This is a genomic window from Deltaproteobacteria bacterium HGW-Deltaproteobacteria-6 (genome assembly GCA_002840435.1).
In the GTDB taxonomy this organism is placed as follows: domain Bacteria; phylum Desulfobacterota; class Syntrophia; order Syntrophales; family Smithellaceae; genus UBA8904.
Genome location: PHAT01000003.1, coordinates 288,357 through 343,829, shown reverse-complemented (window position 1 = coordinate 343,829; position 55,473 = coordinate 288,357). Strand labels below are relative to the sequence as shown.

The window sequence follows — 55,473 nt, the reverse complement described above, 5'->3', positions numbered from 1 at the left end:
GGGCAAAAAATAACTTTGAACTCGTTTTTGACGTTTAAAAATACTTCTTGAAAATCAGCTAATTATAAATTACCGTAGCGGCAAAAGGTCCTTATTATCTGCAAATACCGCAGCGGTTATTTATGGTTTTTTTGTGAAATGCAGTCAAAAATATTTGTTTTTGATGGAGGTTCGCAAATGAATCAAATTTTACCTCAGTTCCAAAAATACTTGGCTGAGCTAAAGCTTGCGCCGGAAAACCAGATTCCTTTCTTCGCCGGATGGGCAAGCAGGTTCATTCGTTTTTCCAATGGGCGGCATGATAGTCCATCTGATCTGAAAATTCAATTATTTCTTAAAGAACTAAATCGGGGAGACATTAAAGAAAAAGGAGCCAGCCCAAAACAGGCTAACTCCTTGATTTATCTGGTGCGCCCAGGAAGATTCGAACTTCCGACATCCAGATTCGTAGTCTGGCGCTCTATCCAGCTGAGCCATGGGCGCATTTTTTCAAATGACGAGCGAGCCCTATAGCACATAATTATCCTTGTGGCAAAGTTAAAATATATGAGGGGCTATTTATTGTTACAAGAGTATTTAAGCAATGAATTTAATATTTTGACTGATAAATGACCTCGGTCATGCCCCGGATGGAATTGGTCAGAATGATCTTGTCTGCTTTTTCCACATCGCTTGCCTGTAGAACTTTTTCCCGGGCGTTGAGCTTCTTGATCGTCCGCTGCCTCATAATACCGTTTAATAAGCCGCAGGAAAGCGGCGGCGTGTACCAGTGGCCTTTGACCGAGACAAAGATATTGGATATCGCGCCTTCGGTGATTTCATCTTTTTTATTGCGGAAAAGAACATCGAAATAACCCTGCGCCGAATATTTTTTAAACTCTTCATCGTACAGCGTCCGCCTTGTTGTTTTGTGATATAAAAAAGGATCGCCTGAGTTTGTTTTATGCCTGGAAACGGCGATAAGCTGGTGGGCGGGGCGTGGAGGAACCGGTTGATGTTGAATCATGATGTTCCCCCCGGTTTCCAATAACAGACGCAGGCGGATGCTGCCGGTCAGCTTTTCCACATAGCTGTTCAAGGCAGCCCTGATTCCTTTAACGGAGCAAGGGATGGAGAAAAATTCAGCCGAAGATTTTAAACGCTGCAAATGCCGGTTCAAATATTGAATTTTTCCATTCGTGAAAAGCATGGTTTCAATCAGCGCAAATTCCGGCATATTGTTGATCAGGAATTTTGCCTTGAGCCGGCATTCCGCGAATTCTTCTTCCGGTCGGGAATCATCAACAATACCCCCGCCGATTCCCATGCGGGCCCGATATTGATTGTCCTGCTGATATTGAAGATCGATGGTCCGGATGGCCACGTTAAAAACAGCCTGCCCGTCCGGGGCAAAATAACCAATGGCGCCTGTATAAATATCCCGCGGCTCTTTTTCCAGTATCCGGATAATTTTCATGCTTTGAATCTTGGGCGCGCCGGTGACGGAACCGCAGGGGAACAGGCTTTTGACCAAGTCGAATATTCCAAGCCCCGGCTGCAATTTTCCGGTGACGGTGGAGGTCATCTGCAATAACGTTTCATATTTTTCCACTTCGAAAAGTTTTTTTACTTTAACCTGCCCGGGCAAACAAATCCGGCCCAGATCATTTCTGAGCAAATCAACAATCATGACATTTTCACTGGTGTTTTTCATGTCGTATCGCAGCCAGTGTGCGGAAGCCGAAAGCGGCGCGGTGCCTTTCATTGGTTTGACCATGATGTTCTGCTTCGCATCGATGCGGAAAAAAAGTTCGGGTGACAGGGAAATGATGGCGTTGCCGTCATAATTGATGAGGGCCGAATAAGAAACCCGTTGATTTTTTTTCAGCCGGTCATAAAAATCAAAGATGCTGCCGATAAAATTAAAATCATAGCGGGACGTGTAGTTGATCTGATACGTTTCACCGCAGGCAATACGGTTTTTGATTATTTTAATCGCTTGTTCGTATTGCGGATAGTTGATGGCCAGTCGGGGTTCTGATAAATAGTAATCCATGTTTTCATTTTCAGAAGAAAAAGGCAGTCGCCGGACCGGTTCCTTATAAACACCGAACCAGATCAGCGGATAGTCGTATTTCGGGCAGTGTGAATTTAAGATTTCTTCGATAAAGTATCCCAGTTCGTAGGAAAAGAAACCGGCCAGGTAATAACCTTTCTGCCGGTAGATTTCCATTTGCCGGAAACACCTTGGCAGGTCCGCCGGCTTTTTGCAGGTAATAATTTTTACCGGGTCCGCAAACAGGAAGTTTTGCGAATTCTCCTTATCCTTGCGGAGTGTTTCCAGGATGACAATGTTTTTATTCAAATTCATAACGGATCTTTATCGGTTGTTAAAATATCAAACATTCATCTTTGAGTTAATGAAAACCATTCGGCGCCGCAAAAAACACATCAGCGGCTCAACTAACCCGCTTTCTGTTGCTTTGCAAATATTTTATGCCAATCACATCTTTTTTTATTTCCGTCATGTCGTGAAATCCTTTAGATGGACCGCGGCAGCGGCTGTTTAATTTTAATCTTCTTGACCCTTCGCCGCCATTTTTACTATAATCATCAGCAATTAAAATTAGCTGGTTCCTATCCAACAAAGCCGGATATGCCGGAGTATTGAAGCATCATGGATGGCTGAGGATGATGCGTGCCAGGCCTTTTCAACCATTTAAAGAAGTGTGCTTATATCCATTACTTTATCGAAAATTCTGATCATCATCCGATAAAGGCAACGAATCGTACAAAGCGAGGATAGATATGCCGGATCAAAATAGAATGCGGGCGGTTGTTTTTGACGCCTCTCTCCGCGTTGTTGACGATTATCCGGTGCCTGAGCTTCGTCCAGGTTGGGCAAGAATCCATATTCAAACGGCGGGGATCTGCAAAACGGATTTGGAGTTAATAAAAGGCTACCGGGGATTTAAAGGAGTGCTCGGCCACGAATTTATCGGCGTGGTGGAAGCCTGCGGCCAGAAAGGCTGGATCGGAAAAAAAGTGGTTGGTGAAATCAATGCCGCCTGCGGACATTGTGAGTGGTGTCGTAAGGGATTGGGGCATCATTGTCCGGCGAGGACAACGCTGGGCATCATGAATCACGACGGGTGCATGGCCGATTATTGCATCTTGCCTGTCAGCAATTTAATTGAAATCCCCCCGGATGTTTCCGACGACCGGGCGGTGTTTACAGAACCGCTGTCCGCGGCGTGCGAAATCATTGAACAGCTGCCGCTTACCGGAACGGAACGCGCCGTTGTCCTGGGCGACGGACGGTTGGGCATTCTCTGCGCGTGGGCGTTGTCTACCGTTTTATCCGATGTTACCCTGGTTGGGCATCACCCGGAAAAGCTGCAAATAGCGAAGTGGCGGCATATTCAAACCGCTACCGACCCGGCAGGTGTCAGTGAAGGGGCAGATATTGTTGTGGATGCCACCGGCTCGGCGACCGGATTGAATGATGCAATCAGGCTCTGCCGTCCCCGCGGCACCATTGTCCTGAAAACAACCATTGCCAACCAGTGCGATATTAACCTTGCGCCGGTGGTCGTAAACGAAATCAATATTATCGGATCAAGATGCGGACAGTTCCGGGACGGGATAAAAATGCTGCAAGGCTATCCGGATATGCCGCTTACGCGGCTCATCACGGATCGATACCCTATTGCAGGAGCCCTTGCGGCCTTTGATCGCGCAACCCGACCCGATGCCATAAAGGTCTTGCTGCAGATCAATGCTTTGCCGGAATTTTCAAGAGAGGTCATCTGAAAAACGGTTTTGTTTATGATGACCACTTTGGAGGATGACGTTAATATTTGAGCGAACCTGCCTTTTTCATAAATTCAGGATCGTTTTCCAGCTCTTTGGCAAGTTCCTGAATCTCTTTTTGCACGGCCGGCGAAAAGGTTTTAAAGGCGCCTTCCGATCCGGATATATTGCCCGCTTCAACATGTTTGGAAGCATTTGAACCGCTTTCCTGCATGATCATCAGAACTATTTTTTCGAGTCTCTTTCGGGCATAAAGCGGAAATTGAGAAAGGTTCTTTTCCGCCTGTAATGCGGCGGGATTTTTTGATGCATAATCAGCCCGTGCCCCCGGATCGGCAAAAAATTCTTTTAACATGGACATCGTTGCTTCGTGCATCTTGTCTTGCGCAGAGGCCATGTTTGAAAAGAAAACGAACGAAAATATGGCAACTCCCATGATCGTCAAATGTTTTAATTTCATAAGGCACCAATTTTTAAGAAACCTTCAAGATTTGCTGACATGTTAACAGGAATTGACTAACCTTTTCTTCTTTCAGCGGCCTCGATTTCATCCAGGACAACCTCCAGGTCTTCCGCCTTTTCAATGACGACGGTGGAGTCGTCCGAAAGGCCTGTCCGACCCGTCTTCCCGGTGGTGGATTCTTTTTTGCGCAGTTTGATTTCCCAGGAATCACCCGATGAGGCCACCATCCAGTTGTTGAGGTCAAATTGAACATCCCGCACGTGGGGCAGTGCCACAATTTCCCTCACAATGATTTCAATTTCCTTGGGAGAAAAGTCCCCGCCCAGTCTGACGAGGTCTCCGTTGAGATAGACGGTACTGCCCATAAAGGAATAGTCTATTCTTGTCATATCCACATCGTGACGGGTGATGACCATCCTCACGTTGCGGTTGACTTCATACCGGGATACTTTTTCGTCCTGACTCATAAGCCGATTTCACCTTTGCCGATGCCTTAAGATCTTGTAACCATTGCCGGTTGCCATAAGCTGCGTGGCCGATCCGGTTGGGAGTAAAGTAAAAATTATGTCGCAATTCCGATAAATGAAATTTCTTTTAAGAAAATTTCGAAAAATCAGGTTTGCGCCGCTCAAAGAATGCAGCAAATGCTTCTTTGGCTTCCGGCGACTGGAGCATGGCGCTGAAGTCATTGTTTTCTTCGATCATCTGAGCGATGACTGCATCGGCATGACGGGCCTTCATTAAACGTTTGGTTGTGCGCAGGGATGATGCCGGAAGAATGACCAGCTTTGCCGCCTGCGCGTAAGCATAACTCATCAGATCCGCCGATGGCAGCACTTTATTAACCAGCCCCATATCAAAGGCCTGTTCGGCGGAAAAAGATTCTCCGAAAAACAGCAATTCGGCCGCGCGGGTATGACCGATCATTTCCGGCAGCAATTTGCTGGAGCCGAATTCCGGGCACAACCCCAGCTTGGCAAACGGCATCGAAAACTTCGTGTGTTCGGCCGCGTAAATCTGATCACAATGCAGCAGCATGGTCACGCCGATGCCGATGGCCATTCCGGAGACGGCGGCAATCACCGGCTTGGCAGCCCCGCTGAGATTGCGTAGAAACTGCGCCACCGGCCGTTCTCCGACGTGTTCTTTGGCGTTCATGAAATCCTCCAGGTCGTTCCCTGCGGAAAACATCTCGGGCTGGCCACAAAACAGGATGACACGCACGGCCGGATCTTTTTCGCCGTCCGCAATGGCATCGGCCATCATTTGATACATGTCTGACGTGATCGAGTTTTTCTTGTCCGGACGGTTGAATTCAATAGTGAGGATTCCGCTGTTTTTGCTTGTTTTGATGTCCATATTTTCTCCTTCATAGGTTAATTCTAATGGGTGTGCGGATGGTGTTTGTCTCCGGCTGTCTGGCATAAAAGTTTTCCGCCATTGCAGCTGTTGCTTTCAAACTGCAGGGTCGGATGATTAATTTTAAATTCTGCGGCAAGCATGGTGCGGACCTTCACGGCCAGTTCATCAACGCTTCCCAGCATCTGATCCGGGACGGTAATGTGCACGGCCAGGGCAATGCTGTCGGCAGACGGGTTCCAGACATGCAGGTCATGAATATCCGTGACGCCGTCAAGGGATTCCAGTGACTTTTGAATTTCTCCCAAATCGATTCCCGGCGGCGTCGCATTCATCAAAATCAGAAAACTGTCCTTCAATAGACCCCATCCGCTGTATAAAATCATGGCGACAATCAACCAGGAAAACAAGGGATCGAGCCAGTACCAGGGTTTAAAGATCCACAGAATGCCGAGTGCGGCGACGCCCAGTGACGTCGCCGCATCAGCCAGCATATGCAGGAAAGCGCTTTTCATATTTAAATTGATTTTCGATCCGGCATGCAGCAAGAGAGCGGAAAGAATGTTGCCTGCGAAACCAAGCAGGGCAATCCAGATCACTATTTGTCCGGTAATGGGCTGCGGTTCAAGAAATCTCTGCCAGGCCTGTATGGCAATATAGAAAGCCGCGCCGTATAAAAGAGCAACGCTGATCAACGTGGCAAATATTTCCACGCGTTTATAGCCGAAGGTATGCTTTTCCGTCGGTCCGCGTTTTCCAATAATCAATGCCGCATAGTTGATGACGAGCGAAACAAAGTCGCTTAAATTATGCAGCGCATCGCTGATCAGCGCCATACTGCCCGATACTATGCCGCCGTAAATCTGCACCGCCGGAATGAGCAGATTCATGGCCATGGAAGCGAGCAGACGCCTGCCCCAGGATCCTTCCATGTTTTGATGATGGCTATGCTGATGTGTCGTCATTGCCGTTTCCGTTGAGGATGACCAGCGCCTGATCGATCGCACTATGGCTGCCGAAAATAATCAGTTGATCGGCCGTCTCGAGGATGAATTCGCTGGGCGGGTTGGTGATGGTCTGGTTATTGCGAATGATATTGATGATCAGGGCGCCGGATTGGGCTTTGAGATTGACTTCTCTGATGCTCCTCCCGATGATTGGATTTCCGGCGGCGATAAAATAGGTTTCAATCGTACCCTGAGCCAGAATCTGACTGATCTGGTCGAAGGCTTCCTGCGTGTAACGGACTTCACGGAAAACGCCGTATGATTTATTACGGATGATATTTCCCTGGGCTAAAATGATGCTGTTGGGAATGTGAAACATTTTGAGAACACGGCTGAAGATTTGGATGGACGTTTCAAATTCTTCGGGGATAACATCGTCGGCTCCCATGGCGAGCAGGTCTTCAATATCAGCCAGATACTTTGTCCGGACGATGACGTGCAGTCTTGGATTGATGGCCTTGGCGTTTGACAGGCAGCTTTTTGTGAGAAAACGGTCGGAGATGGCGATGACCATGACGCGCGCAGCCTCCACATTGGCGCGCCGTAGAATTTCTACACTTGCGGCATCGCCCCAGATCGTGTTTTTGTCTCCTTTGCTTTTCGATTTTTTAATTTTCTGAAAGTTCAGATCAATAATGACATAATTGATGGCGGTGTCTTTGAGCACGCGCACGAGATTTCTGCCGTTGAGTCCCATGCCGCAGATGATCACATGATTGGACACATGCGTACGCTCATCGGGTTTGATCTCCTGCGCCGGATCAAAAAAATTTTTTCGGGCCAGTAAATAGTAAACGAGGGAAACGAGCAGCGGTGTGACAATGAAAGTTAAAACGGACGCCCCGATAAAAGTCTGATAAATATCATTGGAGATAATATTGTTTTTGAACCCCTGAGAAGCGAGAACAAAAGAAAATTCACCGATCTGGGATAACAGAACACCGGAAAGCAACGCAATACGCAGAGGGTAACCCAGCAGTTTGACCAACCCGAAAACGATGGCTGCCTTAATCAGGATAATGATCAGAGAAATCAGAATAATATAGCCGGGGTTTGACCGCAGAAAATCCAGATTGAGGATCATGCCGAAAGAAACGAAGAACACGGACAGGAAAACATCCCGAAACGGGGTGATGTCACTGATAATCTGATGCGTGAAGTCCGTATCGGACAGAGCCAGACCCGCCAGGAAAGCGCCGATAGCCAGCGATAATCCCAGGGATTCCGTTACGCCGGCAATGCCCATCGCGATGACCACGGAGGCAATGACCAGGACGTCGCGCATATTCATGCTGACCAGGCGCTCCAGTAAGCGGGGGATGACATAGCGTGCCGCCGCCAGAATGACGACGATGATCAGGATGGATTTGACCAGTTTCCAGACAATCATCCAGACATCGGCTCCGCTGTTGCCGGCCAGGAAGGGGATAAGCAGCATCATCGGCACCACCATCACGTCCTGAAACAAAATGATGCCGATGGAAATTCTTCCCTGTGGAGCATTCTCATCGCTCCGGTCTTTCAGGATTTTTAAGATCAATGCCGAAGAGCTGTGCGCCAGAACAAAGCCAATGAAGACTGATTGACTGACGCTCAACTGCATTGCAAGCCCGATCGCCATGCCGACGGTAAAGGTGCAAAGGATTTGCATGCCGCCCGTCAGCAGAATTTCGGACAAATTTTTTAAAAAGCGGGAAAGCTGAATTTCAATGCCGATAGTGAAAAGCAGAAAAGCGACGCCGATTTCCGCCAGAAACTGAATACCCGCAGTGTCGTCGATCAGTTTGAGGCCGAATGGCCCGATGATAATGCCGGTGATCAGGAAGCCGATGATGGAAGGCAGTTTGATTTTGTTGAAGATGTAGATCACCGGGATCGAAAAGCCCAGAATAATGATCAATTGATGGAAAAATTTCAATCCGTCCATTGGTTTTCCTGATCGTTAAAAGTTGATCCGGAGGATCGCGCAGGCGATGCCCCCATCCCCATGAATTTAGGATATTCTTTTACATGTTTACCATTGATAACCATTTTTTCCAAGAAACATCATGCCGGGGTTTTAATTTCTATTGACAAAAAACATCAAACGAATTATTATGCAGAAAAATTAGTTATTTAATGGCATCAGGCGAATGATCATCAAAAAGCAAACGATAATTATTAACATGATAATTAGCTTCCCCATAGGAGGCCTGGCCGTGGAATAGCTGCATTTTTCCGTTAGCAAAATTCCCAACCGCTGCCAGGAAAACCCGGCAGCGGTTTTTTTTATTGTGAAACGGCAACCCGTGTTTGAAAGAGAGGATTAAATGACAAAGAACCAGATTTTGATTTACGATACAACGTTGCGTGACGGCACTCAGGGTGAACAGGTTACCTTCTCCGCTGAAGAAAAACTGCGCATCGCAAGGCGGTTGGACGAAGTTCACTTCCACTATATTGAAGGCGGCTGGCCCGGTTCCAATCCCAAAGACGTGCGATTTTTCGAAATGGCGAAGGCCGTGAAGTTTAAAAACGCTAAATTGACCGCGTTTGGCAGTACGCGCAAGGCCCATATTCGTCCGGAAGCCTGTCCGAACCTCAAAGCGTTAATCAAGGCCCAGACGCCGGCCGTGGCCATCTTCGGCAAATCCTGGGACCTGCACGTCACCGATATTCTGAAAATCAATCTGGAAGAAAATTTATCCATGATCCGTGATTCCATTGCCTACCTGAAATCCAAAGACAAGGAAGTGCTTTTTGATGCGGAACATTTTTTTGACGGTTATAAAAATAATCCCCGGTATGCCACCCGGGTTGTGAAAACCGCGTTGGATGCGGGCGCGGACAAGATTGTTTTCTGCGATACAAACGGCGGCACCATGCCTTATGAAATCAGTGATATTTTGAAAAAGATTTCTTCGGTTGTTCCTTCGGGTCAGGCCGGTATTCATGTGCACAATGACTGCGGACTGGCCGTTGCCAACTCCGTTGCGGCTGTCCTGGGAGGCGTGAAAATGGTCCAGGGAACCGTCAATGGCTATGGTGAACGGTGCGGAAATGCTGATTTGATTTCGGTGATCGGCAATCTGCAAATTAAAATGAAAATGAATTGTCTGCCGGCTGAATCGATTCGTCAGCTGACGAATCTGTCCCTGTTTATCAGCGACGTGGCCAATATTCCGCCCTTGATGTCGCGGCCTTTTGTGGGACGCAGCGCATTCGCGCATAAAGGCGGCGTGCATGTCAGTGCGGTGGCCAAAAACTCGCTGGCTTATGAGCACATGCAGCCCGAGCAGGTCGGCAACAGTCGGCGCGTACTGGTTTCCGATATGGCCGGCAAAAGCAATATTGCCTATAAAGCCAAGGCATTGGGGATCGATCTGGACAGGAAAAACGCTCTGGGCAAAGTTGTGCATCAGGTTAAGCTGATGGAAGACAAAGGCTATCAGTTCGATGCGGCCGACGGTTCTTTGTCCGTCCTGATGAAGAAAGCCATTGGTGAATTTGTTGAACCTTTTAATCTGGAGTGCTTCAGTGTGGTCACGCAGCGTACACTGGATAATCCCTGTCTTTCCCAGGCCACGATAAAAATATCCGTTAACGGCGAGGAGGAATTGACGGCAGCTGAAGGCAACGGTCCGGTCAATGCCCTGGATCACGCTTTGCGCAAGGCGCTGACTAAATTTTATCCGCAGATCAAGGAAATGCACCTGGTTGATTTTAAAGTTCGCACGCTGGAAGGTTCGGAGGGCACCGCGGCCGGCGTCCGCGTCCTGCTGGATTCGACAGACGGGTCCGAACTCTGGAGCACGACGGGCGTTTCTGAAAATATTATTGAAGCCAGCTGGCAGGCCCTGATCGATAGTATCGAATACAAGCTCAGCAAGGACAAGAAAAAGAGATAATTTTTTCTTTCGCGAAAGCCGTTTACGGCCATTGCTAAATCTCCGAAATACTGATATAAATAAAGAGATGAAAAGAGCAACTGGAAGACTGGAGCCAGACGGTGCTGTCGATTAACGGCCAGAATCCGCAAATGCGCCTTATTAAGAAGGCAGCGGATGTATTGAGGGATGGCGGCGTAATCATCTATCCCACAGATACGGTTTATGGATTGGGCTGTGATTTATCCAATAAAAGAGGCATCGAAAGAATTTATGAAATTAAAAGAAGAAACAAGAAACGCCCTTTAAGTTTTGTCTGCTCCGATCTGAAGCATATTAGCCAGTACGCCATGGTTACGGATTATGCCTATAAAACCATGAAACGGTTTTTGCCCGGGCCTTACACGTTCATCCTGGAAGCATCGCGTCTTGTCCCGAAGATGATTTTACCGAAAAGGCCGACCACCGGCATCCGCGTGCCGGACAATGAAATTTGTCTGGCTTTAATACGTGAGCTCGGTCAGCCGATTATCAGTACCAGCGTGCAGACTGAGGACGGAGAAGATCTCGGCAATCCGGCGATCATTAACGAATACTTCGGACGGATTGTCGATTTAATTATTGACGGCGGGACGATTGTTCCCGAGCCGTCCAGTGTCATCAGCCTGGTTGATGACGCCATCGAACTGATTAGAATTGGTAAAGGCGACGTAAGCGCCTTTAAATAAATATACAAGGTTGTACCGCGCGGGTTTCAGTGCTGGCCGGACAGATGGTCCCTCCCCGTGAGCCCGTGATGATGGATGCAGCCGAAAAGGACAGATATGAAACATATTATGCTCGTTAACGCCGTGCACAAGGAACAGATGCGCATGGCCACGGTTGACGAAAAAGGCAAGCTGATTGAATTCAATATTCAAATGGCTGTGCGCGAACCGATCAACGGAAACATTTACAAAGGCAAGGTGCTGAAAGTCGAACGGGGTTTGCAGGCGGCCTTTGTCGATTATGGCGGCGTCAAGGACGGCTTCTTGCCGCTGCGGGACGTCAGTCCTGAATATTTGACCGAAATCGAAAATGGTCAGCAAGGCGGCAAACCGGTTCTCAAATCCGGTCAGGAAATTATCGTACAGGTTGTCCGGGAAGTCATCGGCAACAAAGGCGCGCTGCTGACATCCTATATTTCCTTACCCGGAAGATATCTTGTTTTACTCCCCAATAAACTCTGTGGCGGTATATCGCGCAAAATAGAGAGCGAAGAAGACCGGCAGAAAATCAAATCGTTAATGGAACAAATCAAAGTTCCCGAAGATATGGGCTTTATCGTCCGGACGGCCGGCATTAACCGCACCAAGCCGGAAATACAGCGCGACTATCAGTTTCTCATGCGCTTGTGGAAGGAAATTTACAAAAAAGCCGAAAGCGTCGCGGCGCCTTATTTTCTTTACCAGGAAACGGACTTCGGCGTACGTTCGCTCAGAGACTACCTGACGTTGGAGATTGACGAAATTCTGGTCGATGAGGTCGAGACCTTCCGGAAAATGCGCGCCTATTTGAAAGCGGTCGCTCCCCGCCATTTGCGCATCTTGAAAAATTACAAGGATAAAGTCCCCATTTTTGAACGCTATGAACTGGAAGAACAAATCCGTGTGATCTACCAGGAGCGCGTGGAACTGAAATCCGGCGGGTACATCATCATCAATCCCACGGAAGCCATGATTACCATCGACGTCAATTCCGGCCGCGGATCCAATAAACGAAATATCGAAGAAACGGCCTTCAAAACCAATGTCGACGCCTGTGATGAAATCGCGCGTCAGTTGCGCCTGCGCGACCTGGGCGGTTTAATTGTGATCGATTTTATCGACATGATTGATAAAAAGCACATTGCGGAAGTGGAAAAAGCATTTAAAAAAGCGCTCAGCATGGATCGCGCCAGAATTCAGCTTTCCCGCATTTCCAAGTTCGGTCTGTTGGAATTGTCCCGTCAAAAGAAGCAATCCACCATTCAGGAGATCAGTTACATCACCTGTCCGTATTGCAAGGGCAGCGGACTTCGGCCTTCTCTGGAATACGCGTCTCTGGGGGCTTTTCGTAAAATCGAATCGGAAGCAGTCAAGGGCATTTACTCAGAGTTGAAGATCAGCCTGCCGCATGAAATCGCTTTATACATTCTGAACAATAAGAGAAGCGAACTGATGAAGCTGGAAGCGAATTTCGGCGTCTGTCTCTACATTGAAGGAAAACCGGATATGGCGTGGGACAAACTCGAAATTCAGCAATCCATAAAAGAACAAACGCTGGAAGCAAATGCCACGCAGGATGTTTCTCTGCTGAAACTGGCGGAAGATACGGATACAGATACGGATGCGGACGCGGATCTTGATCTGGTTGCCGTTGCGCCTTGCGCCGTGCCTGCGGATGCGGGAACGGCTTCTGCAGAAGATACGCCTAAAAAGAAAAGCCGCCGCCGTCCGCGGCACAGGAAAAAGAAAAGCGCGGCGGTTACAACGGAAGGCGCCGTTCCGGATGAGGCCGTTGATGATCCTCCGCCTCCTGCTTTGCCGCCGCCGGTGCCTCGCGCGCAGTCTCCCCGGTTTCCCGTAAAGCCGTTGAAGATTGTCACCGCCCTGCCGGATGAGTTTTATCCCGTGGAGCTGAGCGGCGATATATTTGCTCCGGAACCGGAGCAGGATGAACCGGGAGAAGATAACGGAGATCGTTAAATGCCGGCATCGTTCAAGCGATGTTCTGTTGCCACGGCGTAAAAGGATGTGTATCCATGATTGATGAGATTATGAAAGGACTTTATCGGATAGTCGTGCCTCTGCCGAAAAGCCCGCTCAAGGAACTGAATTCCTATGTTATCAAAGGCGCAGAACGCAATCTGATCATCGATACCGGATTCAATCGCAGTGTTTGCTATGAAGCGATGCAGAAGGGCGTGGCCGAACTCGGACTTGATTTGAACAAGACGGATTTTATGCTGACCCACATGCACGCCGATCATACGGGGCTTGTGCTGCGCCTGGCATCGGAAACAAGCAAAATATTTTTCAGCCGGATTGATTCGCTGGTTTTTGACGACGATAAGAGCTGGCAGCCCCTGATCGATTTTGCCGAAATCAACGGGTTTCCGGCTGACGAATTACAGAAAGCGCTCGCCAGCCATCCCGGCTTCAAATACAGTCCTGAAAAAAAACCTGTTTTTACATTAATTGACGACGGCACAGTGATCGAATGCGGCGATTACCGTCTGCAATGCGTGGCCACGCCGGGACATACGCAGGGGCATATCTGTCTGTACGAAAAAGATAAGAAGCTCTTCTTTTCCGGCGATCATGTCCTTTTTGATATCACACCGCATATTGAATCATGGGCCTACACCACGAATTCTCTTGCCGATTATATGGCCAGTCTGGACAAAGTGTCTGATTTGCCGGTCGTCCTTGTTTTACCCGGACACAGAAATTTCTTTAATGATCTGAAAGGCAGAATTGATGCATTGAAACTTCATCATCGTGAGCGCGCCGATGAAGTCCTGGAAGTCCTGGGAAACGCATCGCTGAACGCTTATGAAATTGCCGCAGGCATGACCTGGGATATTGATTGCGAACGATGGGAGGACTTTCCCATCGCCCAGAAATGGTTTGCCACCGGTGAAGCCATCGCCCATTTACGCTACCTGGAAGGCGAAGGCAGGATCACCAGAAACGCCAGTCAGAAGATTGTCACCTTCCAGGCCATCCGCAGCTAACACCATTGCTGATTTTTCCGGCCGGTCTCCAGGACCTTTACAACATAAAAAAAGAGGTGCAATGAACGGCCCGAAGTTGTTCATTGCACCCCGCTGATCGATCCGGTTGGTTCAGAACCGGGCCTTAGAAAAATATCATGGCCAGCGCTTCTGCAATACAGGCCGGCTTCTCCTGTCCTTCAATCTCGATGGTGTGCGTTTGCGTCACCAGCAATCGGTTGCCCGGCTTTTCTTCCAGTGCGGAAAGAACGATCCGGTCACGAATTTTCGATCCGGAAATCACGGGATTGAGAAAGCGCACCTTGTCCAGACCGTAGTTGATCGACATTTGTGAACCTTCAAATTTCAGCGGCACCTGATAGCTGAAAAACGGCAGATGGGACAGCGTCAGAAAACCATGCGCGATGGTTTTACCGAAAGGTCCCTTGGCGGCTTTTTCCGGGTCCACATGAATCCACTGATGATCTTTTGTGCTGTCGGCAAATTGATTAATCTGCTCCTGGGTCACCTGAGTCCAATCAGAAACAAATACTTCTTTCCCGATATATTTTCCCATATCCTGCAATACTGATGCGATAGACATATACAATTACCCCCTTCAGCTTATGATTACTGTTCCATAACCTTTTTACGGTATTTCGGCAATGGCGGATTATTCAAGGGCCGCGTTCACCCTGGCCTGTGCCGCCTTCGCTTCTTTCACGATTCTTTCAAAGAGTTCCGCGACGGTCGGCTGATCGTGAATCAATCCTTGTACCTGCCCCACCGGCAGCACGCCCGTTTTCGAATCGCCTTCTTCGGTGGCAACTTTAATCGCTTTGAAAGCGTTGGCCATGTAGGCGAGCTGTTTGGCATTGGAATAACCGGAAAGCAGAACACCGATGAAAAGTTTAAAGTAGGGAACGCCCACCTGACGGGCGATTTCCTGTGAGTTAAAGAAAGCTCCCGGCCAGCTCAAACCTTTTTTAATTGCCTGTTTGGCCGCATCCGTTTTCATGACCCGGCATAAAATGCCGTCAAAGCGCTTGGAAAACAACGTGTCATAAACTTCTTTTTCCTGCGTCATTTTTTTGTAGTTTTCATGCAGGGGACTTTCCTTGGTCGTCATCAGCCTTGTTCCCATGGCCACGCCTTCCGCGCCCAGAGCAAGTGCCGCGGCGATTCCCCGGCCGTCTGCAAAACCGCCGGCGGCAATTACCGGAATTTTCAGATTTTCGGCCAGATGCGGAATCAAAACCAGCGATGTGACATCTTCACCATGCGCCGCTGCTTCCTGGCCGGTGGCGATTACCGCGTCCGTGCCGAAATCCTGCGCGCGCCTGGCATGTTTCAAGTTGACTACCGTGGCAAAAACCTTTCCGCCGTATTTGTGCGCTTCCTTCACAATCCAGTCGCCTTTGCCCAGCGCAAAGTTGATGACGGGAACTTTTTCCTGCAGGAGGACTTTCGCGTTTTCCGCCGCGCCCGGAAACATCAGCGACGCATTGGCGCCAAACGGCTTATCCGTCAGCTTGCGGATTTCGCGAATGGATTCTCTGGTTTGTGCACTGGACAAAGGCCCTGTTGCCAGAATGCCCAGCCCTCCGGCATTAGATACCGCCGCGACCATTTTCGGCGTGCTGATCCAGCTCATGCCGGACAGGACAATCGGATACTTGATGCCGACCATTTCCGTTAATCTTGTTTTCATAGTTGCTCCTTATATAGTTAAGTTCTTTTAAGTCTTTCTGTTTCAGTTTCCACAAAGTTTTGCAGCCCTCGCCGACAGTTCTTTCGCTTCGGCCGCCATTCTTTCCAGCAGTTCGGCACAGGTGGGAATATCATTAATCAGACCGATGGACTGACCGACCATGAGCGGCGCGTAATTGACGTCGCCTTTTTCCCATGCTTCCTTTACTTTCTGGCCGGACAAAAGCGGGATCAGTTCATCGAAGCCGCCGTGTCTGGCTTCAATGGCCAGCACTTCTTCAATGACCTTGGATTTTAAACCGCGTCCCTGCAGACCGATGGATTTGCCGTAAATCACCGTGTCCATTTCCTGCCGACGGATGAGTTCCTGTTTGATGTTATCATGCACTTCGCATTCCTTTGTGGCGATAAAGCGGCTGGCCATCATCACACCCTCAGCACCCAGCGCAAGAGCCCCGGCCATTGTCCGTCCGTCCGCGATGCCGCCGACCGTCACCACGGGAATTTTAACCGACGTGGCAATGCGCGGTGTGAGCACCATGGAGGTGACATCATCATTCAGAGGATGACCGCCTTCTTCAATACCTGCCGCGTAAATGCCGTCAAAGCCTATTTTTTCCGCATGCAGGGCGTGACGCAGCGCACCGACTTTGTGAAACATTTTCACGCCGGCATTTTTAAGCAGTTCAACTGCTTCCATGCCCGCGACCTTATCCAGTGGTGTGCCCGAAAATTCAATGCCGGCCACCTTTTCCTCGGCGCAGACTTTAACATACATTTTATGGTGTTCCGGGGTGATTCTGACCGACGGCAAAAGCGTGATCGCTACAAAGAAAGGCTTATCGGTGAGCTGGCGTGTTTCCCGGATGGCCGCGCGGAATTCTTCCGCCGTTTCATAATTGCCGGCGGTCAGATTGCCGATGCCGCCCGCGTTGGAAACCGCCGCGCACATTTTCGGTTTGCAAAGCCACATCATGGCTCCGCAGATAATCGGGTACTTCACGCCAAACATTTCCGTAATTGCTGTTTTAAACATAGTGCCTCCTCAGGTTCGTTTTTGCCGCTTCGTTTTTGCGGTCTTGTTATTTGATTTTTTCAAACTCTTTTGAATGTTCTGCTCAACCTGCTTCTGAAACAGACGTCGCAGAAGGTAGTCGCGGTAGAAATCGCTGATCCGCGTCAGTTCGGCGGTAATGCGGATATTTTCCCGGGTTGATTTTCCGGCGACAATTTTGCGCCGGAGGATCATTTCCCTTTCCACAATTTTTCTGCCCAGCTCCACCAGAAAAGACAGATCCTGAAGGATCATTCCCACGTCAGGCATTTTTTTGATCGCGTCGCGCCCCACGCGCACATCGTCATCATTGTAAAGCGGTTTGTCCCCGTTGGTCGTGAAAGGAATCAGAATGCCCAGCTTTTCCGCCTGACTTAACTCTTTATCCGTTAAACCGGTAACCTGAAGAAAGGCCTGCCGGTCAATCAGGCCGTGCCCGGTGCGGTCGCTCGACCCGAAAACGGCGTTTTCCACCGTTTCCGCTTCCTGGAGGCTCAGCCCCTCGTCCATGCGGCGCAAAATGTTCTTAATGAGATAAAGAGGGAAGTAGCGTTTTTCCTTAAGTTCCTGAATGGCGCGGAGACGGTCGATGCAAGCCTCATCGTAGTAGGCCATTTTTTCATTGGCCTTTTCCGGCCTGGGCAGAAGCCCTTCCCCGACATAATAACGGATTGTCGAGGCCGGTACATGACTTCGTTTTGCTATTTCACCAATTTTCAGTTTCATCAGCCGTCCAAACATTAAAGTTGAGCTTTAATGTTATAGTGCGGATGCCGGCTTCTTGTCAAGTAAATAATGTTGGGATAAAAAGATTCGTAATTTCAACGAGTAACACAATAGATGTCATTCGGATGTTGTCTGTGCTTTCCCCGTACGTATGCCTCAAATCGTTCCGGCTTTATGAAAATTGTCAGGAATAGAGATGATAAAAAGTATTTATTTTAATTTTAATATAGCGTCAAATGCTGCGGCGCAAAGCTTTTTTAATACCCTTCATATAATCAGAAATAATCTTCACCAGTTTGCTGTTGCTTCGATTTTCGTCAATCAGTTTGACCACCGCGCTGCCGATGACGATGCCGTCGGCGACGGTTCCGATTTCCCGGGCTTGCTTTGCGTTGGAAATGCCGAAGCCCACGGCAATCGGCATTTTGGTCAGTTTGCGGATTTTGCCGACCTCGCGGGCGATGTCTTCGATTTTCGGCGCGGCGGTGCCGGTGACGCCGGTGATGGAAATGTAGTAGAGAAATCCTGTGGCGGTTTTAAGAATGGTCTTCATTCTGTCTTTACCAGATGTCGGCGCGACAAGCGAGATGAAATCGAGCCCTGCGGCATCAGAATAAACTCTCAATTCGGGGGCTTCTTCCGGCGGCAGGTCAACCACCAAAACGGCGTCCACGCCTGCGTCACTTGCCGCCCTGGTAAAATTTTCCACGCCATAGGCAAAGATCGGATTGAAGTAACCGAAAAGAACAATGGGAATTTGTGATGACAGGCGGATGTCGGCAACCATTTGGAGCACACCGGCAAGCGTTGTCCCGGTTTTCAATGCCCGCTGTGAGGCAGCCTGAATGACCGGGCCGTCGGCTGTCGGATCGGAAAAAGGAACGCCGATTTCCACAATATCCACGCCCGCGGCTTCGAGCGCGAAGATGAGTTCTTTGGTTACATCAAGCGACGGGTCACCCGCCGTTAAATAAACAACCAGCGCCTTTTCGTTTTTAGCGCGTAAAGCTACAAACTTGTCTCCAATTCGTCCCATAACATCCTCGTTTCATTTATTCCCTCCTTTCATAAAGGAGGGTTAGGGAGGATTTTAAAATCCCCCTTAATCCCCCTTTAGAAAAGGGGGAGTCATCCGTAGGGAACAATCGCGGCCACCCTGCGGGTGGCAAGACCGCTCCCTACATCGTCTCAATAATCGTCTGGGCATCTTTGTCGCCTCTTCCTGACAAACAAATCACGATTACTTTATTTTTCTTCATCGCCGGTGCGATTTTCATGGCATAAGCAATTGCGTGTGCACTCTCTAATGCCGGAATAATCCCTTCCTGACGGGATAGGAATGAAAACGCCTCGACCGCTTCATCATCCGTCACGGTCACGTAGGTTGCCCGTTTGGTCGCCGCGAAATAAGCGTGCTCCGGTCCCACGCCGGGATAATCCAGTCCCGCCGCAATGGAATAAGCGTCACGCACCTGGCCGTGGTCATCCTGCAACAGATAGGTTTTATTGCCGTGCAGAACACCGACTTTCCCGCCGTTGATGCTGGCGGAATGCTTGGTGGTGTTCATGCCGTGACCGGCCGCCTCCACACCGAACATGGCCACTTTCTTTTCGTTGCGAAACGCGTAAAAAGTGCCCATCGCGTTGGAGCCGCCGCCCACGCAGGCGATCAATGCGTCGGGATTGCCGCCCTCCATTTTGTGGATCTGTTTTTTAATTTCCTGCCCGATAACCGACTGAAAATTTCTTACCATCATGGGATAGGGGTGAGGCCCGGCGGTGGTGCCGATGATGTAAAACGTGTCCCGGACACTGCCCACCCAGTAGCGCATGGCTTCGTTCATCGCGTCTTTGAGTGTCGCCGTGCCGCTTTTAACCGGCACCACTTCCGCGCCCAGAATCTTCATGCGAAAAACATTGGGGGCCTGGCGGCGGATGTCTTCCTCACCCATGAATATTTTGCATTCCATGCCGAAAAGCGCCGCGACGGTGGCGGTGGCCACGCCGTGTTGTCCCGCGCCGGTTTCGGCAATGACCTTCTTTTTGCCCATCCGGCGGGCCAGGAGCGCCTGCCCCAGGGTGTTGTTGATCTTATGCGAACCGGTGTGATTCAAATCCTCGCGCTTGAGATAAATTTTTGCGCCGCCTAAGGCTTTGGTCATTCGCTGTGCGAAATAAAGCGGCGTGGGACGGCCTGCATATTCGCGCCGATACCAGTCAAACTCTCCGGCAAATGATTTATCTTTTCTGGCTTTGTCATAAGCTGCTTCCAGTTCCAGAAGCGCCGGCATCAGCGTTTCGGCGGCATAGCGGCCTCCGAAAATCTCAAAGTGTCCGTTTTTATCCGGTAGTGTTTTCATGCTCTTTCCCTTCGAATAAATATTTTCCGTATCTTGTCGCCGGTTGTTGCGTCTTTGATGATCTGCATGATCCGTGCGATTTTTGCGGAATCCTTTTTCCCGGTTGCTGATTCCACCCCGCTGTTGATGTCCAGTGCGGCCGGATGGACCTTTTGCAGCGCATCCGCGATATTTCCTTCATTCAAACCACCGGAAAGTATCAGCGGTTTTGAAATCTGTGACGCCAATGTCCAGTCGGCTGTTTTGCCCGTGCCGCCATAAAGACCGGCATGGCGGCTGTCCGCTAAGATGGCGGCGACAGCAAAGTCTGTGGCTTTTTCCAAATCCTCTTCGGTTTTTAATTCCAGCGCCTTGATGACCAGGCCTTCCGGAAATTGTCGACAATACTCAGGTGATTCATCTCCATGGAGTTGAATCATATCCAGACAACAATCCTCAAAGATTTTCTTCACAACTTCTGGTTTTTCATTGACGAAGACACCGACCTTTACCAGATGGCCCGGCAACCGGTCAATAATTTCTCCGGCCATTTGCGGTTCAATATAACGTGGAGACCGCGGATAGAAAATGAACCCCACGGCCGCTGCGCCGTTTTCGGCTGCGCATGTCGCGTCTTCAAGATTCGTGATGCCGCAAATTTTTACCTGAATCATTGAACGTTCTCTCCCAGAAACGAACGCAGTTTTTTGCCGATGTCGGGCGCAATGACCAACCCCTCACCGATGAGGAAGGCATTAATGCCGGCGGCTGTCAGATATTCAATGTCGGCGCGGTCTTTAATCGCGCTTTCCGCCACAATGGTTTTACCCGCCGGAATCAGTTTTTTCAGGTCGCGGCTGGTATTGATGTCCGTGACAAACGTATCGAGATTGCGGTTGTTAACACCGATGATCTCCGCACCGGCGGCGAGCGCCATATCCAGTTCCTCCTGCGTGTGGACTTCAACCAGCGGGCTTAAATCCAGCTCTTTGGACAGGGCAATGAATTCGGCCAGGCGCGTTCCCAGCACGCGCACAATCAGCAGAATGGCGTCCGCGCCGATAGCCCGGGTTTCATAAACCTGAAGCGGGTCGATGATAAAATCCTTGCGCAGAACCGGAATCTGAACCTCTTGCTTGATTTGCGTCAGATAATCTTTATGACCGCAAAAATATTGTTCATCAGTCAGGACCGAAATGGCCGCCGCACCGTTTTTCTCGTATATCTTCGCGATTTGAGAAGGGTCGAAGTGCTCGACCAGCCGGCCGCGGGAAGGCGAAGCGCATTTGACTTCCGCAATAATGGAACAGGCTTTGCCGCTGATGGCCGCCCGGAAATCACGGCAGGGCGGAAGATCGACAATAGCGTTTTTTAATGCAGATTCCGTTGTAGTATTTTTCAGCAGTTCAACTTCCTGCTTTTTTGTTTCAATAATCTTATCTAAAATCATTTTTTCCTCGCAGTCATTCCGTGCAAGTGCAGCGCGACACGGAATCCAGTCTTTTCAGCAGATTCTGGATACCGGCCTGCGCCGGTATGACAACATCTGTTTTATCATAGGAGTTCTATCTATTAACTGTTACTCATCTCAATCAAAGCCTGTAATTTCCTAACCGCCTGGCCGCTGTCAATGCAGTCGGCGGCTACCTTGATGCCTTCTTTGATGTTCTCCGCTTTTTCCCCCGCCACAATGGCCAGGGCCGAGTTCATCAAGACAACATCCCGGGGAGCTCCCGGCTTGCCGGAAAGCACGTCGCGCGTGATCTGGGCGTTTTGAGCCGGATCACCCCCGCGAATCGCTTCCAGCGGATAGGTCCTCCCGACGTAATCCTTCGGATGAATGTTGTAGGTGCGGACGATACCGTCTTTTAACTCGGCGACACGGGTTTCGCCGGTAATCGTCACTTCATCGAGGCCATCCAGACCATGCACGATGAACGCACGTTTGGTGCCCATGTTTTTCAATACGTCGGCAAACATTTCCGTGAGTTTCGGATCATAAACTCCGAGCAGCTGCGCGGTGGCGCCCGCCGGATTGGTGAGCGGTCCCAGCATGTTGAAAATGGTGCGGATGCCGATTTCCCGGCGCGGACCGATGGCGTATTTCATTGCGCCGTGCAGTTTCGGGGCGAACAGAAAACCGATGCCGATTTGCTGAATGCATTCTTCAACGATCTCCTGATCGACGCTGATATTGACGCCCAATGCTTCCAGGACGTCGGCGCTGCCACAGCCGCTGGAGACGGCCCGGTTGCCATGCTTGGCGACGATGATGCCCGCCGCCGCCACAACAAACGCCGTGGTCGTAGAAATATTGAAGGTATTGAGTTTGTCGCCGCCCGTGCCGCAGGTATCGACGATGGTCGTCGCGCAGGCGTTCACGCGCGTGGCTTTCTGACGCATGATGCGCGCCGCGCCGGTGACTTCCTCCACGGTTTCGCCCTTCATGCGCAGCGCCGTGATTAATGCCCCGATTTGCGCGGGAGTCGCCTCGCCGCCCATGATTTCTTCCATCGCCGCCATCATTTCCGCTTCCGGCAGATCGATTCTTCTCACAACCTTGTCAATGGCTTCTTTGATCATGATGAACGTTCCTTTCGACCGATATTCTTTAAAAAGTTTCGTAAAATTCTTTTGCCCTGCGGGGTGAGCACCGATTCGGGATGAAACTGGATGCCCTCCACCGGATAGTCTTTATGCCGCAATCCCATGATTTCTCCCTCCGCCGTCCGCGCGCTTACTTCCAGACAGGCAGGCAGGCTTTCCGGACGCACGACGAGCGAATGATAACGCCCGGCGGTAAAGGGATTGGGCAGTCCCGAAAAAATTGTTTTGCCGTCATGCTCCACAGGCGAAACTTTTCCGTGCATGATCCGCGAGGCCCGGACAACTTCGCCGCCGAATGCAAAGCCAATGGACTGATGCCCCAGGCAGATGCCCATGAGCGGCACATCGGTATAAAATTCCCGAATCACATCGACTGTGATGCCCGCCTCTTTGGGCGAACCGGGCCCGGGTGATAAAAATATCGCCTGCGGGTTGAGCTTGCGAATACCGTCCGGCGTTATCTTATCGTTGCGATAGACCTGGACGTCTTCCCCCATTTGTCCCAGGTATTGGACAATATTAAATGTAAATGAGTCGTAGTTATCGATCATTAATATCATAAGTTACTCCTGGTTTCCATTTGCATAAGTCATCCTTCTGTCATTTCGAATGTAGTGAGAAATCTTAAGAAATCCGAAATATCATAAAGATATCTCCCGTTGGTCGATATGACAGACACTATTCCTGGTTTCCATTTTCGAGAACAAATCCGCCGGCCGCGAGTTTGACGGCCATCTGCATGCCGCGCGCTTTGTTTTGCGTTTCCTGATACTCCGATTCGGGCTGGGAATCATAAACAATGCCCGCGCCGGCCTGAACAAATATTTTGCCGTCTTTGATGACCATCGTGCGAATGGTGATGCACAGATCCATATTGCCGCTGAAGCTGAAATAACCTACCGCTCCGCCGTATGCACCGCGACGAACGGTTTCTAGCTCGTCAATGATTTGCATGGCGCGGACTTTGGGCGCGCCGGTGAGCGTTCCCGCCGGAAATGTTGCCGCCAGGACATCAAAGGCATCCTTGCCTTTCGCCAGTTGAGCGCGCACGTTGGAGACCAGATGCATAACGTGGGAATATTTTTCCACTACCATGTATTGATTAACCTGTACCGAACCCGTTTCGGCGATGCGTCCCAGATCGTTTCTGCCCAGATCGACCAGCATGACGTGTTCGGCCCGCTCCTTTTCATCGGAGAGCAGCTCGTCAGCCAGAGCCCGGTCTTCCTGCTCGGTTTTGCCGCGTTTGCGAGTGCCTGCTATCGGCCGAAGCTCCACATCGCTTTGTTCGAGACGCACCATAACCTCGGGGGAGGAGCCGATCATGGTCAAATCGTCAAGCTTGAGAAAGAATAAATACGGTGACGGATTGACATAACGAAGCGCCCGGTAAAGATCGACCGGATTGGTCCGGCATGGCGTGGAAAACCGCTGGGACAGCACCACCTGAATGGCGTCTCCCGCGGCAATATAATCTTTTGCCTTCTCCACGATGGCTTTGTATTGGTCAGGCGTCATATTGGATTCAAAGGACACGCCGTTTATTTGGGGTACGGGGGCAGGTGAGGGGGCCTGCGCGGAAAGAAGGGCGATCATTTCGTCGATCTTGGCGCAGGCCATCCGGTAAGCGTCTTCCGGCGTATCCGCATCTTCCGTGTAAGCGCAGGCCACCACTTTAATGGTGTGGCGGGTATTGTCAAAGATGACCAGAGAATCACTAATCACAAAAACGGATTCATCCAGATTCAGATCATCCGGCGGGGCATCGGGGAGTTTTTCAAAATAGCGCACCATGTCATAGCCCAGGTAGCCTACGGCCCCTCCGAAAAAACGCGGCAGACCGGGGGTGGCGACAGGCTTATAGCGGCCCAGCAGTTCGCGCATGGCGGCCAGCGGATCACCTTTATGCTCCCGTGTGGATACTCTTCCTTTTTCTTCAATGATCACCGATGCCCCGCGGACTTTGAAGACAACGCCCGCGTCCGTGCCGATAAAAGAATAACGCCCCCACTTCTCGCCGCCTTCGACACTTTCCAGGAGATAGACATGGTCCTTGTGCTGCAATTTTCTTAAAACGGAAACCGGTGTTTCGATGTCCGCCAGAATTTCCCGATAAACGGGAATCAGATTTCCCCTCTGGGCGAATGCTTCAAATTCTGCAAATTTCGGTTGATACATATTTTTCTCCTCAATGTGCTTATCTTGTTCTTGCCGCGTGTCAAATCCCACGTTGCTTCGCTCCTGGGATAATTCCGCTTACGCTTCAAATTTCGCTGCGCTCGTTTTCGGCGAGCGTCATTAACGGCAAAAGGCCGTGAGTTTCGTCACGGCCTTTCGGTTGATACAAACAAAAAAGCCGTGGAGTCCTGAGAGGTCTCCACGGCTTTAGCTTTTATGATAAAAGATCAGCGGCGGAATATCCTCCCTGTGAGATTCCACCACCACCAGTTATTAAGATTTAATTTCACTGCAATATTTTTCATTTAGTGCTTCTCGCTGCGTTAAGTTGGATAAACTTATAGCAATATGGAAAATGGATGTCAATATTTTTTTTCCGGGCCATCGGAAGAAGCTGTTTTTTGTGCCGGTAAATCTTCAATCGATTCAAGCGTTTTTTGATCTTCCGATGGACTCTCTTGCGGGGACGCAGATGGGGTTTCGGGGATAATCTCTGTCACCGTCTCTGATGTTTCCGGGATGGCAATCGCTGCCGGCTCTATCTCAGCCATCCACAGAGAGTGGCGGTGCCGCGCGTAATCCAGGCGGACCTTACCGGTCAAAATGCCGCGCACCATCGGCCAGTTGGGGCGAAGAGCAATCGCTGCCATGTGCGCCAGAAAAGTCAGGAAAAACAGGACGAAAAAAATATTGTGAATCCAGGTGGCCCAGAGGAGCATCGTATGCGGCATATCCGGCATGTAAATATTTTTGTAGGTTTTGACCAGACCGGAAAGGATCAGCATCAGAATAATCAATGCCATGCCTATGTAGGCCAGGCGCTGCTCCGGCAGATATTTATGCATGGGCGGTTCCTTACCCAGGCCAATGAGGCTTTTAATGACGGCCACCGATTGCATCATATCCCCTTTTTGCGGGATCAGGCCTTTTTCTCCGCTGAGACCATGATAGACCAGATGAAACAGGCCCGCCATCGTAAAGACGAAAGCGGCCGCATAATGCAGGTACAGTGACGTAATGAAATCCGCCGACCAGCCCAGTCCCGGCATGGCGATAATGTAGTAGCGTTTGGCGACGGGCAACTCAAAAATTCCGGTAAGAAGCAAAATGAGGCCGGATAAGGCAATCGCCCAGTGCTCGAGCAATTCAAGCCTGCTGTGACGGACGACCAGATTTTTATCAGTCAGAATCTTTTCAGTCATTGCCGTTTCCCTCCTTCTTTACATGTTCTTGGCGGCGGGAGATCAGGCCCAAAGCACCGGCGGCGGCAATCCCCAAAAAGGGCGCGGCCAGAACCGCTTTCCCCAGAGGATCAGTGGCGGCCATGCGCCTTACAACATTCGGTTTCATATCCGGCTGCCCCGGCTTTTTTTCCATCGTCTGCTGAATCTTTTCGAAGGATACAGGTGAAACATAAAAGGTTGAGGTTCCGCCGTTTTCCGTTTTTCCGTAAATATAACCATTCATGGCGCGGGCGCGTTCAGAGGCGATCTTTTCAACTTCGCGGCGCGGACCGATCATCATCGCCTCTCTGGGACAGGCCTCGATGCAGCCCGGTAATTTCCCTTCCTTCAGCCGTTCATTGCAAAGATCGCATTTATACATGACGCCGTTGCCCATGAAGCCGGGGAGAATATGCAGATAGATGCCGACGCCGGACTGGCGCTGCGGGATTTCCCACGGACAGACATCCTTGCATTTCGCGCCACCGAAACATTGATTTTGTTCGATGACCACCGCGCCGTTTTTTTCTTTATGATTGGCCGAAAACGGACAAATGGTTGCGCAGGCCGGATTGTCACAGTGCATGCAGCGGCGCGGGACAAAGATTGTTTTCCCGTCGATTATCGCTTTGTGAACATAGATAAAATTATACGGCGTCAGACGGTTCGATACTTCTTGCTTCTTTGACCAGTCTTCGATGGTTTTGCGTGGCCAGGGTTCGGGAATGTTTTCCACAACCGGCGGGATTTTTTCTCTGTTAATGGCTTTGCAGGTGCTGACACACGCGGGTACTTGCCGGTTTTGGCAGCCGTCGCACAGGCTCAAATCAATGAGGGTTGCCAGTTGCTGATCCGTTGAGGCCGCTGCCGATTTGGGCAAATTTATACCGGCCAAGGCCGCAGCCCCTGCACTGATCTTCAAAAATGACCGGCGGCTGATATTGAACTTTTTATTTATCTTCATAAGACATCTCCCTCATACCGGTTACGACAAATCGATAAAACGGGACAGGGCGGTCTGAAAATCAGAACGTTCCTTCGCACGATTTCCGGTTGATTCCTTCATGCACGTTTCCATATGGGCGTTGATAATTGCCGCGCCCGTTTTTTTCATGGCGGATGTGACGGCTGAAACCTGGGTTAAAACGTCAATACATGGCGCCCCGTTTTCAATTAAACGCTGAAGCCCCCGAACCTGTCCTTCAATCCGTTTTAAACGGGCGACGATTTTTTTCTTCTCATTATCCATTGATATACCCCCTAGGGGTATAGTAGCTTTTATTCCTTATTTGTCAAGTTGTTTTTGAGATATTACTTAACCCAGTTAATTTCGGTCAGTTGGGCCATTTGCTCAGGCAGGGTGAAAATGAATTCGACGTATCCCATAAACACCCCGTCTTCATACCAGGGCGACTGATATAAAAGCGATTTCACGCCGTTTTTTTCAACGGTATAGGCGTTAGGCTGTTTGGTTTCCAAAAGCTCCACGATTTTCTTTTGAGCCGCTTCGGGGTGGCACGCCAGCATATTTTTGCCGATCAACTCCCGTCCGCCGGATTTTTTAAAGATGAGAGCGGCGCGGTCATTCATGGAAATGATGACGCCTTTTGTATCGCAGGTCGTGATGCCGACGGGAATTTCGTCAAACCAGTTTGTTTGCATAGCTCATTTCTTCTTTCTTTTGTGGATTGACAACTGATGATCTATTTTTTTTCGGAATGCGTCCGACGCAGGGGACGCCGGTCTGACATAATCCACACCCCGCGTATTTCCCGATAAACCCCGGTCCATGGGCGCCTTCGAGCCATGGTTTCTGCTTTTCAAATAATACATTTAAACACTTGAGTTTATCATGTCCTTTTTCACTGATCGCACCGCCGGGACAACGGCGGATGCATACCCCGCACTTTCCTGTGGCGTAGAAAAGGCAGTTCGCCAGGTGGTGCGGATAGGGTCTTACTGATGGTTCCAGTTTCAGGTTGGCCACCAAACTCCCGCAGCGCATGGCCATGCCTTTGGCCGTGATAAAACCATCGTTGAGGCTGAAGGTTCCCAAACCCGCCGCGTAAGCCACATGCCTTTGCGACCAGTTGGAGGCAATGCCGCCGGACGACATCAGCATTTTAAAGGACGGCGATAAATCCGGCGCCACAGCGGCAACGCCCATGGCTTCGAGAAGCGACACCAGATCATGGGAAAACGCTGTGATAAAATCCTGACCCTGCCAGCGCGTGTGATTCCAGCGCAGAGACGGTCCTTCCTTTTCCATGGCGTTAGACGCAATGGTCTTTTTATTCAGTGGAAGGACAAAAGAAATAACACTGACGCTTTCCAGATCCGGTGCGTTCGGATTCGGATTTTCATCAAGATGCCGTTTGAGGATTTCCCGCGGCAGAAAGTGGCTTTCGTGGACAACTTTCTTATATTCATTAAATAATGGATCATCGCCATCGGCAAATCCCACCAGCGGCTCTTCAAATATGGGGTCTCCCCCGAAGGCATCCAGACGGTTTGCCGGACTTGTGCGAACAAACTTCTTGATCGCTTTTTCTATAAAATGCTTCGGATCAGCATCAAACAAGTCTTTTGTCCGCTGATTAATGGTTAAAGTTTTCATGAACTCCGATGCTCCTGCTTTTTGGCATTCCTGCTAATTTGATAACCGCAGGGACGTTGGTTTACGTCTGCATGATCCCTGTATCCTTTATAACCTGTTTTCATTGTGTACTATTTCTTTGGAAAATACCTGACCTTGCTACAACGACGAAAGCATCCGGAGTGCAGCGATCAGGTGTAATGCCCGCTTGGGCTATTCTTCATTTGCCCTTGTCCACTAAACAATGATTTTATATTCGGGAACAACTTCAACATTGTTTTTAATCATCTGCCAAACAGGGCAGACCGATTGTTCCGAGAGTTGGATGGCCTTTCGCATGTCTGTATCCTTTGCGTCTTTTGAACTAAGAATGAATTCCAGAATTATTTTCTCGAATTTGATAGGCGGCTGATCACGCTTTATGCCCCTCGCATTAACTTTCAATCCAGATATGTCTTTTCCATCTTTCTCAATAAAAATACAATCGCCGTGCTGCTGCATCCGGCAAGGCTCATCAACAGTAATTCAAGCCCGTTGTAACCGTCTCCATCGCCGATTGGAGGTTTGTAATCAAAGGTTATTAGGCGGTCTGGATTAGAGGGTGAGATCCCGGTAAATTGAAGTTTATTATTCGTTAAAGTGACCGTCACTTGCTCGAACTGGTCTCCCATGAAAAATCTCCTTTAGTCATTTTTTATTACGTCCAACAATGGCGATGTCTTGGTTGGCTTTTCCGATTTTGTTTTTGCAATCCTAATCGATTTGCGGCTGAAAGAAAAGAAGATAATCCTTTAAATACAGCCTTGTTGAAAAAACGGCGTTGGGCATTTCACTATAATAAAGACCAAAAGCCAAATGGTTTTTTTATGGGATATTTGTTCGGTGTAAAGAAAACCGAAATGAGATAATACTGTTTGAAACAGAGCATGCGCGGGAAATGGATGGACTCTCCCGGCCAGGAAATAAAAAATATGCTGCCTGTTATAATATTTTTCTGCCATAAATAAGCCCTGCTTTATTGCATTTTACAATTCCTTATTTTGCTTGACACTTTAAACGGTTGACCGCTATATTCGCGAAACGCAAATGATCTTGGTTTTAAGAATTAAAATAAGGGGCCGCCATCATAAAATATGCAAAAGCACATACAGTGGAGGATCATCGTTCTTTGGACCATAAGCCTGCTTTTAACGGGTTGTGCTTCCAGCACGGTGATCATGATCAACCAGGAAAAGTATTCTCCGTCTTTTAGCTCGGGTGACTACAGCCGCTATAAAGGGAAGAAACTCTTTTTATCCGATTTTGTTAACCAGGCGAAAAATACAAAAACTTACAATTATTTCAGCCCCGACAAGAAACTGGCTTATGAAGGCAATGCCACCCTGGAAAATTTGTACTGGCGTTGCTTCCAGAAGTCCTTTCGTCATATAGGCGTTAATCTGGTTGACTACAGGTACGACAGAAGCCAGCCCACCTCTCACGACTGGTGGGGGAAGGCTCCCAATCGCGCAGGCTCCCAGGCTTCCCATAGTATTCCTGAATTTCAATTGACATTGCTTGCGATGACGGACCAGGAACTCAAGTTTAAAGTGATTATCCTCAGAGGGGGTGAATCCAATTTTGATAAGGATTACACAGTAAGCATGGCAGCGGCGACAACCGATGATGTCGCCGAGCTTGAAAAACGCGGTTATCAACTGGTGGAACTGGCCTTTACGACTATTTTGAATGACCGGGATTTTCAGAAAGTGTTTTAAGTAAAAGGCTGATAGACTAAAGGCTGAAGGTCGTCAGGTTAAAATGGAGGGAACGGTCAATCGGTTCTCTGCAATAAAGGATTGAAAGGATTGAATGGAAATTTATTTATATATAATTTTACTTTTTTTGCTGGTCGTTGTGGTGATGCAGTTCTGGCTGCTCAGGCGAAGTTCCGTTGATCTGACGCCGCTGGCCACGAAACTGGATGCTCTGCGGGACGCGCAGGAAAGAACCGACCGCTCGCTGCGCGATGAGATTTCCCGGTCGAGGCAGGAGACGCAAACGCAGTCGCAGCAGGAGAGAGTAGAACTGGCGGGCACGCTGAAATCCTTCGGCGATTCCGTCCAGACCCGGATGGCTGATATCGCAAAAATTCAAAACGATCAGATGGAAAGTTTTGCCAGGCAGCTGTCCCTTCTCACCGCGACCAATGAAAAAAAGATGGAAGATATCCGTCTGGTTATCGATGAAAAGCTGAAGCAGATCCAGGAAGATAATACCCGCCAGCTTGACCGGATGCGGGAAACCGTCGATGAGAAACTGCAGAACACGCTGGAAAAACGCCTGGGAGAATCATTCAAGCAGGTTTCTGAACGGCTCGAACAGGTTCATCAGGGGCTGGGCGACATGCGCACGCTGGCCGCGGGCGTGGGCGATTTGAAGAAAGTGCTCACCAATGTCAAGTCGCGCGGTACCTGGGGGGAAGTCCAACTGGGCGCGCTTCTGGAAGAGCTATTATCTCCGGAGCAATACTTGAAGAATGTCAAAATAAACGAGCGCAGCAACGATTTTGTCGAATTCGCCATCAAGCTTCCCGGCCAGGGCGAATCACTTTCGGATTTTGTGCTGATACCGGTGGACGCGAAATTTCCGGTGGAAGACTACTCCCGGCTGATCGAAGCGCAGGAAAGAGCCGATGCAGCCGCAGCGGAAGATGCCGTCCGGCAACTGGAGGCGAGCATCAAAAAGGCGGCCAAAGATATCTCGCAAAAATATCTTGCCCCTCCCAAAACAACGGATTTTGGCATTATGTTTCTGCCGTCGGAAGGGCTTTACGCCGAAGTGATCCGCCGCACGGCGCTGGTTGCCCAGCTGCAGCGCGAATACCGCATCGTGATTTCCGGCCCCTCGACGTTTGCCGCATTTCTCAACAGTCTGCAAATGGGTTTCCGCACGCTGGCGATTCAGAAGCGTTCGGGTGAAGTCTGGAAAGTGCTGGGCGAGGTGAAAGCGGCGTTCGGCCGGTTCGGCGATTCGCTCGATGCCGTGCGCAAAAGACTGGACCAGGCCGCAAGCTCGGTGGATGATGCCCAGAAAAAGACGCGGACGCTGGCCGGCAAGTTAAAAGCGGTGGAAGCCATGCCGGACACGCCGCTCGAAATATCCATTGCGGACACGGAAGCCGATTAACAAGGCAATATTTTATCCCGGCTCATCCTGGTTTTGCATACTTGAGAAATATGTCTTTCTTCTTGTCATCATGCTAATCGGCAATTGGGACGAACATCCACTTTTTTCTAAATGATGATTGATGGAAACATCCTCTTGACTTTTATATGGCTTGGGAGCACATGAAAATGCAGTGATTAAGGCATTGTCAATAATTAATAAATAATTTAACCATTTTTAGAGGTGATGCCATGGTGAAATTATTGAAACCCTGTTTCTGAAGAGAGGCGGGGTTTTTTTCTTAAAAAGGGGGTTGCCAAACAATATGGGGTCCCGATGAATGAGACAGGACGATCAGCTATCGCTTTCCGAGGAAATACGATGAATGACAGTTTGTCCGACTCGAAAATAATCCTGCAAGAGCTCACTTCGCTTCTTCCCAAGCCGGAAGAGCTTCGGGATATCTCAGCCTGTGTTCCGTTCACGGCCGCCGAATTTGAGAAGATCTGCGCCGGACATCGGCCCGAAGGCATGGACTCCAGATGGTTTATGCAATCCGAAGGGTTGGACTTGCTGATCTTCAGGGACCACATCGATTCCGTGAGGTTCTTCTGGAAGGCCCGCTTCGCACCACTTTCGGACGGCTTCGTCCTGCGGCAGGTCCTTACGCTCAAGATCCGGACCGAAGGGCAGATGTTTGCAGATGACGTTGCTCAGGTCCTCTATCCCTGGTATCTTATCGAGACGGTGCTTTTCGGACGTGATTTAAACGATGCGGATATGCGCTGGCCGGTAGAGCGTCTTCTGCAGGAGCCCGAAGACGCGGGGATCGGAAAGCTGCTGGCGCTGAAGGAATCACTCTATGACTGGATGAAAGCCCGGGCCGCCGAGCGCGTCCGCGCGGCGGAAATTGAAGCGGCGAAGGACATACGCGGGCAGCTTAATGACCTCATCCTGGTCGACGGGGATATCCGGTCTGCGGTTCTTCAGGCGGCCTGCCGGAGGCTGAAACAGGCGGCGGATGAGCGGTGCGGCTTCGTCCATGAAATCGCGATCGGGCAGGGACTCATGGACCGCAATACCGTGCTTCGCATCCTTGCCGGGTCCTGGGATGTTCCGGTGGTGGAGCCGGGGCCGGAAAACCTGGACAAGGCTTCGGCCAGACGCTTCATGGACCTTGCCTATGCAAAAGAAAGGCTGGTCCTCCCTGTTTATCCGGATCCGGAAGAGAGGATTCTCTCGCTGGCCATGGCTGCGCCCTGGGACATGATAACAAGGGACGATGTCATCTTGCGCAGTGGCTGTGAAGTCCGACCCTATCTCGCCCTGCCGTCGGAGATCCTTTTCTGGCTGGACAAGGTCTTTGCGGAGGATATCTGTTAACAGATGCTTAAGGGAGGGAAAAGGCGATGAGAAGAACATTTCTTGCATCCATGCTGGCCGCACTTTCCTGCCTGCTCCTTCTATGGGGCGGTAATCGCCTGGCAACGGCCGGTGAGCCTCATCAAGAACCCATCCTGCGTCTGGAAACGGGGATGCATGCGGGAAACATAAAAAGAATCGACGTGGATGCCGCCAACCGCTGGCTGGTGACCGCATCTGAAGACAAGACGGTGCGCCTTTGGGAACTGCCGTCAGGCCGTCTGGTTCGTGTCCTCCGGCCGCCCATCGGCAAAGAGAACGAAGGGAAGCTCTATGCCGTGGCCATTTCGCCAGACGGGCGTCAGATTGCCTGCGGAGGATGGACGGAACTGGGCAGTGATTCCGGTGATACGATTTACCTTTTCGACCGCGCCACGGGCAGGCTTTTGAAGCGGATTTCCGGACTGCCCAATGTGATATTCCACCTGGCCTACTCACGTGACGGCCGCTATCTTGCCGCTTGTCTGGGAGAAAAAAACAACGGTGTCCGTGTATACAGAACAGACGACCTCGGCCTTGCAGGCGAGGACAGAAATTACGGCAGCCAGAGCGATAGCGCCGATTTTACCCATGACGGCCGGCTGGTTACCTCCTCCCGGGATGGATATCTGCGCCTCTACAGCCGCGATTTCCGGTTGATCGCCAAAGAAAAAGCGCCGGGAGGCAGTCAGACAAGCTCCGTCAGCTTTTCGCCGGACGGACAAAAGATCGCTGTGGGATTCAGTGATTCCACAAAAGTGGATGTTTTGTCCGGCCACAACCTTTCATACCTCTACTCACCCGATACAGAAGGGATTAACGTTGGCAATATCAGCAAGGTTTCCTGGTCAGCCGACGGCGATGTGCTTTACGGCGGCGGCCGGTATCATGATGGTAAAGGATGCCCCGTCTTTGTTTGGGAAAATGGGGGCCGCGGAAAACGTTCCAGCATCCCCGGAGCGGCCAATACCATCACGGATATCCGCCCGCTGAAAGACGGAGGTTTTATCTACAGTGGTGCCGACCCTGCCTGGGGCGTCTATGACCGCGCAGGCAACCGGAAACTTTACCTTACTCCCGTTGTTGCCGATTACCGGGCCACTTCCGATGAGCTTCTCATTTCCTCCGATGGCGCCTATATCCAGTTTTGTTATGAAGCGTGGGGTAAATCTCCCGCACGGTTTGACGTGAACACAAGACGGCTGGTATCAGCCTCTGCACAGGACACAAGCCTCTTTCCGCCCGTTACGGAGTCACCGGCTCTCCGAATAACGAGCTGGAAAAACTACGAACCAGAATTGAACGGAAAAGATTTAAAACTGGATCCATACGAAAAATCCCGAAGCCTGGCCATTGCCCCGGATGGAGACAGTTTTCTTTTAGGCGCGGACTGGAGCCTCAGTCTCTTTGACCGGGAAGGAAAGGAAAAGTGGAAAGTTTCCGTTCCCGACACCACCTGGGCAGTGAATATTGCCGGCAACGGCAGATTGGCTGTGGCCGCCTTTGGCAACGGGACGATCCGCTGGTATCGAATGGCCGATGGAAAAGAAATTCTCGCCTTCTTCCCGCACAACGATCAAAAGCGCTGGGTCCTGTGGACACCCGAAGGCTTCTTCGATACCTCGAAAGGCGGCGCGGAGTTGATCGGCTATCATCTGAACCAGGGGAAGGACAAAGAGGCGCAATTTATCGGTGTGGACAAGCTCTATGACCAATTCTATCGCCCGGACCTCGTGATGGCAAAATTCCAGGGGAAGGACATTTCCGAATACGCCGGAGCCGTGGACGTAAATCGCCTGCTTCGCACCAATACGCTGCCGCCGGTTGTCCGCATGATCAGCGCCCCGGGCAGCACGTCCAGCCGGGATGTGGCGGTCAAAGGCGAAATCTGCAGCCAGGGGGGCGGCATTGGCGATGTGACGTTATACCTGACCGGTATGCCGATAGTATTGGACACCAGTGGCCGCAGCCTTAAGGTGAAGGGAAAAATTGCAAAACCCGCCTGCATGGAATTTGAGCATATAGTCACCCTGAACAGGGGCAAAAATCTCATTGCGCTTATGGCAAAGAACAAGGCCAATACCATTGAGTCAAACCGGGCGGAAATCAATATCACCTTCCATTCAGGCGATAAAGAAAGACCCGATCTTTACATGTTGGTTGTTGCTGTGAACAAATACCGGGATGGTGATCTGCGTCTCAAATACCCCATTTCCGACGCCGCCGATCTTGTTAAAAGCATCCGGACGGGCGGCAAACGTCTTTTCGGCAAGGTCGTGGTTAAAACCGTATACGACGACGCAGCAACCCGCGTGGGAGTGGAAAAGGCCTTTCGGGAAGTGGGAAGCAAGACAAAAAGAGACGATGTTTTTGTGCTGTTCCTGGCCGGTCACGGGATTACCTATGAGAAGGACGGGAACTATTATTTTCTTCCGGTCGATTTCCGTTTTACGGGCGAGGATGCCATCCGGCAGCAGGGAATTTCAAAAGATGACCTGATGAAGAATCTTGCACACATCCAGGCCATGAAGTCTTTGCTGCTCCTGGACACCTGCAACAGCGGCTCCTTTGCCGAGGCGGTGGCTTCCCGCAACATCGTAGAGAAGACAGCCGTTGCCCGTTTGAGCAAGGCTACGGGACGCTCTACCATCGTAGCTTCGAGCAAGGATAAGGCAGCCCTTGAAGGCTATGAAGGACACGGTGTTTTTACCTATACGATTCTCCAGGGGATGAGCGGCGCGGCCAAAGACCGGGAGGGCAAGGTGACGGTCAACGGTCTTGCCACCTATGTGGAAGAAACCCTGCCGAAGCTGACGTACAGAAAATGGGGCTATGAGCAGATTCCCCAGAAAAGCCTCCAGGGGATGGATTTCCCCCTTGCGCTCCCCTGAGGACGGGTAAGTTCGGGATTGTGAATATTTCAGCCGGTAACCATCAACTTTGATGACGCACCAACACCAGACAGTCAGAGGTGTGGCAAGATCTGTAAAGGCTTTTCATTCTCCATCATCAACGGAGGAATTGTTATTTCCTTGCTGGTTTTCTTTTTGCGGTTGTGTCGGCCAAGCAGGCATTTTGCCCTTCCATGCTGCAGCGGCAGGCATCGCGCTCCCGTGTCGGAACAAGCCCCAGATCGGTAATCATTTCGTGATCCAGCCGGCTGTCCCGTCCCGTAGTCGTCAGATAATTGCCCGTCATCAGGGAATTGGCTCCCGCGATAATACCCAGCGGCAGCAGCTGCCGCAGATTCTTTTCCTTGCCGCCGCACAGTTTGATGTCCTTATCCGGCAGCATAAAACGAAAGACCGCGATGGTCATGAGAATTTCCATTGGCGGCAAAGGGTGTAAATGTTCCAGGGGCGTTCCCTTGATCGGATTGAGAATGTTGACGGGAACCGAATCAACATTCAACTGGCGCAGGGTCGCGGCCAGTTCAATGCGGTGCGTGACGCCCTCTCCCATGCCGATCAGGGCGCCGGCGCAGACGGATAATCCGGCAGCTTTCGCGACGCGAATCGTTTCCACATTTTCTTCGTAGTCATGCGTTGTGCAGATATTTTTAAAATAGCTGCGCGCCGTTTCCAGATTGTGATGATAACGAAACAGGCCGGCGGCTTTGAGTTGGCAGGCGATGTCGGCATCAATAATGCCCAGAGACGCGCACGGGTGCATGCCGATTTGGTTCATACCGGCGATGGCTTTAAAGATTTCCGTCCATTCCTTTTTGGCTTTCACGCGTTTTCCGCTGGTAACAATCCCGAAGAACGCAGCGCCGTCTTTTTTGGCCAACGCAGCCTCGGCGATAATGTCTCGCGCGGGTTTGAGCGGATAGGAAGGAACATCGGTTGAATAGTGAGATGATTGCGCGCAGAATTTACAGTCTTCGGAACAACGGCCTGACTTGGCATTGCTGATTCCGCAAAGACTGATCTCTTTCCCTTTGAAGTGTTCCCGGATTTCGGAGGCCGCGGCGAAAACGCGGTAAGGGCTTGAAGAGCCTTCAATGAAAAGTTCCTGGGCCTCGGAAACGCCTGCCCCCTTTCCCTTGATAGCTTTGGTTTTTAAGTTATCGATCAAATCCATGGTTTGCACTTTCTGCCTTTTGTGTTCAGACGGATATAAGATTAATCAGGAAGCACTGTCTTTACCAAATGTTCCGGATAGTGAGGTCGCTTTATCACAATTCCGGATAAAAAAGAACAGGCCCCGACAAAATATTTTGCAGGTGCCGCTTACTCCCTGACGGCGCCATTACTTTCTTCGTTGCTATGCGTATCGTCTTTTGATATGGCAGCGTTACTTAGGGGCCGTTAAGAAATAACCACCCATGCGGGTGGCAAGACGGTTACATTTCTCTCTGTTTCGTTACGGCTCCTTATGCCGGTTATGATATTAAAATGTTACAGTTAATATTGAACAACGGCCTGATCGATGAGGTTTAGTGATATGAGTAGAGGACTCTTTATCATCGGCACGGATACAGGTGTGGGCAAGACGATCATCTCGGCCGGTCTGCTGTATCTTCTGCTGAAAAACAAATACCGTGCCGCATATTTCAAGCCGGTGGCGAGCGGCGAGGTGGAAAGTAATGGCGTCAAAGTATCTGCTGACGCGGCTTTTGTCGCTGCTGTTTCCGGGTTTGCCGGGCAATCCTGCCGGACGACGCCTTTTGCCTTTGCCGATGCCGTTGCGCCGCATCTGGCCGCACGTCTGGCGGGGCGGCGCATTGATCCAACTTTTATTCAAAAGCGCTTCAATGAATTGAAGGACAACTATGACATCATTGTGGCGGAAGGCGCGGGAGGTCTGGCCGTGCCGCTTAACGACGAAGGCTATATGCAGTATGACCTGATCCGTGAATTGGGCTTTCCCTGCCTGCTCGTTTCGCGCGCCGGACTCGGAACAATCAATCACACGCTGCTGACGCTTGCCTTTGCCAAAAGCGTCGGCCTGACGATCAAAGGGATTATCATCAGCGGCGAGGGACAAACACTGATCGAAGAGGATAATATTAAGACGATTAAAAGACTCTCCGGTATGGAGGCGATCTTTACGCTGCCCGTCGTTGCCGCGGTGGACACTGAAAAACTGGCACCGGGAGATCTCCAGAATGCATTTGAACAATCTATTCATATTGACGACATGGTCGCTTTGATGGAGCCCGTATAAAGGACTGTAGAGAATGATGTTTGAAGAAAAACTACGGAAAATCAAGGCCGACGGCCTTTACAGAGAGATGAGGTATCTGCAGTCGCCGCAGAGCGCCCATGCCCTGCTTGCGGGCCGGGACATTTTGATGCTCTCCTCCAACAGTTATCTGGGGCTTTGCACGGATGACCGCCTTAAACAGGCCGCGTATGATGCCATTGAACAGTATGGCACAGGTTCCGGCGGGTCGCGCCTGATCACCGGAAGTTATGAAATTCACAAAAAGCTGGAAGAGAAAATCGCCGCCTTTAAGAAAACCGAAGCGGCGCTGATTTTCAACACCGGCTACATGGCTAATGTCGGCGCCATCTCGGCTATCGCCGATAAAAACTGGGTGATCTTTTCGGACCGTCTCAATCATGCCAGCATTATTGACGGCTGCAAGCTCAGCGGCGCCGAAATCGTTGTTTATGGGCACTGCGATCCGGATGATCTGGAAAATAAAATAATTAAATTTCCAAACAGACAGGGTTTAATTATCAGCGACAGCCTTTTCAGCGTTGACGGCGATATTGCTCCACTGCCACAGCTGGTGAAAATTGCCCGCCGCCACAAGATGCTGCTGATGATTGATGAAGCCCATGCCACGGGTGTTTTAGGCAAAAACGGCGGAGGCGTGGCGGACTATTTCGGCCTGTCCTGCGGCATTGATGTTTCCGTGGGAACCTTCAGTAAGGCATTGGCTTCCGAGGGAGGGTTTGTCGCGGGCAGCCGTGATCTCATTGATTATCTGGCCAACAGGGCCCGCAGTTTTATATTTTCCACCGCCTTGTCACCCGCGACGATTGCCGTGTCGCTTGCCGCCCTTGAAATTGTGCAGAAAGAATCGCACAGTCGTGAGAATCTGCTTGTCAATGCCGCCTGGCTTCGTCGGGAACTCCAAAAAAGAGGTTTTGCCGTGATGGATTCTCCGGCGCCGATTATTTCCATGATTCTGGGGCCTCCCGGTCTGGCCATGGCCATGAGCTGCCGCCTGATGGAAGCGGGGATCTTTGCTTCCGCCATCCGTCCGCCGACTGTTCCCGCCGGAACCAGCCGTCTGCGCATCAACCTGATGGCGACGCATACCAAAGATGACCTTTCCCGGGCGATTGCCGAAATTGAACACGCCGGACGCGCGTTAGGGGTGATCCGTTAGGTCGAAAGGATAAGAAACCATGAACATCCTCCAGCAAAAAGATCTGCAATATATCTGGCATCCCTGTTCGCAGATGAAAGACTACGAAGACTTTCCCCCGATTATCATTGAACGCGGGAAGGGCGCTTATCTGTATGATGTGGATGGAAAGAGTTATCTGGATGCTGTCTCGTCCTGGTGGGTGAATCTTTTCGGTCACGCAAATGACAGAATCAGGAAAGCGCTGAGCCTTCAGGCTCAAAAGCTCGAACATGTCATCTTTGCCAATTTTTCCCATGAGCCCGCAGTCGATCTGGCGGAAGAAATTGTCCGCATTACACCGGAAGGATTATCCAAAGTCTTTTTTGCCGACAATGGCTCGTCGGCGGTGGAGGCGGCGCTGAAAATGAGTTTCCATTATCATCAGCAGACCGGACGCACGGGCAAAACAAAATTTGCCGCCGTCACGGACGCCTATCATGGCGAGACGCTGGGCGCCCTTTCCGTCGGCGATCTCGATCTCTATAGTAAAATTTATAAACCGCTGATGATGAATACCTTCCGGGCCGCAGGGCCTGATTGCTACCGCTGTCCTTACGGGAAAACCCGCGGAACGTGCGCCGCGGAATGTTTTGAAGCCATGGAACGGATGGTGACGGATCATGCCGATGAAATCTGCGGCGTCATCATCGAACCGCTGGTACAATGCGCGGCGGGGATGAAAATCTATCCGCCGGTTTACTTGAGAAAGCTCAGAGACCTTTGCACAAAACATCACATTCACTTCATCGCCGATGAAATTGCCGTGGGCTTCGGCCGGACGGGCAAAATGTTCGCGTGCGAACATGCCGGGGTTGCGCCGGACATCCTGTGTTTGTCCAAGGGTATCACGGGAGGTTATCTGCCGCTGTCGCAGGTGGTGACGACGGATGAGATCTATTCAGCCTTTTATGCGGATTACACCGAACTCAAGGCATTCCTGCACTCGCACAGTTACACGGGCAATGCGCTGGCCTGCGCGGTAGCCCGGGAAGTGCTCCATATTTTTCAAGATGAAAACATCCTCGCCCGAAATGAGGTAAAAGCCCGGATGATCTCTGAAAAAGTATCAAAATGGTTTGACGGTCATCCCTGTGTGGGCGAATACCGGCAGCTGGGCATGATCGGCGCGCTGGAACTGGTGGCGGATCAGAAAACAAAAGCGGCCTTTGACTGGCAGAAGCGCGTGGGCTATGGTATTTATCGGATTGCGCTCACCAAAGGCGTGCTTTTGCGGCCGCTGGGCAATGTCATTTATTTTATGCCTCCTTATGTAGTCGAAGAAGAGGATATTGAAAAAATGGTCAGGGTGGCTTTTGAGTCGATCAACCGGTATTTTGATGGATGAACCGATTCCAGTCTTTTTGTAACTTGCCGGAATCATAACAATTTCAATATTGCGCCTGCCGCCCCAATAAGGGCTTGACATTCCGCGACTTGACACTAAGATAAGGCATGTTTTTTAAAGGTTTGGATTTTCCGCAAACCTTCTGATTTAATCGTTAATTCCGCTTTCGCGGGATGAGCGTTAATAAGCCGCAGCTTGCTGCGATCTACAAGTGTTCATTTCAGGCCGCGACAGCGAGCTGAGAGATGGTTGATTGAAAAGATGGAGGAGGGATCCATATGAAAAGAGTATTTCTGTTTCTCGTGACCAACATCGCCGTGATGGTGGTTTTAAGCATTGTTATTCGCATTCTCGGGGCCGACCGGTTTCTTGAAGCCAACGGAATCAATTACGTGAATCTGCTGATTTTTGCGGGTGTGTTTGGTTTCGGCGGGTCGTTCATATCACTGGCGATTTCCAAGTGGATGGCCAAATGGAGCACCGGCGCTCAGGTGATTATGCAACCGCGCTCCGACATGGAAATCTGGTTGATGAACACGGTGCAAAAACAGGCCTCCCAGGCGGGCATCGGCATGCCGGATGTTGCCGTTTTTGAATCGGATTCGCCCAACGCCTTTGCCACCGGCATGAGTAAAAACAACGCCCTGGTGGCGGTCAGCACCGGTCTTCTGCAGACCATGAAGCGCGATGAAGTCGAAGCGGTGCTGGGCCACGAAATCAGCCATGTCGCCAATGGCGATATGATTACGCTCAGCCTGATTCAGGGCGTCGTCAACACGTTTGTCATCTTTATTGCACGCGTTGTCGGGTATTTTGTGGATCGCGTCATTTTGAAAAATGAAGAAGGCCATGGGCTTGGTTTTTTTATCACGACCATTGTCGCCGAAATCGTTTTCGGAATCCTGGCCAGCGTCATTGTGATGTGGTTCAGCCGGAAGAGGGAATTTGCAGCGGACGCGGGCGGCGCGCAACTGGCGGGCGCCGGCAAAATGATTGCCGCGTTGGAAAGCCTGCAGCGCAGCGCTCAGGAATATGAACCCCTGCCGGATCAGATGAAATCATTCGGCATCGCCGGCAAGCCGTCAACAAACGGCTTTAAACTCCTGTTCATGACCCATCCGCCGCTTGCAGACCGCATCGCGGCGCTGAAGCGTTCCGCGGGGCAGATGAATTAAACAGGATAAAGAGTGAAACATCAGCTGCAGGAGTAAACCGGGAACGCGCGCGTTCCCGGTTTTTTTATGTGAAGGTGGTTGACGTTATCCGGGCAGGACGTGTTAAAGAAATAAAAGCAATGAAGTTCTGAGGCGGCAGGCATTGACTTCAAGAAAGCAGACTTCAAGAAAACACTTGATTTCAATAAGATATAAATTATATTAGATCCCACGTATTTACAGTTAAAGAACAAGCGTGCTGGATTTTCTTTATTTTCTCCGGAAGTGAATTATTTTATCGGGAGAAAACAAATCTCAACCTGTAGAAGAGCAGGTATCTTTTTTCATCTGACAAGGGAGGCGATACAATGAATATTCGGGATATGATGAAAGTCACGGGATTCAAAAGCCAGTCATTAATCACTGTTGCGCCGGATGAATTCGTCTCAGCAGCGATTCAAAAGCTTGCTGAACACAATAAAGGTGCGCTTCCCGTCTGCAATGAGAAGAACGAGCTGGTTGGCATTATTACCGAAAGAGACATTGTGCGAAAGTGCTTTGTGAGCGGTGGCGATTTTGTAAACAAAAAGATCGCGGATATCATGACCAAACAAGTCGCCATAGCAACACCGGATGACGATTTGGATTATGCCATCAACACCATGAAAAAAGAGAAAATCAGGCATCTTCCGATCGTGGACGGCAAAAGAGTCGTGGGTATTATTTCCATGAGGGATTTGCTGGGCTTCCAGTATGAAGAGACCAAGGCGGAGATTAAATATATACATCTGCTGCCCAAGAGACCGGCGCTTAAGTGAAACACCGGCCGGTGCGGGGCTATTGAATTGATAGAAACAATCTCAGAGAAATTTCCGTGAATTTAATATTTTTTCACACATGATTACGCAGTTGCAGTTCCAGCGGATGCGGATTCAGATAGATTTGCCCCCGGAGATAAGACTGATCATATTTTCTTACGTAGTGGCTGATGAGCGTGACGGGAACGATCAGCGGTACGTGCCCCTGCTGATAGTTGTGAATGACCTCCAGCAATTCCTTTTTTTCGTCGGCGGAGAGTTGTTCTTTAAAATATCCCATCATGTGCGCTAATACATTTACGTTCTTTTTCGGTGTGGCTTTCAGCTTCAATGTTTCCATCAGCAGAGTTTCATATTGGCTGAAGAGATCCCGCAATCCGATGCTTTTTTGTGAGGCGACCAGTTTTCCCATTGTCTGATAGAGCTTTGTGCTGTGTGATAAAAGCAACAATTTGTGGCGGGTGTGAAAGTCCACCAGGGCACCCCGGCCGGGTTTTTCGTTCCGGATGTCCCGCCACCGTTTGAGCGTAAAAATTCTTTCGATGAAATTTTCACGAAGGTCCGTGTCGTGGAGCCGTCCTTCTTCCTCCGCCGGCAACAGAGGAAAGGTTTCCATGAAAATCCGCGCAAATATTCCTACACCGGTTTTGGCGGGTATGCCATGATCGTCATAGACTTTGACCCTTTCCATCCCGCTGGATGGCGAATCACTTTTGAAAATAAAACCGCAAAGATCTTCTTCGGCAAGCTCGGCCATCCGTTTTTTCGCCCAGCGAAGCATCATTTCGGTTTTATCCTCCCGGGTGTTACGCGTGACCAGACGCGGAGTATCCGTCTTCCCTTCCAGCCGCATAGCTTCGCGGGGAATTCCCATGCCGCATTCAGCTTCCGGGCAGACCGGTAAATACTCCACATACTGTCCCAGGGTGTCGCGAAGAAAACGGTCAAGTTTGTGTCCGCCGTCATAACGGACAGGATTGCCCAGGAGACATGAACTGATGCCGATTTTTATTTTTTCCATGAAAGTTTCTCCCCGTTCCGGGAATGTAGCAGCGGATGAATTTTAAGTCAATGCTTTGCGGATTTTGCAGAATAACCCTTTTTACATATATCTTGCAAAGGTTGATGGTTGTGGTAAAAAACGAAGGAACATTAACATTCCGGAAGGTAAAACAATGATTGGAATCGCGTCGTGTCAAAGACGCCGTTTTTCCGGAATCACTTTTAATGCAATAGGAGCAAAACGTAAGACATCATATGGATAATACCCTGGACTTCTTTTATTACATTGTGCTTTTTGCGATTTACTGCTTCATGGGATGGATACTGGAGGTTATTTACCGGTCCATTGCGCAGCGGAAGTTTGTTAATGCGGGCTTTCTGTTTGGTCCTTTTATTCCCATTTACGGTCTGGGCGCTTTCGTAATCATTGTCATGCAGCATTTTTTTCAAGGCTGGCACCTTGCAGCGCGGTTTATTGTCTTCGGTCTGGCGATCACGCTGATGGAATATCTGGTCGGATTCCTGTCTGAAAAGATCTTTAAAATGACGCTGTGGGACTATTCGGAAAACAGGTTCAATCTTCATGGTCATGTGTGCCTGCACTTTTCAATCATCTGGACACTGCTGGCGCTGATCTTTTTAATATTTGTTCATCCGGAAATATTTCGGCGGGTCGTGCTGCTGGAGGAGGGGGTTGCCAAAATTGCGGCGATTGTTTTCATGATCTATTTCTGGATAGACTACACGTTTTCCGTTATGTCCCTGGCTGCCTTCCGCAAAGGCGTTGCCTATCTCTATGACCAGTACTTCAATCTGAGCAGCATCGAAATTGAGGATATTTTACAATCATTTCAACGTTTGCGTGAAGCCTTTCCGGACTTGAACAAGTATGTGAATCAGAACATCAACAGGCGCATTAAAATAAAGATTGATTCATTCCTGAAGCCCGTTCATGAAAAAATCGTTCTCGAACTGGAGGGCCGCAGGCCGTTTGAAAAAGAATATTATGAAACCGTGCAGGATATTCTCCAGCATGAGGAGTTTCTAAAGCTCAAAGATTATTTCCATCACAACTCTTCCATATATCATCATGTTCATGACGTGGCCTATTTGTCTTACCGGATCAGCAAATACTTGAAACTGGATTACCGTTCCACGGCGCGCGGTGCGCTGCTGCATGATTTCTTTCTGTATGACTGGCGTAATCATGATGTTCCGGATCTGCCCCGGGAAAAATTTCACGGACTGGCGCATCCGGCGATAGCCGTGGCCAACGCCAAAAAACATTTTTCGATCAATGATATCGAAGAGGATATCATCAAAAAGCACATGTGGCCTTTGACCATTGTGCCGCCAAAATATAAGGAATCCTATATTGTTTCTTTTGCCGATAAATATCTGTCGTCCAGGGAATTTATCAATGAATACAAGAAAAGAATCAGCCGGCGCCAGGAAAAAAGAGCGCAGAGACGCAAAGAGACGATTCCCGACTGACACCGGTAAATGTTACGTTCAAACCGGCAGTGGTTGTCCCTGATCCAGAACCTCTCTAATCTTCTGAGAAAGGTCTTCCATGCGAAACGGCTTTTGGATGAGCCCGTGGCAGCCTTTGTCCAGAATCCGCTGAGCCTGCTCGCTTCCACTGTAGCCGGTGGAAAGAATAACCTTCGCCTGCGGATTGATGGCCTTCAACTGATTATAGGTTTCGCCGCCGTTCAATCCGGGCATGATCATATCTAAAATAACCAGATCAATTTTATCCTTGTTGCGTGCATAAATCTTGACGGCTTCCTGACCGCTTTTGGCGGTGAATATCTGATATCCCAGGCTGACTAAAATATCACGGCACACTTCGACAATCGATGCTTCATCGTCAATGAGCAGTATCGCTTCGTTTCCTGTCAGGATTGTTTTGTCGGTAAATGTTTCTTTCGGCACTTCCTTGCCGGAAGTCGGCAGGTAGATCGTGAAGGTCGTGCCTTTCCGCGGTTCGCTTGCCACAGTGATGGCGCCGCCGTGTTCCTTGATGATGCCGAAGGCGGACGCCAGTCCCAGTCCCATGCCCCTGAGTTTTTCCTTGGTCGTAAAAAAAGGTTCGAATATTTTTTGTTTTGTTTCCTCGTCCATACCCATGCCGGTATCGGCAATGGTGATTTTTACATAATCGCCTGCTTTGATATCTCCGGCAGATAATGATTGGCTGACGGCGATATTTTGCGTTTCCACATAGATGTCTCCACCCTGTGGCATGGCCTGCCAGGCGTTGACCAGCAGATTGAGGATGACGTGTTCCATCTGCACGCGGTCAATCTCGACCGTCCAGGGATTTTTCTCGTATTTGTGATGCAGGGCAATTTCCTTTTTCGTGCGGCCGAATAAATTGACGGTTTTAGCGATCAGGGCATTGATGTCCGTGGCTTTAAGTTCATACCGGCCGCCGCGGGCAAATCCCAGCAGCTTGCCGGTTAAATCCGCGCCGCTTTGCACCAGCGTTTGAATGTTAATCATTTTTTCAAAATCGGGATGCATCGAGTCGATTCTGTATAACAGCAGGGAAATATATCCCTGAATACCCATAAGGATATTGTTGAAGTCGTGGGCGATGCCGCCCGAGAGCCGGCCGATGGCTTCCATCTTCTGCGAGTGGATCAGTTGCGCCTCCAGTTGTTTGCGTTCCGACACCTCGCGGGCGTTAATGATAACGCCGCCGATGGCCGGATTATCCAGGCAATTGCTGCCAAGGGCTTCCAGACAGGCCCAGGAGCCGTCGGCGCGGCGGAATCGGAATTCCGTGGGAATGCCTTTTTGCTGATTAAGAAAAACTTCCCCGATGGCTATACCGACAATTTCCATGTCGTCGGGATGAATAAAATCGAAGCTGCTCTTGCCGATCAGATCAGTCTGGTTGTAGCCCAGAATAGGTTTGAAGGCTGGAGAAACATATTTAAAGAGTCCCTGGTCATCCAGGACGACGACCATATCGGATGATTTGGCGAGCAGTTCCTGCAGGCGCTCTTCCGATTTCTGCAGTTGCTCTTCCGCTTTTATCCGGTCGGTGATGTCCACCATGGACACCAGTGTTTTCTGTGTGCCGGGTATTATTGTCGCCGTCAAATAAATATTTTTTATATTGCCGCTCTTGGTGTTGATCGAACATTCATAGTGTTTGGAAGCCGTGGCAGGATCAGCAAGTCTTTTGATATTTTGGTTTTTCAGCCGCTCGATGTCTGAAGGAATGATAAAATAGTCCCATCGCTTTTTTTCGCCGGTCAATTCTTCTTTTGTATACCCGGTCAGTTCTTCCATTTTTTTATTGCCCAGGATGATGTTTCTGTCCTGGTCGGCGATACCCATGGCCGTGCCCGTGTTTTCAAAAATGGCCTGATAGCTGTTTTGTGTTTCCTGCAGGGCCTGCTCGGTTTTACAGCGTTCGGTGACATCGCTGATGGACGCTTGCGCGTGCGTTATGATGCCATTCCCGTCATAAATAAAAACCGTTTGATCTTCGACCTGGTGGATTTCTCCTTGATGGTCGAGTATCCGGTAACTCTGGTCGAATATTTTTGCTCCCTGTCTCCGATGAGCAATAACATTGGCATGAATGCGATCGACGTCGTCGGGATGGATAACTTTTCTCAGAGTTATTCGACCCGAGAGAAAGTCATCAGGAGTGTATCCCCATTGAGAGATATTGCCGGACATGAATTCTACCGGCGTGTTTTCAGCGATCCGCCAGATGCAATAGATAACCGGGCCGCGATTAATAATCGATTCAACATCATTGAGCTTTTTTAAAGAATCTTTTAATGCTTTGTCCGCTTTTCCAGTTGTCGGGTTATTATTTCTCATAATAGTGAAATCCTAGAACGTCAAGGACAGAAAATCAATATCAAATAAACCTGATAATCACCGGATGCCGCTGATGGCCGTGACGGATTTTTCGGGCACCAGTATGCAGCTGGGCGAAAGGCTGACGCCGATTTTTTCCAGTTGCAGTTTTTTATGAATATCTTTTTGATTGTCCAGTGCAAAGTCCGCGTAACCCGCGGAAAAACGCCGCGGTAAAAGATGTTTGCTTTCCCGCAGCAGCTGCCGGTTAATGTAGTCCATGATCCAGTCCAGCGCGGCATCCGCCATTTCACTGGCCGTGGCGTCGTAAACGACAGCGGCGGTCATCTGGTCCTGTTTTGTTTTTTCTCTGATGGCTTCCATGATGAAAGGGCCGGCTGTAGCGCCCATGAGTGCGGTTTCCCGGCAGTCGCCGAGGAAGCGGGCCAGCTTGGCGCTGCGAAAGGATAAATCCGGGGCTAAATCGATTTTCCCGCCGTCATTTTTAAGGATGGGCAGCAGAAGAAATGAACCTTGCAGGCAAATGAGCGACACAGCTTCTTGAATATAATGATCTGTTTCCTGCCGCCGGGAAGAAAAAAGCGAGGTGCTCTTTTCTTTAAAGCCGAGCCGGGCATAGATTTTAGCCGTGGGGGGATTAAGAATTATCCTTTCCAGAATGTTGAGGGTATTGAGCATTTATGGCAGAGCCCTGTCCGTGTTGTTTTCTATTTCGGGATACTGTTGTAGCGTCTTTTCCACCGGTCCAGTTTTTTAAACGCATCCGCTACGACATCCAGCAGGATGTCCATATCCAGCGGTTTTTCAAAATAATCATCAAAACCCGCCTGACGGCATTCCTCGATTTCAAAAAGAGGGGCCCAGCCGGTGATGGCGAAAATTAATGAAACGGGTTTGGTTTCGCGGATCTGGCGGCACAGGTCGATGCCGTTCATGCCGAAGAGTTTCAAGTCCAGAAAAATAACGTCAATGTCGTCCCGCTTGAGGATATCCAGCGCTTGATTACCATCTTCAGCGGCGATGACCTGATAGTTCTCGTCTGTAAATACACCGGAGAATAATTCACGCACCGACGCTTCGTCGTCAACAATCAGAATTTTTCCTTTCACGGCTGCCTGATTCTCCTTTCCCGATGTTTAAGATATCAGGTTTACAATTCTTTCGACAACGGCATCTCCCATTTCGCGGGTGCCCGCAAGCCTGTTGCCTTCCGAATAAATATCCTGCGTACGGAAGCCGTCTTTCAAAACGTTTGCCACGGCTTTTTCAATTAACGCCGCCTCTTCCGGCCGGTTCATCGAATACCTCAGCATCATGGCTACCGATAGAATCGTCGCCAGAGGATTGGCGATGTTTTTCCCCGCGATATCCGGCGCGGAACCATGAATCGGTTCATATAAAGCCTTGTCTGGGCCCAGGCTCGCGGACGGCAGCATGCCGATGGAACCCGTCAGCATGGCGGCTTCATCGCTTAGGATATCACCGAACAAATTCGTTGTCACAATCACGTCAAACTGCGACGGATTGCGGATAAGTTGCATGGCGCAATTATCGACGTACATGTGCTTGAGGGTTACGTCGGGGTAATCGCGTCCCGCTTCCGTGACGACCGTGCGCCACAGTTCGGTGGTTTCCAGCACGTTGGCTTTGTCCACCGACAGAAGATGGCGTTTGCGTCCCCGTGCCAGTTCAAAAGCGCGCACGGCAATGCGGCGAATTTCATCTTCCGTGTAAATCATGGTGTTAACGCCTGTGCGCTTGCCGTCTTTCCCGACGGTCACACCGCGCGGCCGGCCAAAGTACACATCCCCGGTCAATTCCCGTAAAATCATGATATCGATGCCCCGCACGATCTCTTTTTTAAGCGGCGAGGCATCCAGCAACTCGTCAAAAACAACGACCGGCCGCAGATTGGCAAAAAGGCCTAATTTTTCTCTTAACCCCAGAAGCGCCCGCTCCGGCCGGACGCTGTAATCCAGCCCCTCCCATTTCGGGCCGCCCACGGCGCCCAGCATGACCGCGTCGCTTTGCAGAGCCAGGTTTAAACTTTCATCCGGCAGGGGAACTCCGTAAATATCATAAGCGCTTCCGCCAATATATCCGTCCTTCAGATCAAGGTTAATATTTTTTTTATCGGCGATGATCCTTAAAACCTTTAAGGCCTCCTGCATAATTTCGGTACCGACGCCGTCTCCGGCGAATACGGCGATCTTGAATGGTTTGTTCGTCATGCTTTCCTCATTTCTTTGCAATATGTTTCATCAGGCCGCCGTCGGCGATTAACTGTTCCATGAAGGGCGGTATTGAACTGATTTTGAATTGTTGATCGGCGCCGCTGATGGTGATGACACCCCTGACGCTGTCGAGCGTTACGGACTGGCCTTCGGCAACTGCGTCGAAAAGATCTCGGGATTCAAATATCGGCAAACCCATATTAAAGGAGTTGCGGTAAAAAATACGCGCGAAACTTTTGGCGACCACGCAGGAAATTCCCGCCGCTTTAATCGCGATGGGTGCATGCTCCCGCGAGGAACCGCAGCCGAAATTTTCGCCGCCGAGAATTATATCGCCGGTTTTCATCTTTTTAACAAAATCGGGGTCCGCGTCTTCCATGCAGTGCAAAGCCAGCTCCGCTGAATCAGACGTATTCAGATAGCGCGCGGGAATGATCGCGTCCGTGTCGATGTTGTCGCCAAATTTCCAAACTTTTCCGGTAAATATCATATTGAAACAATCCTCTTTCTTCTTATTATAGGTCTTCGGGTGACGCAATTCTGCCCAGTACGGCGGACGCCGCGGCCACGGCGGGGCTTGCCAGATAGACTTCGCTCTTGGGATGCCCCATGCGTCCCACAAAATTGCGATTGGTGGTGGCTACTGATCTTTCGCCTTCGGCCAGGATTCCCAGGTGTCCTCCCAGGCACGCGCCGCAGGAGGGCGGACTGATTACCGCGTCGGCGTTCAGAAAGATTTCGAGCAGTCCTTCCTGCATCGCCTGCTTGTAGATAAACGGCGTGGCCGGAACCACAATCAGCCGGACACCGGATGCCGCTTTGCGGTTTTTCAAGATCTGCGCGGCGATGCGCAGATCTTCAATCCGGCCGTTGGTGCAGGAGCCGATCAGTGACTGGTCAATCTTCACCTGGCCCGCCTGGCTGATGCCTTTGACATTGGAGGGCAGATGCGGAAAGGCCACCTGCGGTTCAAGCTTGCTTGCGTCTATTTCAATGATCTGCGAATAAGCCGCATCGGCATCGGACTCGTAAAATTTGTAAGGCCGTCTGGCTCTCGGTTCCACATATTCTCTGGTAATCGCGTCGGGAGGGAAGATGCCGTTCTTCGCACCGGCCTCGATGGCCATGTTGGCCATGGAGAGTCGGTCGGCCATCGGCAGATGACTGATCGTCTCGCCGGTAAATTCCATCGCCTGATAAAGCGCGCCGTCGACGCCAATGCGGCCGATAATATTCAGAATCAAATCCTTGCCCGAAACCCATTTGGCGAGTTTTCCGTAAACAATGAATTTGATGGAAGACGGGACTTTGAACCAGAGTTCGCCCGTGAGCATGGCTGCCGCCAGATCCGTGCTGCCGACGCCTGTGGCAAAAGCGCCGAGTGCGCCATACGTGCAGGTATGGCTGTCCGCGCCGATTACCAGATCGCCGGGGAGGACGATGCCTTTCTCCGGCAGGAGCGCGTGCTCCACGCCCACCTGGCCGCCTTCATAGAAATGCGTGACGCCGTGCTCCAGCGCAAATTCACGCACCGTCTTGCATTGCTGGGCGGAACTGATGTCTTTATTCGGGGTAAAATGGTCCAGAACCAGGGCGACCTTGTCGCGGTCAAATACTTTCTTCCCGCCGGCTGCCCGGAATTCCCTGATGGCAATGGGCGCTGTTATGTCGTTGCCTAAAGCGATATCCACGCGCGCGTTGATCAACTGACCCGGTGCGATTTCCGTAAGGTCGGTATGCGCCATTAAAATTTTCTCCGTAATTGTGTTACCCACAAAAAATCTCCTTGAATGTCATAATATCGTAGTGAAGTTGAAACGTATACTTATCTCATTTCCTGACTTAATTCAACTTTTAACCTGCCCACGTTATCCTTTAGGAATTCCAGACGATTGAGCGCGTTGATATAAGCCTTGGCCGATGCGACGATGACATCGGGATGCGCGCCGCGTCCGACGACGGTATGCCCGTTGTATTGGAGCTGCACCATGGTCTCACCCTGTGCGTCAGATCCGCCGGTGATGGCGTTTACCACGTACTTCAAAAGCGGATAGTTGGTCTTCGTGATGTTGCGGATGGCGGCAAATGTTGCATCCACCGGGCCGTTGCCGAAACCTGCGTCACGGACGACGTCCTTTCCCACGTGCATTTCCATGGTAGCCGTGGGAATGGCCACATTGCCGCTGACCACATTCAGATAGACCAGGCTGTATTTATCTTCACCGCGGTAAGTTTCTTCATAAAGAATCGCTTCCAGATCTTCGTCATAGATGTCTTTCTTAATATCGGCCAGGTCTTTTACCTTTACCGCGACCCGGTTAATCTGTTCATCACTTAAAACATAACCCATCTTTTTCAAATGCTGTGCAATAGCCGCACGTCCGGAATGCTTGCCCAGGACAATATGGGTATCGCTGATCCCGACGGATTGCGGCGTCATGATCTCGTAGGTTATTTTTTCCTTGATCAGCCCGTCCTGATGAATGCCGGATTCATGCGCGAAAGCATTGGCGCCGACGATCGCTTTGTTCGGTTGTACGGGAACACCGGTGATCTGCGTTAAAAGGCGTGACGATTTGTAAATCTGATCCGTCCTGATCTTTGTGTGCAGACCATACAGATCCTTGCGTGTGGCCAGCGCCATGACGATTTCCTCCATGGCCGTGTTGCCGGCGCGCTCGCCGATGCCGTTGATCGTACATTCCACCTGTCTGGCGCCGTTGCGAATAGCGGCAAGCGAGTTGGCGACAGCAAGCCCCAGGTCGTTATGGCAGTGAACGGAGATAATCGTGTCACCCATGTTTTTTACGTTGGCAAACAGATAGGCAATCAAATTGCCGAACTCTTCCGGTATGGTGTAGCCGACCGTATCGGGGATGTTGACCGTTACGGCTCCCGCATCAATAACGGCGGAAACCATTTGCACCAGATAATCTTTGTCCGAACGGGTGGCGTCCATGGGTGAAAATTCTACGTTCGTCGTGTAGGCGCGGGCCATTTTAACTGCGGCGACTGCTTCCTTGAGCACCTGCTCGCGGCTCTTTTTGAGCTGATACTTAAGATGAATATCCGATGATGAAATAAACGTGTGGATACGGGGATGCGCCGCATTTTTAATAGCCTGCCAGGCGCGGTCGATATCCGCTTTATTGGCGCGGGCCAAACCTGCCACCTGTGAATTTTTGATCACTTTGGCAATCTGCCGCACCGCGTCAAAGTCTCCCTCGGACGCAATGGGAAATCCCGCTTCGATAATATCGACGCCCAGTTTTTCCAGCTGACGGGCCAGAATCAGCTTCTCTTCCGTATTCATGCTGGAACCGGGCGACTGTTCTCCGTCGCGAAGAGTCGTGTCGAAAATATAGACGCGATTTTTATCCTTCTTCATGGTTTGACTCCTTTCAAATATAAAAAATAATACTTCGCCCTATTTTAATACCCCGCATGAGCAGGGTTGTTCGGCTGCCCAATTCTGCAGCGCTCGGTTTGCACAATTGGAGCCTCACGAAAAAAAGGCCGTGGGATTTACTGCCCACGGCCTTTCAGGTAATCAGTTTTTAAAAATTCAGTGACGACCTAAAAACGACGGGCAGGCTGCCTTAAGTAACAGGCGCAACAAGGCGAGGCCCAGAAGCAGGGTCAGAAGCGCGCTTGCCGTAATCGTTATGGCCGTAAAACCGAACATTTATCTTATCCTCAAAAAATACTTGCTAAATCTATCGGTTCTATTAATGCAAAACTTAATGGTTGTCAAAATATTTTTTATTCCGGCTAAAGAAAGGGAGAAAAAGAGTTATTGAATTGATGAGATATGATTCAAAAGTAATATCCTGCCCGCAGTTCGATACGATAATCGTTTTGCTTTTCGCCGAAATCTGAATTTCCGGCACCAACGATAATACCTGAGCGGATGCGGAATTCCCAATTGGTAAAACCGGTATAAAGCAGTTCGGGTGTCAAAGACCAGCTCCGGTCATCCGTGTTCATCATCCAGGTGAGAGACGGCGTGAAATAGAGGATGTCAAGGGGCTCCTTCTGGCTGAAACGGACATATAAATAGTTGGCCATGGCATTGGAACGGCCATAACCTCCCTCCGCCATTTGTTGGGCGTTGTCTAAAATGGCGGTGTTGCCCGTTGTCCGGTAAATGCTGTATCCTTGGTTGATGAGACGATAATAGTTTTCCATCTCATTCAGGCTGAAGCCTGTTCCATTATGATAATACTCTATGATCGTGGTCAAATCAAATGAGGTCAGGTGACGAAGGCCGATCACATAACTTACGGTGTCGCCTTCCACGACATGGCGGTTGCCGTTAATGTCCAATACATTTTTTTGAAAACTTCGAAAGTAGGCCAACTCACCGTGCACTTCAAAATTGGTGGTGATGTTGCGTGAAAAATCTCCGCCGAATCGGTCCGGTCTGCTCCCTCCGGTCAGGAACATCAAATCAATGTCCGTGTCATACAAAAGAAAATAAAACCGTCCGGCAACATTCAGCTTGTTGCTGTTTCCAAAATCGTCGTTCACATGATCATAAACGGGGAAGATTACGGGTGTAAAAGAAAAGGTTTTCAGCGGGCCATTGAAGCTTCTGATATAATCCGCCGTAGCGAGGATATAACCTTCCATCGCTGTTTCAGGATCATCGGGGTCTTTCGGTTTGTCCACAAAAGCCACAGGACTCCAGGCATATCCTTTTCCCCATTTCATCGTTTTTTTTCCCACATCGATTTTCAGATTGGTCAATGGCTTCACGGAGCCATAGAGTTCGTAAAACGTCGACCTTTCCGATTCACCCGAATAGGAAGATTTCAGCTCCGTATTGGTTTTGGCATAGACGCGGAAAATGCTTTTTTCATAACTGCCTTCCAGTTGAATCCTGCCGTTGGCTTCCCATAGATTCTGATCCCGGGGATGGTCGAAAAAACGTAGTTTGTAAAAGGCGGAATCCCGATCAAGCCCGAAGAGGATGGGCTTGAATTCGAGGTATCCGCCGACGTGGTACGGTTTCTTCTCTGTTTCCGACGGATCGAAGATATAAGTTTCCTCGGCGCCTGCCAATGCGGGAGCTATCCAGAACATGGAAAAAATGAATATAATCCATCGCCATTTCATTATCTTAACGATTCCAGATTGGACATAAAGGTCAGGGTAAAGACTTCATCCTTGAAATTCTTCTTTTTGACTTTGGCAAAAATCATAACGGATTTGTAGCCTTTATAGAGCGGACTGTCCGTTTCGATCACCGCCGGCCGGACAAGACCGCCTCCAAAATCTTTCACATCCTTGAAATAGAGGGTCTTGATCAGCATGTTTGCCTCGGTCAGACATTCGATTTTTGCGGGCAGCTTTTTGTCCTTATCCGCCCAGATCTTGAGTCTGTCGTAGGCCACACTCTTCGTCTTCGCCTTAAGATAGAGGAGATACTCCTTGCCTGTATCATCAACCTTTTCCACATCATATTCCGCAGCGTAATCCAGTTGCAGAATGTCGGCGT

General features: G+C 50.1%; 50 protein-coding genes, 1 tRNA gene and 1 pseudogene (1 of these 52 cut by a window edge). 16 read left to right on the top strand and 36 right to left on the bottom strand.

Annotated features, from left to right (window positions below; translation table 11 throughout):
• Positions 1-406: 406 nt before the first annotated feature.
• Together CVU71_08295 and CVU71_08290 are read right to left on the bottom strand one after the other, a co-directional pair.
• Positions 407-483: transfer RNA gene (locus CVU71_08295), tRNA-Arg, on the bottom strand.
• A 106-nt stretch (positions 484-589) separates the two neighbouring features.
• The gene (locus CVU71_08290) at positions 590-2,350 is read right to left on the bottom strand and encodes an aminodeoxychorismate synthase, component I (protein ID PKN19493.1); all 1,761 of its coding nucleotides are present in this window, start codon (positions 2,348-2,350) and stop codon (positions 590-592) included.
• Here CVU71_08290 and CVU71_08285 point away from each other — a divergent pair.
• Together CVU71_08285 and CVU71_08280 are read left to right on the top strand one after the other, a co-directional pair.
• Positions 2,331-2,549 (top strand): hypothetical protein, encoded by a 219-nt coding sequence (locus CVU71_08285; GenBank protein PKN19492.1) that lies wholly within the window; start codon positions 2,331-2,333, stop codon positions 2,547-2,549. The two genes, CVU71_08290 and CVU71_08285, sit on opposite strands and share 20 nt — an antisense overlap.
• A gap of 256 nt (positions 2,550-2,805) precedes the next feature.
• A complete protein-coding gene (locus CVU71_08280; protein PKN19538.1) occupies positions 2,806-3,792 on the top strand; it encodes an alcohol dehydrogenase in 987 nt (328 codons plus the stop codon).
• 40 nt (positions 3,793-3,832) lie between these two features.
• On the opposite strand, the gene CVU71_08275 is transcribed toward CVU71_08280, so the two are convergent.
• The 5 genes from CVU71_08275 to CVU71_08255 all read right to left on the bottom strand — a co-directional run bounded on the left by CVU71_08275 (position 3,833) and on the right by CVU71_08255 (position 8,548).
• A complete protein-coding gene (locus CVU71_08275) occupies positions 3,833-4,252 on the bottom strand; it encodes a hypothetical protein (GenBank protein ID PKN19491.1) in 420 nt (139 codons plus the stop codon).
• A 56-nt stretch (positions 4,253-4,308) separates the two neighbouring features.
• Entirely contained in the window at positions 4,309-4,722 is a 414-nt protein-coding gene (locus CVU71_08270) for a hypothetical protein (protein PKN19490.1), read from the bottom strand.
• A 127-nt stretch (positions 4,723-4,849) separates the two neighbouring features.
• Entirely contained in the window at positions 4,850-5,614 is a 765-nt protein-coding gene (locus CVU71_08265) for an enoyl-CoA hydratase (GenBank protein ID PKN19489.1), read from the bottom strand.
• Between the two features lie 23 nt (positions 5,615-5,637).
• Positions 5,638-6,579 carry a cation transporter gene (locus tag CVU71_08260; protein PKN19488.1) on the bottom strand — a complete coding sequence of 314 codons (942 nt, stop codon included), beginning with the start codon at positions 6,577-6,579 and terminating at the stop codon, positions 5,638-5,640.
• Positions 6,560-8,548: a hypothetical protein gene (locus CVU71_08255; GenBank protein ID PKN19487.1), complete on the bottom strand. Its 1,989-nt coding sequence runs from the start codon at positions 8,546-8,548 to the stop codon at positions 6,560-6,562. The genes CVU71_08260 and CVU71_08255 overlap by 20 nt, the downstream gene beginning before the upstream one ends.
• A gap of 382 nt (positions 8,549-8,930) precedes the next feature.
• Here CVU71_08255 and CVU71_08250 point away from each other — a divergent pair, with 382 nt between their 5' ends.
• The 4 genes from CVU71_08250 to CVU71_08235 all read left to right on the top strand — a co-directional run bounded on the left by CVU71_08250 (position 8,931) and on the right by CVU71_08235 (position 14,244).
• Positions 8,931-10,508, top strand: a complete 1,578-nt coding sequence (locus tag CVU71_08250; GenBank protein ID PKN19486.1) for a citramalate synthase — start codon at positions 8,931-8,933, stop codon at positions 10,506-10,508.
• A 131-nt stretch (positions 10,509-10,639) separates the two neighbouring features.
• A complete protein-coding gene (locus CVU71_08245) occupies positions 10,640-11,215 on the top strand; it encodes a threonylcarbamoyl-AMP synthase (GenBank protein PKN19537.1) in 576 nt (191 codons plus the stop codon).
• Between the two features lie 96 nt (positions 11,216-11,311).
• Complete coding sequence (locus tag CVU71_08240; GenBank protein PKN19485.1) at positions 11,312-13,213, top strand: ribonuclease; 1,902 nt, start codon at positions 11,312-11,314, stop codon at positions 13,211-13,213.
• Between the two features lie 56 nt (positions 13,214-13,269).
• Positions 13,270-14,244 (top strand): MBL fold metallo-hydrolase, encoded by a 975-nt coding sequence (locus CVU71_08235; GenBank protein PKN19484.1) that lies wholly within the window; start codon positions 13,270-13,272, stop codon positions 14,242-14,244.
• Positions 14,245-14,368: 124 nt separating this feature from the next.
• Here the strand turns inward: CVU71_08235 and CVU71_08230 are convergent, their stop codons facing one another.
• From CVU71_08230 to CVU71_08145, 18 genes and pseudogenes are all read right to left on the bottom strand, one after another.
• Entirely contained in the window at positions 14,369-14,827 is a 459-nt protein-coding gene (locus CVU71_08230; GenBank protein ID PKN19483.1) for an enoyl-CoA hydratase, read from the bottom strand.
• A 69-nt stretch (positions 14,828-14,896) separates the two neighbouring features.
• The gene (locus CVU71_08225; protein PKN19482.1) at positions 14,897-15,934 is read right to left on the bottom strand and encodes an enoyl-ACP reductase; all 1,038 of its coding nucleotides are present in this window, start codon (positions 15,932-15,934) and stop codon (positions 14,897-14,899) included.
• 42 nt (positions 15,935-15,976) lie between these two features.
• Positions 15,977-16,969, bottom strand: coding sequence for a nitronate monooxygenase (locus CVU71_08220; protein ID PKN19481.1), 993 nt, complete (start codon positions 16,967-16,969; stop codon positions 15,977-15,979).
• Between the two features lie 9 nt (positions 16,970-16,978).
• Entirely contained in the window at positions 16,979-17,728 is a 750-nt protein-coding gene (locus CVU71_08215; GenBank protein ID PKN19480.1) for a hypothetical protein, read from the bottom strand.
• Between the two features lie 217 nt (positions 17,729-17,945).
• Positions 17,946-18,749, bottom strand: a complete 804-nt coding sequence (locus CVU71_08210; GenBank protein PKN19479.1) for a tryptophan synthase subunit alpha — start codon at positions 18,747-18,749, stop codon at positions 17,946-17,948.
• A 142-nt stretch (positions 18,750-18,891) separates the two neighbouring features.
• Positions 18,892-20,073 carry a tryptophan synthase subunit beta gene (gene trpB / locus CVU71_08205; protein PKN19478.1) on the bottom strand — a complete coding sequence of 394 codons (1,182 nt, stop codon included), beginning with the start codon at positions 20,071-20,073 and terminating at the stop codon, positions 18,892-18,894.
• Positions 20,070-20,726, bottom strand: a complete 657-nt coding sequence (locus CVU71_08200) for a phosphoribosylanthranilate isomerase (protein ID PKN19477.1) — start codon at positions 20,724-20,726, stop codon at positions 20,070-20,072. The genes trpB and CVU71_08200 overlap by 4 nt, the downstream gene beginning before the upstream one ends.
• On the bottom strand, positions 20,723-21,502 hold the full coding sequence (locus CVU71_08195; protein PKN19476.1) for an indole-3-glycerol phosphate synthase TrpC: 780 nt from the start codon (positions 21,500-21,502) through the stop codon (positions 20,723-20,725). The genes CVU71_08200 and CVU71_08195 overlap by 4 nt, the downstream gene beginning before the upstream one ends.
• Before the next feature lie 122 nt (positions 21,503-21,624).
• On the bottom strand, positions 21,625-22,635 hold the full coding sequence (gene trpD, locus CVU71_08190) for an anthranilate phosphoribosyltransferase (protein ID PKN19475.1): 1,011 nt from the start codon (positions 22,633-22,635) through the stop codon (positions 21,625-21,627).
• The gene (locus tag CVU71_08185) at positions 22,632-23,219 is read right to left on the bottom strand and encodes an anthranilate/aminodeoxychorismate synthase component II (protein ID PKN19474.1); all 588 of its coding nucleotides are present in this window, start codon (positions 23,217-23,219) and stop codon (positions 22,632-22,634) included. The genes trpD and CVU71_08185 overlap by 4 nt, the downstream gene beginning before the upstream one ends.
• A gap of 118 nt (positions 23,220-23,337) precedes the next feature.
• Positions 23,338-24,837: an anthranilate synthase component I gene (gene trpE / locus CVU71_08180; GenBank protein ID PKN19536.1), complete on the bottom strand. Its 1,500-nt coding sequence runs from the start codon at positions 24,835-24,837 to the stop codon at positions 23,338-23,340.
• A gap of 362 nt (positions 24,838-25,199) precedes the next feature.
• Positions 25,200-26,039: a hypothetical protein gene (locus CVU71_08175; GenBank protein PKN19473.1), complete on the bottom strand. Its 840-nt coding sequence runs from the start codon at positions 26,037-26,039 to the stop codon at positions 25,200-25,202.
• The gene (locus tag CVU71_08170; protein PKN19472.1) at positions 26,032-27,024 is read right to left on the bottom strand and encodes a (Fe-S)-binding protein; all 993 of its coding nucleotides are present in this window, start codon (positions 27,022-27,024) and stop codon (positions 26,032-26,034) included. The genes CVU71_08175 and CVU71_08170 overlap by 8 nt, the downstream gene beginning before the upstream one ends.
• Positions 27,025-27,045: 21 nt before the next feature.
• On the bottom strand, positions 27,046-27,309 hold the full coding sequence (locus tag CVU71_08165) for a transcriptional regulator (GenBank protein ID PKN19471.1): 264 nt from the start codon (positions 27,307-27,309) through the stop codon (positions 27,046-27,048).
• A gap of 62 nt (positions 27,310-27,371) precedes the next feature.
• The gene (locus tag CVU71_08160) at positions 27,372-27,722 is read right to left on the bottom strand and encodes a diguanylate cyclase (GenBank protein ID PKN19470.1); all 351 of its coding nucleotides are present in this window, start codon (positions 27,720-27,722) and stop codon (positions 27,372-27,374) included.
• Positions 27,703-28,677 (bottom strand): hypothetical protein, encoded by a 975-nt coding sequence (locus tag CVU71_08155; GenBank protein ID PKN19469.1) that lies wholly within the window; start codon positions 28,675-28,677, stop codon positions 27,703-27,705. The genes CVU71_08160 and CVU71_08155 overlap by 20 nt, the downstream gene beginning before the upstream one ends.
• A gap of 216 nt (positions 28,678-28,893) precedes the next feature.
• Positions 28,894-29,327 (bottom strand): annotated as a pseudogene (locus CVU71_08150) (osmotically inducible protein OsmC).
• 120 nt (positions 29,328-29,447) lie between these two features.
• Complete coding sequence (locus CVU71_08145; protein ID PKN19468.1) at positions 29,448-29,657, bottom strand: hypothetical protein; 210 nt, start codon at positions 29,655-29,657, stop codon at positions 29,448-29,450.
• A 132-nt stretch (positions 29,658-29,789) separates the two neighbouring features.
• On the opposite strand from CVU71_08145, the gene CVU71_08140 reads away from it, so the two are divergent.
• The 4 genes from CVU71_08140 (at position 29,790) to CVU71_08125 (ending at position 36,095) form a co-directional block, all read left to right on the top strand.
• Positions 29,790-30,413: a hypothetical protein gene (locus tag CVU71_08140; GenBank protein ID PKN19467.1), complete on the top strand. Its 624-nt coding sequence runs from the start codon at positions 29,790-29,792 to the stop codon at positions 30,411-30,413.
• Positions 30,414-30,507: 94 nt separating this feature from the next.
• Entirely contained in the window at positions 30,508-31,824 is a 1,317-nt protein-coding gene (locus CVU71_08135) for a DNA recombination protein RmuC (protein PKN19466.1), read from the top strand.
• 315 nt (positions 31,825-32,139) lie between these two features.
• Complete coding sequence (locus CVU71_08130) at positions 32,140-33,186, top strand: hypothetical protein (GenBank protein PKN19465.1); 1,047 nt, start codon at positions 32,140-32,142, stop codon at positions 33,184-33,186.
• A gap of 26 nt (positions 33,187-33,212) precedes the next feature.
• The gene (locus tag CVU71_08125; GenBank protein ID PKN19464.1) at positions 33,213-36,095 is read left to right on the top strand and encodes a hypothetical protein; all 2,883 of its coding nucleotides are present in this window, start codon (positions 33,213-33,215) and stop codon (positions 36,093-36,095) included.
• A 133-nt stretch (positions 36,096-36,228) separates the two neighbouring features.
• Here CVU71_08125 and bioB read toward each other — a convergent pair whose 3' ends face one another.
• Entirely contained in the window at positions 36,229-37,287 is a 1,059-nt protein-coding gene (bioB, locus tag CVU71_08120; GenBank protein ID PKN19463.1) for a biotin synthase BioB, read from the bottom strand.
• 348 nt (positions 37,288-37,635) lie between these two features.
• Between bioB and bioD the strand changes: the two genes are divergently transcribed.
• From bioD to CVU71_08095, 5 genes are all read left to right on the top strand, one after another.
• Entirely contained in the window at positions 37,636-38,373 is a 738-nt protein-coding gene (bioD, locus tag CVU71_08115; GenBank protein ID PKN19462.1) for a dethiobiotin synthase, read from the top strand.
• Positions 38,374-38,386: 13 nt separating this feature from the next.
• Positions 38,387-39,550, top strand: a complete 1,164-nt coding sequence (gene bioF / locus CVU71_08110; GenBank protein PKN19461.1) for an 8-amino-7-oxononanoate synthase — start codon at positions 38,387-38,389, stop codon at positions 39,548-39,550.
• 19 nt (positions 39,551-39,569) lie between these two features.
• Positions 39,570-40,916 carry an adenosylmethionine--8-amino-7-oxononanoate transaminase gene (gene bioA, locus CVU71_08105; protein PKN19460.1) on the top strand — a complete coding sequence of 449 codons (1,347 nt, stop codon included), beginning with the start codon at positions 39,570-39,572 and terminating at the stop codon, positions 40,914-40,916.
• A 278-nt stretch (positions 40,917-41,194) separates the two neighbouring features.
• On the top strand, positions 41,195-42,091 hold the full coding sequence (locus CVU71_08100; protein ID PKN19459.1) for a protease HtpX: 897 nt from the start codon (positions 41,195-41,197) through the stop codon (positions 42,089-42,091).
• A gap of 347 nt (positions 42,092-42,438) precedes the next feature.
• Positions 42,439-42,888, top strand: coding sequence for a histidine kinase (locus CVU71_08095; GenBank protein ID PKN19458.1), 450 nt, complete (start codon positions 42,439-42,441; stop codon positions 42,886-42,888).
• Between the two features lie 73 nt (positions 42,889-42,961).
• Here CVU71_08095 and CVU71_08090 read toward each other — a convergent pair whose 3' ends face one another.
• A complete protein-coding gene (locus tag CVU71_08090) occupies positions 42,962-43,909 on the bottom strand; it encodes a DUF1722 domain-containing protein (GenBank protein ID PKN19457.1) in 948 nt (315 codons plus the stop codon).
• Between the two features lie 236 nt (positions 43,910-44,145).
• On the opposite strand from CVU71_08090, the gene CVU71_08085 reads away from it, so the two are divergent.
• Positions 44,146-45,384, top strand: a complete 1,239-nt coding sequence (locus CVU71_08085; protein ID PKN19456.1) for a hypothetical protein — start codon at positions 44,146-44,148, stop codon at positions 45,382-45,384.
• 18 nt (positions 45,385-45,402) lie between these two features.
• On the opposite strand, the gene CVU71_08080 is transcribed toward CVU71_08085, so the two are convergent.
• The 9 genes from CVU71_08080 to CVU71_08040 all read right to left on the bottom strand — a co-directional run.
• On the bottom strand, positions 45,403-47,739 hold the full coding sequence (locus CVU71_08080) for a hypothetical protein (protein PKN19455.1): 2,337 nt from the start codon (positions 47,737-47,739) through the stop codon (positions 45,403-45,405).
• A 57-nt stretch (positions 47,740-47,796) separates the two neighbouring features.
• Positions 47,797-48,417 carry a hypothetical protein gene (locus CVU71_08075; protein ID PKN19454.1) on the bottom strand — a complete coding sequence of 207 codons (621 nt, stop codon included), beginning with the start codon at positions 48,415-48,417 and terminating at the stop codon, positions 47,797-47,799.
• 29 nt (positions 48,418-48,446) lie between these two features.
• On the bottom strand, positions 48,447-48,848 hold the full coding sequence (locus CVU71_08070) for a response regulator (protein ID PKN19453.1): 402 nt from the start codon (positions 48,846-48,848) through the stop codon (positions 48,447-48,449).
• A gap of 27 nt (positions 48,849-48,875) precedes the next feature.
• Positions 48,876-49,970 carry a 3-isopropylmalate dehydrogenase gene (gene leuB / locus CVU71_08065; protein ID PKN19452.1) on the bottom strand — a complete coding sequence of 365 codons (1,095 nt, stop codon included), beginning with the start codon at positions 49,968-49,970 and terminating at the stop codon, positions 48,876-48,878.
• Between the two features lie 7 nt (positions 49,971-49,977).
• The gene (gene leuD / locus CVU71_08060) at positions 49,978-50,463 is read right to left on the bottom strand and encodes a 3-isopropylmalate dehydratase small subunit (GenBank protein PKN19451.1); all 486 of its coding nucleotides are present in this window, start codon (positions 50,461-50,463) and stop codon (positions 49,978-49,980) included.
• Between the two features lie 25 nt (positions 50,464-50,488).
• Positions 50,489-51,748, bottom strand: a complete 1,260-nt coding sequence (gene leuC, locus CVU71_08055; protein ID PKN19450.1) for a 3-isopropylmalate dehydratase large subunit — start codon at positions 51,746-51,748, stop codon at positions 50,489-50,491.
• A 50-nt stretch (positions 51,749-51,798) separates the two neighbouring features.
• Entirely contained in the window at positions 51,799-53,361 is a 1,563-nt protein-coding gene (locus CVU71_08050; protein PKN19449.1) for a 2-isopropylmalate synthase, read from the bottom strand.
• Between the two features lie 428 nt (positions 53,362-53,789).
• Complete coding sequence (locus CVU71_08045) at positions 53,790-55,091, bottom strand: hypothetical protein (protein ID PKN19448.1); 1,302 nt, start codon at positions 55,089-55,091, stop codon at positions 53,790-53,792.
• Positions 55,091-55,473, bottom strand: partial view of an outer membrane lipoprotein-sorting protein gene (locus CVU71_08040; GenBank protein PKN19447.1) — the 3' portion only. It continues 349 nt past the right edge of the window; the window shows 383 of its 732 coding nt (coding positions 350-732); its start codon lies off the right edge, out of view; the stop codon is at positions 55,091-55,093. The genes CVU71_08045 and CVU71_08040 overlap by 1 nt, the downstream gene beginning before the upstream one ends.

Coding starts and splice junctions, on each gene's coding strand:
- CVU71_08285 (PKN19492.1), top strand. CDS start 2,331: ATGTTTTTATTCAAATTCATAACGGATCTTTATCGGTTGTTAAAATAT.
- CVU71_08290 (PKN19493.1), bottom strand. CDS start 2,350: ATGAATTTGAATAAAAACATTGTCATCCTGGAAACACTCCGCAAGGAT.
- CVU71_08280 (PKN19538.1), top strand. CDS start 2,806: ATGCGGGCGGTTGTTTTTGACGCCTCTCTCCGCGTTGTTGACGATTAT.
- CVU71_08275 (PKN19491.1), bottom strand. CDS start 4,252: ATGAAATTAAAACATTTGACGATCATGGGAGTTGCCATATTTTCGTTC.
- CVU71_08270 (PKN19490.1), bottom strand. CDS start 4,722: ATGAGTCAGGACGAAAAAGTATCCCGGTATGAAGTCAACCGCAACGTG.
- CVU71_08265 (PKN19489.1), bottom strand. CDS start 5,614: ATGGACATCAAAACAAGCAAAAACAGCGGAATCCTCACTATTGAATTC.
- CVU71_08260 (PKN19488.1), bottom strand. CDS start 6,579: ATGACGACACATCAGCATAGCCATCATCAAAACATGGAAGGATCCTGG.
- CVU71_08255 (PKN19487.1), bottom strand. CDS start 8,548: ATGGACGGATTGAAATTTTTCCATCAATTGATCATTATTCTGGGCTTT.
- CVU71_08250 (PKN19486.1), top strand. CDS start 8,931: ATGACAAAGAACCAGATTTTGATTTACGATACAACGTTGCGTGACGGC.
- CVU71_08245 (PKN19537.1), top strand. CDS start 10,640: ATGCGCCTTATTAAGAAGGCAGCGGATGTATTGAGGGATGGCGGCGTA.
- CVU71_08240 (PKN19485.1), top strand. CDS start 11,312: ATGAAACATATTATGCTCGTTAACGCCGTGCACAAGGAACAGATGCGC.
- CVU71_08235 (PKN19484.1), top strand. CDS start 13,270: ATGATTGATGAGATTATGAAAGGACTTTATCGGATAGTCGTGCCTCTG.
- CVU71_08230 (PKN19483.1), bottom strand. CDS start 14,827: ATGTCTATCGCATCAGTATTGCAGGATATGGGAAAATATATCGGGAAA.
- CVU71_08225 (PKN19482.1), bottom strand. CDS start 15,934: ATGAAAACAAGATTAACGGAAATGGTCGGCATCAAGTATCCGATTGTC.
- CVU71_08220 (PKN19481.1), bottom strand. CDS start 16,969: ATGTTTAAAACAGCAATTACGGAAATGTTTGGCGTGAAGTACCCGATT.
- CVU71_08215 (PKN19480.1), bottom strand. CDS start 17,728: ATGTTTGGACGGCTGATGAAACTGAAAATTGGTGAAATAGCAAAACGA.
- CVU71_08210 (PKN19479.1), bottom strand. CDS start 18,749: ATGGGACGAATTGGAGACAAGTTTGTAGCTTTACGCGCTAAAAACGAA.
- trpB (PKN19478.1), bottom strand. CDS start 20,073: ATGAAAACACTACCGGATAAAAACGGACACTTTGAGATTTTCGGAGGC.
- CVU71_08200 (PKN19477.1), bottom strand. CDS start 20,726: ATGATTCAGGTAAAAATTTGCGGCATCACGAATCTTGAAGACGCGACA.
- CVU71_08195 (PKN19476.1), bottom strand. CDS start 21,502: ATGATTTTAGATAAGATTATTGAAACAAAAAAGCAGGAAGTTGAACTG.
- trpD (PKN19475.1), bottom strand. CDS start 22,635: ATGATCAAAGAAGCCATTGACAAGGTTGTGAGAAGAATCGATCTGCCG.
- CVU71_08185 (PKN19474.1), bottom strand. CDS start 23,219: ATGATATTAATGATCGATAACTACGACTCATTTACATTTAATATTGTC.
- trpE (PKN19536.1), bottom strand. CDS start 24,837: ATGTATCAACCGAAATTTGCAGAATTTGAAGCATTCGCCCAGAGGGGA.
- CVU71_08175 (PKN19473.1), bottom strand. CDS start 26,039: ATGACTGAAAAGATTCTGACTGATAAAAATCTGGTCGTCCGTCACAGC.
- CVU71_08170 (PKN19472.1), bottom strand. CDS start 27,024: ATGAAGATAAATAAAAAGTTCAATATCAGCCGCCGGTCATTTTTGAAG.
- CVU71_08165 (PKN19471.1), bottom strand. CDS start 27,309: ATGGATAATGAGAAGAAAAAAATCGTCGCCCGTTTAAAACGGATTGAA.
- CVU71_08160 (PKN19470.1), bottom strand. CDS start 27,722: ATGCAAACAAACTGGTTTGACGAAATTCCCGTCGGCATCACGACCTGC.
- CVU71_08155 (PKN19469.1), bottom strand. CDS start 28,677: ATGAAAACTTTAACCATTAATCAGCGGACAAAAGACTTGTTTGATGCT.
- CVU71_08145 (PKN19468.1), bottom strand. CDS start 29,657: ATGGCAGAAAAATATTATAACAGGCAGCATATTTTTTATTTCCTGGCC.
- CVU71_08140 (PKN19467.1), top strand. CDS start 29,790: ATGCAAAAGCACATACAGTGGAGGATCATCGTTCTTTGGACCATAAGC.
- CVU71_08135 (PKN19466.1), top strand. CDS start 30,508: ATGGAAATTTATTTATATATAATTTTACTTTTTTTGCTGGTCGTTGTG.
- CVU71_08130 (PKN19465.1), top strand. CDS start 32,140: ATGAATGAGACAGGACGATCAGCTATCGCTTTCCGAGGAAATACGATG.
- CVU71_08125 (PKN19464.1), top strand. CDS start 33,213: ATGAGAAGAACATTTCTTGCATCCATGCTGGCCGCACTTTCCTGCCTG.
- bioB (PKN19463.1), bottom strand. CDS start 37,287: ATGGATTTGATCGATAACTTAAAAACCAAAGCTATCAAGGGAAAGGGG.
- bioD (PKN19462.1), top strand. CDS start 37,636: ATGAGGTTTAGTGATATGAGTAGAGGACTCTTTATCATCGGCACGGAT.
- bioF (PKN19461.1), top strand. CDS start 38,387: ATGATGTTTGAAGAAAAACTACGGAAAATCAAGGCCGACGGCCTTTAC.
- bioA (PKN19460.1), top strand. CDS start 39,570: ATGAACATCCTCCAGCAAAAAGATCTGCAATATATCTGGCATCCCTGT.
- CVU71_08100 (PKN19459.1), top strand. CDS start 41,195: ATGAAAAGAGTATTTCTGTTTCTCGTGACCAACATCGCCGTGATGGTG.
- CVU71_08095 (PKN19458.1), top strand. CDS start 42,439: ATGAATATTCGGGATATGATGAAAGTCACGGGATTCAAAAGCCAGTCA.
- CVU71_08090 (PKN19457.1), bottom strand. CDS start 43,909: ATGGAAAAAATAAAAATCGGCATCAGTTCATGTCTCCTGGGCAATCCT.
- CVU71_08085 (PKN19456.1), top strand. CDS start 44,146: ATGGATAATACCCTGGACTTCTTTTATTACATTGTGCTTTTTGCGATT.
- CVU71_08080 (PKN19455.1), bottom strand. CDS start 47,739: ATGAGAAATAATAACCCGACAACTGGAAAAGCGGACAAAGCATTAAAA.
- CVU71_08075 (PKN19454.1), bottom strand. CDS start 48,417: ATGCTCAATACCCTCAACATTCTGGAAAGGATAATTCTTAATCCCCCC.
- leuB (PKN19452.1), bottom strand. CDS start 49,970: ATGACGAACAAACCATTCAAGATCGCCGTATTCGCCGGAGACGGCGTC.
- leuD (PKN19451.1), bottom strand. CDS start 50,463: ATGATATTTACCGGAAAAGTTTGGAAATTTGGCGACAACATCGACACG.
- CVU71_08050 (PKN19449.1), bottom strand. CDS start 53,361: ATGAAGAAGGATAAAAATCGCGTCTATATTTTCGACACGACTCTTCGC.
- CVU71_08045 (PKN19448.1), bottom strand. CDS start 55,091: ATGAAATGGCGATGGATTATATTCATTTTTTCCATGTTCTGGATAGCT.